General features: G+C 37.7%; 50 protein-coding genes and 1 other annotated feature (1 of these 51 only partly in view). Of the genes, 38 read left to right on the plus strand and 12 right to left on the minus strand.

From position 1 onward, the window contains the following. Positions 1–28 precede the first annotated feature (28 nt). The 12 genes from JZO76_RS05955 (at position 29) to JZO76_RS06010 (ending at position 13,122) form a co-directional block, all read left to right on the plus strand. Positions 29–304, plus strand: a complete 276-nt coding sequence (locus JZO76_RS05955) for a hypothetical protein (protein WP_206903236.1) — start codon at positions 29–31, stop codon at positions 302–304. A gap of 281 nt (positions 305–585) precedes the next feature. Beyond that, positions 586–1,398 carry a metallophosphoesterase gene (locus tag JZO76_RS05960; protein WP_206903237.1) on the plus strand — a complete coding sequence of 271 codons (813 nt, stop codon included), beginning with the start codon at positions 586–588 and terminating at the stop codon, positions 1,396–1,398. Between the two features lie 529 nt (positions 1,399–1,927). Further along, positions 1,928–2,284, plus strand: coding sequence for a hypothetical protein (locus JZO76_RS05965; protein ID WP_206903238.1), 357 nt, complete (start codon positions 1,928–1,930; stop codon positions 2,282–2,284). A 659-nt stretch (positions 2,285–2,943) separates the two neighbouring features. Further along, positions 2,944–3,744 (plus strand): hypothetical protein, encoded by an 801-nt coding sequence (locus tag JZO76_RS05970; protein ID WP_206903239.1) that lies wholly within the window; start codon positions 2,944–2,946, stop codon positions 3,742–3,744. Between the two features lie 262 nt (positions 3,745–4,006). Further along, a complete protein-coding gene (locus tag JZO76_RS05975) occupies positions 4,007–4,912 on the plus strand; it encodes an Rgg/GadR/MutR family transcriptional regulator (RefSeq protein ID WP_206903240.1) in 906 nt (301 codons plus the stop codon). A gap of 225 nt (positions 4,913–5,137) precedes the next feature. Beyond that, positions 5,138–5,695, plus strand: coding sequence for a hypothetical protein (locus tag JZO76_RS05980; RefSeq protein ID WP_206903241.1), 558 nt, complete (start codon positions 5,138–5,140; stop codon positions 5,693–5,695). 28 nt (positions 5,696–5,723) lie between these two features. Next, on the plus strand, positions 5,724–6,275 hold the full coding sequence (locus tag JZO76_RS05985) for a hypothetical protein (protein ID WP_206903242.1): 552 nt from the start codon (positions 5,724–5,726) through the stop codon (positions 6,273–6,275). Between the two features lie 418 nt (positions 6,276–6,693). Beyond that, entirely contained in the window at positions 6,694–7,080 is a 387-nt protein-coding gene (locus tag JZO76_RS05990; protein WP_206903243.1) for an HIRAN domain-containing protein, read from the plus strand. 207 nt (positions 7,081–7,287) lie between these two features. Continuing rightward, a complete protein-coding gene (locus tag JZO76_RS05995; protein ID WP_206903244.1) occupies positions 7,288–8,775 on the plus strand; it encodes an McrB family protein in 1,488 nt (495 codons plus the stop codon). Positions 8,776–8,789: 14 nt separating this feature from the next. Next, positions 8,790–10,145, plus strand: coding sequence for a hypothetical protein (locus tag JZO76_RS06000; protein ID WP_206903245.1), 1,356 nt, complete (start codon positions 8,790–8,792; stop codon positions 10,143–10,145). A 180-nt stretch (positions 10,146–10,325) separates the two neighbouring features. Continuing rightward, the gene (locus tag JZO76_RS06005; protein ID WP_206903246.1) at positions 10,326–11,948 is read left to right on the plus strand and encodes a type I restriction-modification system subunit M; all 1,623 of its coding nucleotides are present in this window, start codon (positions 10,326–10,328) and stop codon (positions 11,946–11,948) included. Then, complete coding sequence (locus tag JZO76_RS06010; RefSeq protein ID WP_206903247.1) at positions 11,941–13,122, plus strand: restriction endonuclease subunit S; 1,182 nt, start codon at positions 11,941–11,943, stop codon at positions 13,120–13,122. Before JZO76_RS06005 ends, JZO76_RS06010 begins: the two co-directional genes overlap by 8 nt. Before the next feature lie 24 nt (positions 13,123–13,146). On the opposite strand, the gene JZO76_RS06015 is transcribed toward JZO76_RS06010, so the two are convergent. Both JZO76_RS06015 and JZO76_RS06020 read right to left on the minus strand, forming a co-directional pair. Continuing rightward, positions 13,147–14,067 carry a site-specific integrase gene (locus JZO76_RS06015; protein WP_206903248.1) on the minus strand — a complete coding sequence of 307 codons (921 nt, stop codon included), beginning with the start codon at positions 14,065–14,067 and terminating at the stop codon, positions 13,147–13,149. Between the two features lie 20 nt (positions 14,068–14,087). Beyond that, positions 14,088–14,657, minus strand: coding sequence for a restriction endonuclease subunit S (locus JZO76_RS06020; protein WP_206903249.1), 570 nt, complete (start codon positions 14,655–14,657; stop codon positions 14,088–14,090). 99 nt (positions 14,658–14,756) lie between these two features. On the opposite strand from JZO76_RS06020, the gene JZO76_RS06025 reads away from it, so the two are divergent. The 3 genes from JZO76_RS06025 (at position 14,757) to JZO76_RS06035 (ending at position 18,810) form a co-directional block, all read left to right on the plus strand. Beyond that, positions 14,757–17,810: a type I restriction endonuclease subunit R gene (locus JZO76_RS06025; RefSeq protein ID WP_206903250.1), complete on the plus strand. Its 3,054-nt coding sequence runs from the start codon at positions 14,757–14,759 to the stop codon at positions 17,808–17,810. 128 nt (positions 17,811–17,938) lie between these two features. Next, a complete protein-coding gene (locus JZO76_RS06030) occupies positions 17,939–18,460 on the plus strand; it encodes an SWIM zinc finger family protein (RefSeq protein WP_206903251.1) in 522 nt (173 codons plus the stop codon). Next, entirely contained in the window at positions 18,445–18,810 is a 366-nt protein-coding gene (locus JZO76_RS06035; RefSeq protein ID WP_206903252.1) for a hypothetical protein, read from the plus strand. Before JZO76_RS06030 ends, JZO76_RS06035 begins: the two co-directional genes overlap by 16 nt. A gap of 341 nt (positions 18,811–19,151) precedes the next feature. On the opposite strand, the gene JZO76_RS06040 is transcribed toward JZO76_RS06035, so the two are convergent. The 6 genes from JZO76_RS06040 to JZO76_RS06065 all read right to left on the minus strand — a co-directional run bounded on the left by JZO76_RS06040 (position 19,152) and on the right by JZO76_RS06065 (position 24,976). Then, positions 19,152–19,982 carry an ABC transporter substrate-binding protein gene (locus tag JZO76_RS06040; RefSeq protein ID WP_206903253.1) on the minus strand — a complete coding sequence of 277 codons (831 nt, stop codon included), beginning with the start codon at positions 19,980–19,982 and terminating at the stop codon, positions 19,152–19,154. Continuing rightward, positions 19,982–20,932, minus strand: a complete 951-nt coding sequence (locus JZO76_RS06045; RefSeq protein WP_206903254.1) for a prenyltransferase — start codon at positions 20,930–20,932, stop codon at positions 19,982–19,984. The genes JZO76_RS06040 and JZO76_RS06045 overlap by 1 nt, the downstream gene beginning before the upstream one ends. After that, positions 20,929–21,747 (minus strand): carbohydrate ABC transporter permease, encoded by an 819-nt coding sequence (locus JZO76_RS06050; protein WP_206903255.1) that lies wholly within the window; start codon positions 21,745–21,747, stop codon positions 20,929–20,931. The genes JZO76_RS06045 and JZO76_RS06050 overlap by 4 nt, the downstream gene beginning before the upstream one ends. Next, positions 21,748–22,551: a carbohydrate ABC transporter permease gene (locus tag JZO76_RS06055; protein WP_242595805.1), complete on the minus strand. Its 804-nt coding sequence runs from the start codon at positions 22,549–22,551 to the stop codon at positions 21,748–21,750. 61 nt (positions 22,552–22,612) lie between these two features. After that, the gene (locus tag JZO76_RS06060) at positions 22,613–23,890 is read right to left on the minus strand and encodes an ABC transporter substrate-binding protein (RefSeq protein ID WP_206903257.1); all 1,278 of its coding nucleotides are present in this window, start codon (positions 23,888–23,890) and stop codon (positions 22,613–22,615) included. A 51-nt stretch (positions 23,891–23,941) separates the two neighbouring features. Continuing rightward, the gene (locus tag JZO76_RS06065; RefSeq protein ID WP_206903258.1) at positions 23,942–24,976 is read right to left on the minus strand and encodes an ABC transporter ATP-binding protein; all 1,035 of its coding nucleotides are present in this window, start codon (positions 24,974–24,976) and stop codon (positions 23,942–23,944) included. Between the two features lie 520 nt (positions 24,977–25,496). Between JZO76_RS06065 and recQ the strand changes: the two genes are divergently transcribed. Next, positions 25,497–27,242: a DNA helicase RecQ gene (recQ, locus tag JZO76_RS06070; RefSeq protein WP_206903259.1), complete on the plus strand. Its 1,746-nt coding sequence runs from the start codon at positions 25,497–25,499 to the stop codon at positions 27,240–27,242. A gap of 381 nt (positions 27,243–27,623) precedes the next feature. Next, entirely contained in the window at positions 27,624–29,753 is a 2,130-nt protein-coding gene (locus JZO76_RS06075; RefSeq protein WP_206903260.1) for a HelD family protein, read from the plus strand. A 478-nt stretch (positions 29,754–30,231) separates the two neighbouring features. Here the strand turns inward: JZO76_RS06075 and JZO76_RS06080 are convergent, their stop codons facing one another. Beyond that, positions 30,232–30,642, minus strand: a complete 411-nt coding sequence (locus JZO76_RS06080) for an Ohr family peroxiredoxin (RefSeq protein ID WP_206903261.1) — start codon at positions 30,640–30,642, stop codon at positions 30,232–30,234. Positions 30,643–30,825: 183 nt separating this feature from the next. On the opposite strand from JZO76_RS06080, the gene JZO76_RS06085 reads away from it, so the two are divergent. From JZO76_RS06085 to JZO76_RS06140, 12 genes are all read left to right on the plus strand, one after another. Further along, positions 30,826–31,290: a MarR family winged helix-turn-helix transcriptional regulator gene (locus JZO76_RS06085; protein WP_206903262.1), complete on the plus strand. Its 465-nt coding sequence runs from the start codon at positions 30,826–30,828 to the stop codon at positions 31,288–31,290. Next, entirely contained in the window at positions 31,274–31,792 is a 519-nt protein-coding gene (locus tag JZO76_RS06090) for a GNAT family N-acetyltransferase (RefSeq protein ID WP_206903263.1), read from the plus strand. The genes JZO76_RS06085 and JZO76_RS06090 overlap by 17 nt, the downstream gene beginning before the upstream one ends. A 20-nt stretch (positions 31,793–31,812) precedes the next feature. Next, positions 31,813–32,523: a B3/B4 domain-containing protein gene (locus JZO76_RS06095; protein ID WP_206903264.1), complete on the plus strand. Its 711-nt coding sequence runs from the start codon at positions 31,813–31,815 to the stop codon at positions 32,521–32,523. Positions 32,524–32,744: 221 nt separating this feature from the next. Continuing rightward, positions 32,745–33,055, plus strand: a binding site (T-box leader). 65 nt (positions 33,056–33,120) lie between these two features. Then, the gene (gene hisG, locus JZO76_RS06100) at positions 33,121–34,677 is read left to right on the plus strand and encodes an ATP phosphoribosyltransferase (protein WP_206903265.1); all 1,557 of its coding nucleotides are present in this window, start codon (positions 33,121–33,123) and stop codon (positions 34,675–34,677) included. After that, on the plus strand, positions 34,670–35,947 hold the full coding sequence (gene hisD / locus JZO76_RS06105) for a histidinol dehydrogenase (RefSeq protein ID WP_206903266.1): 1,278 nt from the start codon (positions 34,670–34,672) through the stop codon (positions 35,945–35,947). Before hisG ends, hisD begins: the two co-directional genes overlap by 8 nt. Further along, positions 35,944–36,996, plus strand: a complete 1,053-nt coding sequence (gene hisC, locus JZO76_RS06110) for a histidinol-phosphate transaminase (protein ID WP_206903267.1) — start codon at positions 35,944–35,946, stop codon at positions 36,994–36,996. The genes hisD and hisC overlap by 4 nt, the downstream gene beginning before the upstream one ends. A 40-nt stretch (positions 36,997–37,036) precedes the next feature. Further along, positions 37,037–37,627, plus strand: coding sequence for an imidazoleglycerol-phosphate dehydratase HisB (gene hisB / locus JZO76_RS06115; protein ID WP_206903268.1), 591 nt, complete (start codon positions 37,037–37,039; stop codon positions 37,625–37,627). 146 nt (positions 37,628–37,773) lie between these two features. Then, complete coding sequence (hisH, locus tag JZO76_RS06120; protein WP_206903269.1) at positions 37,774–38,397, plus strand: imidazole glycerol phosphate synthase subunit HisH; 624 nt, start codon at positions 37,774–37,776, stop codon at positions 38,395–38,397. Continuing rightward, complete coding sequence (gene hisA, locus JZO76_RS06125; protein WP_206903270.1) at positions 38,394–39,113, plus strand: 1-(5-phosphoribosyl)-5-[(5-phosphoribosylamino)methylideneamino]imidazole-4-carboxamide isomerase; 720 nt, start codon at positions 38,394–38,396, stop codon at positions 39,111–39,113. The genes hisH and hisA overlap by 4 nt, the downstream gene beginning before the upstream one ends. Further along, a complete protein-coding gene (gene hisF / locus JZO76_RS06130; protein ID WP_206903271.1) occupies positions 39,110–39,865 on the plus strand; it encodes an imidazole glycerol phosphate synthase subunit HisF in 756 nt (251 codons plus the stop codon). Before hisA ends, hisF begins: the two co-directional genes overlap by 4 nt. Before the next feature lie 14 nt (positions 39,866–39,879). Further along, the gene (gene hisIE / locus JZO76_RS06135) at positions 39,880–40,524 is read left to right on the plus strand and encodes a bifunctional phosphoribosyl-AMP cyclohydrolase/phosphoribosyl-ATP diphosphatase HisIE (protein ID WP_206903272.1); all 645 of its coding nucleotides are present in this window, start codon (positions 39,880–39,882) and stop codon (positions 40,522–40,524) included. Between the two features lie 12 nt (positions 40,525–40,536). Beyond that, positions 40,537–41,358 carry a histidinol-phosphatase HisJ family protein gene (locus JZO76_RS06140; RefSeq protein ID WP_206903273.1) on the plus strand — a complete coding sequence of 274 codons (822 nt, stop codon included), beginning with the start codon at positions 40,537–40,539 and terminating at the stop codon, positions 41,356–41,358. 77 nt (positions 41,359–41,435) lie between these two features. Here JZO76_RS06140 and JZO76_RS06145 read toward each other — a convergent pair whose 3' ends face one another. From JZO76_RS06145 to JZO76_RS06155, 3 genes are all read right to left on the minus strand, one after another. Beyond that, entirely contained in the window at positions 41,436–42,239 is an 804-nt protein-coding gene (locus JZO76_RS06145) for an ABC transporter ATP-binding protein (protein ID WP_206903274.1), read from the minus strand. Continuing rightward, entirely contained in the window at positions 42,236–43,147 is a 912-nt protein-coding gene (locus JZO76_RS06150; RefSeq protein ID WP_206903275.1) for an ABC transporter permease, read from the minus strand. The genes JZO76_RS06145 and JZO76_RS06150 overlap by 4 nt, the downstream gene beginning before the upstream one ends. A gap of 118 nt (positions 43,148–43,265) precedes the next feature. After that, complete coding sequence (locus tag JZO76_RS06155) at positions 43,266–44,234, minus strand: ABC transporter substrate-binding protein (RefSeq protein WP_206903276.1); 969 nt, start codon at positions 44,232–44,234, stop codon at positions 43,266–43,268. A 656-nt stretch (positions 44,235–44,890) separates the two neighbouring features. Between JZO76_RS06155 and JZO76_RS06160 the strand changes: the two genes are divergently transcribed. The 9 genes from JZO76_RS06160 to JZO76_RS06200 all read left to right on the plus strand — a co-directional run. Further along, positions 44,891–45,964: an ABC transporter ATP-binding protein gene (locus JZO76_RS06160; protein WP_206903277.1), complete on the plus strand. Its 1,074-nt coding sequence runs from the start codon at positions 44,891–44,893 to the stop codon at positions 45,962–45,964. Continuing rightward, on the plus strand, positions 45,964–46,848 hold the full coding sequence (locus tag JZO76_RS06165; RefSeq protein ID WP_206903278.1) for a carbohydrate ABC transporter permease: 885 nt from the start codon (positions 45,964–45,966) through the stop codon (positions 46,846–46,848). The genes JZO76_RS06160 and JZO76_RS06165 overlap by 1 nt, the downstream gene beginning before the upstream one ends. 1 nt (position 46,849) lies before the next feature. Then, a complete protein-coding gene (locus JZO76_RS06170; protein WP_206903279.1) occupies positions 46,850–47,668 on the plus strand; it encodes a carbohydrate ABC transporter permease in 819 nt (272 codons plus the stop codon). Beyond that, positions 47,652–48,953 (plus strand): MBL fold metallo-hydrolase, encoded by a 1,302-nt coding sequence (locus JZO76_RS06175; RefSeq protein WP_206903280.1) that lies wholly within the window; start codon positions 47,652–47,654, stop codon positions 48,951–48,953. The genes JZO76_RS06170 and JZO76_RS06175 overlap by 17 nt, the downstream gene beginning before the upstream one ends. Positions 48,954–48,956: 3 nt before the next feature. Then, the gene (locus JZO76_RS06180; protein WP_206903281.1) at positions 48,957–50,243 is read left to right on the plus strand and encodes an extracellular solute-binding protein; all 1,287 of its coding nucleotides are present in this window, start codon (positions 48,957–48,959) and stop codon (positions 50,241–50,243) included. A gap of 401 nt (positions 50,244–50,644) precedes the next feature. After that, entirely contained in the window at positions 50,645–52,192 is a 1,548-nt protein-coding gene (locus tag JZO76_RS06185) for a bifunctional metallophosphatase/5'-nucleotidase (protein ID WP_206903282.1), read from the plus strand. A 327-nt stretch (positions 52,193–52,519) separates the two neighbouring features. Next, positions 52,520–53,617, plus strand: coding sequence for a lactate oxidase (locus JZO76_RS06190; RefSeq protein ID WP_206903283.1), 1,098 nt, complete (start codon positions 52,520–52,522; stop codon positions 53,615–53,617). A 426-nt stretch (positions 53,618–54,043) separates the two neighbouring features. Next, entirely contained in the window at positions 54,044–55,894 is a 1,851-nt protein-coding gene (locus JZO76_RS06195; RefSeq protein ID WP_206903284.1) for a C40 family peptidase, read from the plus strand. 696 nt (positions 55,895–56,590) lie between these two features. Further along, a protein-coding gene (locus JZO76_RS06200) for a Cna B-type domain-containing protein (RefSeq protein WP_206903285.1) crosses the window boundary here: on the plus strand, positions 56,591–57,671 show its 5' end (the start). Its footprint extends 5,345 nt past the window's final position; only the first 1,081 of its 6,426 coding nucleotides appear in the window; its start codon is at positions 56,591–56,593; the stop codon falls past the right edge of the window.

Genomic DNA, 57,671 nt, shown 5'->3' on the forward strand with positions numbered 1-57,671 from the left:
AATTATTTTTATTAAGGTGGAGGAAAATATGAACGAAATTAATGAGCAAAGCCTTCAAGGAAAATATACTTTTTTTACTGAATCAGGAAGTACTTATATTTTAACAATTGATGAAAATCGAAAAGTGTGGTTAGAAAGAAAGAATGAAAATAGTGGCTTGTCTTTAAGACGAGATAACGAAAAATTGTATGTCCTAGAAATCGTGCGATTACAGGTAGGCCTATCGGCTGTGTTTGTTCTTGAACCTCTTGGCAAAGGAGAAGTAACTACACGTATTACTTCAAAAGTTTTAGAAATAGTCTAGTGATAGGTAAGTGTGACAAAAGCTGATTGGAGTAAGAAGAAAACATTGGAACGATTGTACTTGCAACGAGGAGAATAAACATTTGAGTGACAAACTGATCTGAAGACTTTTATGATGAGCATCAAAATATATTTCAATTTTTTGAGTTTAGATTGAGTGAAATTTTGTCTGCTATTCTATCTCTAGTTGTGCAATGATGTGGATTTAATTTTGATAAACTAAAATTTCTGGAAATAAGTTATTCACTATCCAATACACTTTTTGACAAAGGAGTAACAGTTATGGCAAAAATTTATGCTGTTAGTGATATACATGGCTGCTATAAAGCTTTTAGACAAGTATTACGATTAATTGATTTGAGTGTTTCAAAAGAGAATCAGTTATATTTATTAGGAGATTATGTTGATGGTGGTAAAGATTCCTACCGTATATTAAAACAGATTATGAAACTAGAACAGAAATACCCAGAGCAGATAAAAGTGTTGTGGGGCAATCATGATGAAGCCTTTATGAATTGGTTAGAACAAAAAGATAATGATTTATTTGGTTATTTGAGTAGTGGTGGTGTTTCCACAATTAAAAGTTTTTTTAGAGATAACCCAGAGGAGTACAATATCATAGTTAAGAATGCAGACGGTAAGTCAAAACGTGCTATGGTGCAGGACTTGATTGCTGCAATCAAGTCTGTAGGCAATAAAACGGGTCTTATAAAATGGCTACATAAAAAAGACGCCGCTTCACGTTTTATTGAAACCGATAATCAAATATTCGTTCATGCTGGAATTGCTGAGTACTCGGATGGACTCTGGAAGTATGCTACTGCTGACGAAGAATTTACTAATATGTATCCACCTAAAACGGGGTCTTTTTACAAAGATATTATCGCTGGACATGTTTGGAGCACTGAGGTATCGAAAGATTTATCGTATGCCGGAAAAGTATATTGGGATGGAGAAAGTCATTTCTTTATTGATGGCAATGTTTTGGCTACAAAAAATATTCCCGTTCTAGAATATGATACAGAAACAAAAAAGTATTTCAGCTTTGAAAAAAATACTGAAACCGATTCCTTAATTAAATATGAAATTAAGTGATTGCATAATCAAGGTTTAATATATGTGAGAAAATATCGAATTTGAATAAATAGAAGGATGTGGGGCAAAATATTAATGGAAATGTTCACACTTTAACGATTGATCTAAATAAAAAAGTCTGAGTACCTATTAAACAATAGGTTAGATTTATATATCAGAGAAGATATAATCAAAGATATGTTCTAATTTGAAAATGAGCACCGCTTAACCTTGCCAATAGCCCAATTAATCGAAGTCGATTTTAAAACTGTTTATATGGGTAAAATAGCGGAAAAAAATTTTAGAAATTTCGTTATTTTAAAACGAAAAGCTGCTTAATGAATTGACTATAAGTATTTTTGAGATAGGAATGAAATTTTATGCTATACCAGGAAAACTTATTGTTGCCTACTAGAGGCGGAAATTTGATGTATAAAGATATAGATAAAATAAGTATTGATAAATTTACAGCAGTTAGATGTTTAATGAAATTGGAGATGTTTAAATGATTAATTTTACTTTTGAAAATTATTTACAACAAGATAGTGCTATGAGAATTGATGAGGCGTTAGAAATTTATAATGGCATTATGAGACAAGCTGATAAAGAGGACGAAGATTTTCGTACATTATGGGAAGATTTAATAGATGAAGCAAGTAAGTATGTAATAGTCCGTTCTAAATGGGCCCTCCAAACACAAGATGAACGGATTAGTGTTGATGCTTCTCGTTCAGCACAACATAATGCTTACATGTCTACACTAGAACCAATGATTCGTTATGTTTATAAAAAAAGTGATCAGGATTTTGAGTGGGGAAATTTGTTAGGTGATCGTAAAAAAAATCGAAAAAGATGGGGAGACTTTGCAGGTTATCTGCTCTTATTCAATACCTTAGGAAATCGCTAAAAGCATAATATAAAGTCTAAAAAGCTAGTATTCTTTAAAACGGCTGAAGGATAATAAAAAGTTTGTACTGAAGTAATTAACTGATCTCCCAAGTCTTATAGCAATACTAAAATTATAAAGAGCCGTATAAATCAGATATTTGAAATTGTAGAATTATTGGAGCATACAGAATATAATCGCATTGAAAAAACAACAAAAGAAAAGAGTTAGAGGGAAAGTTCATGGATGCCAAGAGCTTATGATTTGGATAGATACAGTTCAAGAAGAATTTGAGAGTGGCAAATTGATTAGATAAGACGTTGTACTATTTATGCTGACTTTTATTTTAAGAGCTTGTAAAATGAGCTACCTCACTTGTTAGGCTGAATAAGCATTCAAACTAGTAGTCAAATCTCATGTATATTCAGAAGAAAATTGAAATTGATAAAGTGCTATATTTTGATACGATAAAATAAAGTTTGTATTTTTATTGTATTTAGTTGGGATGTTTTTCAGATAGTATTCTGGATTGGTCTATGGAATATATTTTGTTCTTATTTCAATAACTCCTGCGTGATTCTTTTCTAGAAAGTAATCCGGTTGCGAGTATATTGTTAGGTTACTATTAAAGCGTGGAACAATTGTCATGATGTTTTTTAAATAATTTAAGGGTGAATATTATGAAAAGAATGAGATATGCTGCTATGTTAAGCGCAATTTTATTATCCTTAACATTCTTAGTAGGGTGCAATACTCATGAAAAACAAAGTATGTCTAAAATTTCTAGTGATACTACAACTGCTACCAAGAAAGAGGATACTTCTGATTCAAGTGAAACATTAGAATCTAGCTCAGCTACCTCTTTAAAAACTTCTACCAGCGACTCCTTGGAATTTACTAGTGAGACTGAAAAAGACATACAGTCCGTTAATGTCAAAGAAATTCTATCTACTGATAACGCTCAGAAATATGTAGACGCTTACAACAAGTTTACCATGCAAGGTAACCCTTTTCCTCCAACTCAACGAGGGCTCACTGTAAGTAATGAAATATATTCTGCATCTGGATTAGAAGGTACTGAATATGGTGATAGATTTTGGGGCATAATTGATTATTATGGGAATGCAGTTCAGCAAGGGTGGATTTCGCAAGAGCAAGCTAGTCAAGCAAAAAAAGAAGCTATCAACAAGCTACAAAGTGGGGGATATGCGTTACATTCGAAAAATGAAACGCAGCAGGTTACTGCTGAAAATGCAGCTCAATATGCAGAAAAATTTAATCAAGAAACTTTAGGCTGGGCATTACAATATATGCAAACAATACAAGATAGTGAAGAAAATTTTCAGGTATATTTTATCAGTCAAGACCCTACTGAAAAAGCAAAAAAGGGCTATTTTCTAGTAACAAAAGATAGAATGGTATCCAGATATTCAAACGGTGGGGGAGTATTATCAGATCCAATAGAGGTAACTTTACCTTAAAAACTTTTGCAACATTTTGGAAGCGTTCTTATTGCGAGAGAGTATCTTTTTTGTTTGCTCACTATATTAAAAATAAGGTAACGATTGTTTAACTTGAGAAATAATTTAGCTTAGATAAAGTAAATTTAGTTTCTTTTTTATCGTGTAGACCCCCAATATGAAGAAAAGTATCAAGCATAGTTTCGCTTTTTTTTTAACGATATTTTTTTGAGGTAAACTGAAACTAGTAAATTTAAGCAAACGTGAATGGAGGTGTCATCAGATGACGGAAAAAAATTATGGCGAAACCTTTAGAAAAATCCGTAAAAGTAAAGGTTTTACAGTTAAAGAAGTAACTGATGGAATTGTAAGCCCGCAATTTTTAAACAAATTTGAAAAAGGCGATTCAAAAATAACGGTTGATAATTTAACACTACTGTTAAATCGAATCTTTATGTCATGGAAAGAATTCATGCAAATTCATGATGGCAACACGCTTGATCAACTTGAGAAATTCAGTAATGTGGCAAATCAGTTAATCTATTCGAAAAAGTACTATGAACTTGACCAATTTGCTAAGCAATTTGAAAAGGCATACGAAAGTGACGGATTTGCTAAAGATCTTCATCTTAGCCTAATTATAAAAGCAGGGTTTTATTACAACATCAATAAGACCATTTCAGATCAAGATATTAAGTCCATACGTAAGCATTTGCAGCAGATTGATAACTGGTATGAATATGAAAACTTTATTTTTGGTAGTTTTATTCATTTTTTGCCAGCAGAAGATGTGATGCTTTACTACAAGCGTGTAGCCAGAAATTTTGAGCGACAAAGAAAAGAGCATATCGATGATAGGCCAGAGACAGTTCAATTAATTACCTTTATCGTTAGTTTTTTTGTTGATCGTCGAAGACTAGATTTGGCACAAGAAGTGATTAATGAATCAAGAGAATATATGGAAGTAGATGATGATCCGACCGATCTCTTTTATCGTGTCATCTATAAAAGTAAAGTAGCCTTGATTAAAATTTTGCAAGGAAATGTAGCGGAGGGGAAAGCTGAATGTGAGGGATATATCCAGGCGTTGAAATTGATTGGTAATTATCCGACGACGATCAACAGTTTGTTTATAGATTTAAACAAGGCGTTGTCAGAGGTGAATAACAGTCAAAATGGAACCAAATAGGAAATTGTATTGTCTCAATTAATCGAGTAATGCCCAACAATAAATGATAAAGGCATTGCAGAAACAAAAATAAAATAAATAGTGTGTATGTTAACTACTTTTTGAAATGCTTTCTGACTTTAATGTCAGGAATTCGTGTATGGAATAAATGGTTTCACATTTAGAAAGAGTATCGTTTTTAGAAATCGTAAGGTATTGCTAAAAAGTAAGTGAGGAGATTGTGAGATGGCAGAGTTAAGCGGAAATACTGTACCAGGGATTACAGAAAAAGAGTTTCAAAATATTAATAACTATATTCGTCAATCAATAGATTCGGGAAGTTATTACTTATTGAAGGGTGGTAGCGTAGACGCAGCTGATGCAAAATTTGGTAATCCGAAAATTACAACAAATGTTGTGATGCGGTATGCCGGATTTTTTGGAAATGGAGCGGACAAAGGTCCAAATTGGATAAAAAAATTCAAGCAGAGCCATCCCGCTATTAGCGATGATGAAATTTATGATTTGTGGGGAAATTATTTACATAATCTGTCTTCGTATTATATTGAAGGAGATAGATATATTGCAAGTCCAAGTTTCCGATCTGTACTACTAGATTATGCACAACAAAAAGCAAATGCGACTACGACTACACCTTACCGACCAGATTTATCACCGCGAAGATCTAATAATGCAAGACCAGAAAGTACAAATAAGGCTGAAGAAGATGGTTCTCTGGCAGTGGTAGGTTGTGCTGGTATTTTGATTATTTTGGTAATTATTTATTTTATTTTTATTAGATAAAATTATTGAGATGTAAAGGAGAATTGGTATGAATAAAAGAGCTACAGAATTTGAAAAATGGTTAAGGTTAACTGAACAAGCGAAATCCAATAAAGCTGAAGTGATTGGCAAGGGCATTAGTAAATTAAATATTCCAGGTGAAACAGAAGCTGATTTTTACAAGCTGGATACTGAAGAAGCGGTAAAAGAGAAGATTGCTTTTTATCGGCAACAACCAAATTGGCAAGAAGTAAATAAGGCTGTCAGCAACGGCTTATTTTTGGCAGTTCTAAATCACTATAGTGAATTTATGAAGGAAAGAGAATTTGTTACGAAAGCACAAGCGCAATTTGAAAAATGGTTACGCGATAACGACTTAGCAAAATCGAATAAGGCAGATGTTATTACAAAAGGAATCTATAAATTAAATATTCCAAATGAAACAGCAAGCAAATTTTTTGCTTTACCAACGTCGGATTTGATCGAAAATAAAATTGCCTTTTACAAACAACAACCGCAATGGGATGAAGTAAATAAAAGCATGAGTAATGGCTTATTCCAAGCTGTTTTAAACCATTATCTTACGTACAAACGAAGCTAAAAGTTTAGTAGAGTAAACGCTATTGTTGTTTATGAAATAGTCTTACTGAGAAATTATTTTAGGTGTTGATTATGCTCCATACAAAGGCAAATCAATCCTAGCTACGCTACAAAAAAATATTGTAAAAAAACGTTGAGGATTGACCTTTATGCAATTTTGGTTGAAATTCTTACAAAATCAATATGTGCAACAGACATCTCCAATAAATGAGATGTCTGTTATTTATATTTGTTTAACTTATCTTTTTTTAGTTGTGAAAGTAGGCTCATTGCTGCTAACTGTCTTTTGTGATTGAAGAAATTTTTACAAAAGGAAAAGTAGGACAAAGGTTCTATCTTTCGATTGTGGCTCACAGCCAGAATTTAGTCTGCAATTTGCTATATATAATAGAAGAAAAGAAGAGGTGGAGGTATTTAAGATGTCAGAAGAATTTTCACCAAAGGCTGCTTTTGAATCGATTCGGCAACAACGCTATGAGCCAAGTCGTTTTTTTATGGACTTTCATATTGCTGGGTTTGCTTATTATGATGGCTTGGAAGTTATTGAGAATTTAAAGATAGGAAGGGTGGTAAATTTAGTAGGCGAGCCAGATAATCCTCGTGATCCTGAAGCAGTTGCTATTTATTATGAAGGGAAAAAATTAGGTTATATTCCTAGCAGTAAAAATACGATGTTCAGTACTTTTTTGTATTTTGGACACAGTGATTTATTCGAGGCGCGCATTCAAACTGTCAATCTTGAAAACCATCCTGAACGACAATTCCGCGTAGTGGTACGAATAAAAGATAACCGCCAAGAAAAATAACAGTGTTAAAAGCTCTTTGATCTGTGTAGGCAGGATCAAAGAGCTTTTATTCTCGCTGGAAATGGGAGTATTTATAGGTAAATGTTATAATTTATGTATGCGCTATTATTTATCAAATTTAAACTCTGATTAGAGAAAAAAACTTTAATCGGATTTAGTTTATGTTAAATCTTATTTTATAGTTAGTAGTAATGAGGAGGCAAAGCGATGTCAAAAAAGGAAAAGCTTATTGAAGAGATGGAAAAGATTCTAAAAGATCTTGGGGCACAAACAAGGGGAAATAAGCTATACGTTCTACGAGAAGCAGTTCATGAGGATCTTACAGTTGATGGAAAAAGGAAGCAGAATTTTATTGGGTTTATTAGAGCAGGTCAAGCAGAAAGCGGACCGTACGCTGGGCTATCATTAAAGGTTAACCCTGGGATAAATCATTACCGTATTTCACTGGATATAGGTAGTTTAGGCTTTGGAGATGACTATCAACTGGCTGCGACTCCTGGTGTTAAACGGAAATTTATGCGCTTGCAAAAGGACCTAATGAATTATGCTAAAGAAAAATCTTCAGGAAATGATGCTGCCAATTTTCCCTTGAAATGTTTTTGTGCAGTAGACTTTACAGATGATAGTGAAAAGCAGTATTTAAAGAGTTTAGAGGCTGAATATGTTGATGATAAAATTGATTCACACACACAAGACCTATTTGTTGTAATGGTAGAAGAGCCAAATTTCGATGTGATGGAAAACAAGCAAGAGTGGGAGAAAGAAATTTTTTGGCGAGTATTTAAAGCTGTCGCGGCAGTTTACGCCGAAGTAAGAAACTGGCCGAATACGAAGGCGCAAAAGAAAACAGCAACGGACTATTTAGAAGCAATACGTTTAAAAAAAGACAATACAATTGATGAGATCACAGAAGTAAAGAATTTACTTGAGAAGAGAAAATATGTTGTTTTACAAGGAGCACCAGGAACTGGGAAAACTCGGTTAACAGGTAAACTGCGAGAAGATTTTTCAGATTATGTATTTACCCAGTTTCATGCGGAAACAAGTTATTCTGATTTCATCGGTGGTTACCAGCCGAGTGTCTTAGGTGATAATGTAGTATATCGCTATGAAAATGGACCGTTACTACAGGCGATTAAAAAAGCTCAGGAAAAGTCTAATGAAAAAGTATTATTGATTATTGATGAAATTAATCGCGCTAATTTAAGCAATGTTTTAGGAGAGGCGTTCTATTTATTTGAAAAGAGTGATGAGGATACCCGAGCTGAAATTTCTCTGGGAAAACAAACAGATGGACAACCAGAATTTAGCATTAAACAATTGCCTGAAAATTTATATGTTGTGGCAACAATGAATACTTCAGATCGTTCTTTAGCGGTAGTTGATTTTGCTTTGAGAAGAAGATTTATGTGGTATACATTATTCCCACAATCTTTACCAAATAATACATTCCATTTAGAGCAGTTTAACAAAATAAATGAAATTTTTGAGATGTATGCTTCTAGCGAGGAATTGTTATTACAACCAGGACAATCTTATTTTATCGCTGATAGTGAAGAGGAGATGAAAGAGCGAATAGAATATGAATTGCTACCTTTAATCAAAGAATACTTAAATTTAGGCTTTTTAACAAACGCAGCAGATCATTTCAATCAATTTTTCATTGAAGAGATTGATCAAACGATCGATCTATAAGGAGAGTGGTGGCTTTGGGAAAAGATCAGTCTATGCCAGCAATCCTAGCGACGACGTTTGATTCTTTTGAATATGTTTTGCCAAAAAAAGCGATTAATGATAAACGTTATATCAATGAATCTAATGCCAGTTTTATTAGTTTGAATCGTGATACGCTTGAATTTTTAGGGATTCAGCCGGTTTTAAATGATAAAAAGATTGTTTTAGAAACAAGCACTTTTGTAGGTGCTGCGCCGCTTAGATTTCCTGGGAAAATTAGTAAACCGCTAAGCGATATTATTATCCGTCCGCGGTATAATGCAGAACAATCACTGGATTGGTTTGCCTGGATATCTGAGCTGGCAGAATATAGCGACTACGAAATCAACCTTGAAAGAAACGTCCAATTGAAATTAACACGAACAAATGGAAGTAAGCCACCGAAGTTTATTTTGGCAAAAGATGTTGTAAATGCCTTTTATCCTGTTTTACAAAAACAATCTTGGTATCAATTTGAGAGCTTGAAGGTGGTCCTTCAACAACCAAAAGGTAAAATTAACTGGTCAGAGTACGCTCGAAGGTCCTATCAACCGGAGAAACGGTTAGAATTTCCAACGACATTAAATAGATTATCTCAGAATCATCAAGAATTTGAACGAGCACTTTTAATTTTAAAGGAATCAATTCGCTTATTGCGCGGTAATGAAGCCCCACAAAATATCCGAATTGAGATGGCAGAGAAGTTGAATAGAACAAGTCATTTGCTGAATAATTTTAAACAGGTTTCAAATTCAAAGTTAGTAACAGAAAAATTTTTTATACAGCAAAGTGATGCGTTGGATGTTCAAAAGTTAAAAGTTATTTTGAATAATTATATTGAAAACTTTAAAGAAGATAAATATGCGTGGCGCGTTGATTTCTCTGAATTGTTTGAAAGATATGTGCAAAAGATAATTAGTCAAGTAGTGATTATTTCAGCACACAATGAAAAAATTAGCCGTTTTGTTGAAACAAAAGAAAGAAGTTCTAATAAAATTTTGAAATTATTACCTAAATATTTAGAGCCTGATTTAGTTGTAGAAATCAATGATCAGATAATAGTCATTGATGCAAAGTACAAATCTTATTTTTATCCCAGGTCGCAATCTGTCACGCTAACACAAAGAGAACGACTTAGAGCGGATGTTCATCAAGTGTTAGCTTATGCAAATTTGAAGAACGCTAAAATAGGCGTTCTGATAGCTCCCACTGCTGACGTCGATTTACAAGTTGAAGTTGTTAAATACGCAGGAACGAAAATTGCTGTCATTGGGCTACCAATTGATATTAAGAAAATTCAATATCTAAGGACAAAACTGCGAAAAGTCTTAGAAGATTTAGTTAAAGATTAATCATCCAAAATTTTGATGTGAATATGGCGATAGTAAAACTTGATTTAGTCAGGTGTTATTGCAATGTAAATAAAACTTTAAAATGGGATTGCAATATAAAAAAACAAGGGTAAATTTAAAGGTGAAGATAATTGTTTTACAGACAATTGGAACTATAAGGAAAATTAAGGAGATTGGGAAATGGCAGAATTAAATTCAAAGACACTGTACCAAGCATTATGGAATAGCGCGGATATTTTGCGTTCAAAAATGGATGCAAATGAATATAAAAATTATTTATTGGGTTTAGTTTTCTATAAGTATTTATCTGATACAATGTTATATTCCGCAGCTGAACTATTAGAAGTAGAAGTTGCTGATTTAAACGAGGCACAAAAAATTTACGAAGAAGCTTTTGCAGATTCAGAAACCAAGGACGATTTAATAGAAGAGTTAAAATACGATTATTCCTATGCTTTAGAGCCCAACTTAACCTTTACAGCGTTAGTGGCAACGATTCATAAAGGGCGTTTCCAACTAGAAGATTTGGCGCAGGGGTTTCGTAATATTGAGCAAAGTAGCGAATTATTTGAAAACTTGTTTGAAGATGTCGATCTGTATTCTAAGCGCCTGGGTGCAACACCGCAAAAGCAAAATCAAACAATTTCTGCTGTGATGAAGGAATTGGCGACATTAGATATCGCTCACGAAGGGGACGCTTTAGGGGATGCCTATGAATATCTGATTGGTCAATTTGCATCTGATTCTGGCAAAAAAGCGGGTGAATTTTACACGCCGCAACCTGTTTCAACGTTAATGACGCGAATTGTTTTATTGGGAAAAGAAGATCAAAAAGGCTTTACTGTTTATGATCCGACAATGGGATCAGGTTCGCTGTTATTAAATGCAAAGAAATTCTCCCATGAACCGAATACAATTAATTATTTTGGGCAAGAATTAAACACATCAACTTATAACTTGGCGCGAATGAACATGATTTTGCATGGTGTCGAGGTGGGGAATCATCACTTACGCAACGCTGACACTTTGGATGGTGACTGGCCGACAGAAGAGCCAACGAACTTTGACGCAGTACTAATGAACCCGCCGTATAGTGCCAAATGGTCGGCAGATGCAGGCTTTTTAGAAGACCCGCGTTTTTCTAGCTATGGTGTTTTGGCGCCAAAATCTAAAGCGGACTTTGCCTTTTTATTACATGGTTATTATCATTTAAAAGATACCGGTGTTATGGCAATTGTTTTACCTCATGGGGTGTTGTTCCGAGGCGCTGCGGAAGGGAAAATCCGCAAAATTCTTTTAGACAATGGGGCAATTGATACGGTCATTGGCTTGCCAGCGAATATTTTCTTTAATACAAGTATCCCAACGACAGTTATCATCTTGAAGAAAAATCGCACCACCAAAGATGTATTATTTATTGATGCTTCAAAAGAATTCACAAAGGGTAAAAATCAAAATGTATTAGAACCCGAACACATTAATCGGATTCTTGAAACTTTTCAAAAACGAGAAGATATGGACAAATATGCTCACGTCGCTGCGTTTTCTGAAATTGTCGAAAACGAATATAATCTAAATATTCCAAGATACGTGGATACTTTTGAAGAAGAAGCACCAATTGACTTGGGAGAAGTAACAAAAGAAATGCAAACAGTTCAAACACAAATTGAAGATGCTAACAGAGAACTAGCAAAAATGGTACAGCAGTTAACAACAGATGAACCTGCGCTACAAGCTGACCTAGCACAGTTTCTCCAATTTTTAGAGGTATCAACGACACAAGGTGGTGAAAACCATGCCTGAAAACAAACCAGCAATTCGTTTTAAAGGATTTGAAAATGATTGGGAACAGCGTAAGTTGGAGGAAGTTGCGGAAAGATATGACAATTTGCGAGTTCCAATTACAGCATCTGAACGCGTTTTGGGAGATACACCATACTATGGTGCAAATGGTATTCAGGATTATATTGAAGGATTTACTCATGAGGGTGAGTTTATTTTAGTCGCAGAAGATGGAGCAAACGATTTAAAAAATTATCCTGTTCAATATGTCAAGGGCAAAGTTTGGGTTAATAATCATGCCCACGTTTTACAAGGCTATAACGGTATAACGGACAATAAATTTTTAATGAATGCTATCAAAAATATCAATATTGAACCATTTTTAGTCGGTGGAGGACGTGCAAAATTAAATGCGGATGTAATGATGAAATTAAGCCTTCGCTTACCTTCATTTGAAGAACAACAAAAAATTGGCACCTTCTTCAAACAACTCGACGACACCATCGCTCTTCATCAGCAACAATTAGAAAATTTGAAAAAAACTAAAAAAGCTTACTTACAAAAAATGTTTCCGAAAAACAATGAAAAAGTTCCTGAAATAAGATTTGAAGGATTTGCTGACGATTGGGAACAGCGTAAGTTGGGGGAAGTGACTAATTTGATAACAAAAGGAACAACCCCAAAAGATAAATCGTGGGCTGGAAGTGTTAACTATGTTAAGACTGAGAGCATTGATTCTATCTCTGGATATATTAATGTAACAGCTAATATAAGTCTAGAAGAACATAACGGATATTTAAAACGTTCACAACTTAAAACCGATGATTTACTTTTCTCTATCGTAGGAACGTTAGGACGTGTAGGCGTAGTAAGGGATATGGACCTTCCCGCAAATACAAATCAACAAATTGCAGTTATTCGATTAAGCAATATAGTGAATAATCGATTTATTTTCCACTCTTTAAAAACATCAAAAATTTCAGCATTTATAAAGAGCGATGCCACAATTGGTGCACAACCATCGTTATCATTATGGCAAATTAATGAATTGAATATTCCATACACAGATATAACAGAACAAGTTAAGGTTGGTAAATTTCTAGATATATTAGACAACACTATCGCTCTTCATCAGCGTAAACTTGATTATTTGAAAGAAATGAAAAAAGGATTATTACAAAAAATGTTTGTATAGAAGGTGCACTTTGCACCTTCTATTTTATATGCCAGCTAGATAGCGCATGATTTTATCGTTGTCTTGATTTTCAAGTTCTTGGATGATATGCAGATAAGTCTGTTGCGTTGTTGTCATGTTGGAGTGGCCAAGTCTTCTAGCAACGCTGGCAATTGAAACTCCCGCAAAAAGCAAAAGAGAAGCATGTGTATGACGTAGACCATGAATTGAAATTACAGGGATATTTGCACAGCAACAATATTTTTTTAAACGATTATTAATCGTTGAATTATAAATACGGTTGTCAACAAAAATTGGCTTATCCGAAGGCAGTTGCGTAATAAGTTGAGCAAACTGCATCATTGTTTTCCAATCGACAGGAATTTTCCGCTTAGAAGAAAAATTTTTAGTATCTTGAAATCCACCACTTTGGCTTTTATAGTTCCACGTCTTTGTGACGGAAATCGTTTGGTAAGCAAAATCAAAGTCTGCCGGCGTTAATGCTAATGCCTCAGAAAAGCGCAAGCCGGTCTTGGCAATTAATAGAATTAGCCAATCTTCATTGATATAGTCAGAAAGAGTTAAGGTATCAAGTAGTTTTTGTAAATCAAATTGGCTAATATATTTCATTTTCTTTTCTCGAGGAATTTTTCCTTTGATAACAACTTTTCTTGTGGGATCACTTGGCAATAATTGATCATCTAAAGCGTCGATAATAGCGCCCTTTAATTGATGGTGGAAATCCATCGTTGTTTGTTTTTCATGAGACAAAGCATATTGATTCATGATTTTTTGATAATTTTTCCGATCTAGTTCTGAAAGTTTCAAATGTGGTGAAATCTTTTTCAACCATTGGTAAGACATACGATATTTTGCCAAAGTAACGTCTCTCACTGCACCAACTTTGTACAAATCAATCCATTCTGCATAGTATTCGTGAAACAAAACAGTCGATTCTTTGAACATAACAAACGCCTCCTTAAAATTTATGTATATAAATCAAATTTTCCAATTCGCTGATGAAGGGTGATGGTATTGTCCAGAATTTTAAAAAAATCCCCTAATCGTTTCTGTTCTTGTTTACTTGGGACCAAAATGTCCCAATTCTTTACCTCTGACATAGGTACCAAATTGTTAATTGCAGACCCTGGATTAGCACCTGTAAGTTTTCTTTGCATGTTATCCGCCCGAACAAATTGAATAAAGTATTCTGAGTCCGTAACTTCATTATTAATCTTAAATCGTATAAGCGCTTGATTAAACACTCCTTGTTTAATTCCAACTGGGACACGTGAGATTCTTCCAATCGTACCAGCCCCGCTCATAATGAAATCTCCTTCTTCCAATGAGAACTTACTTAACTCTTCAAATTTGGATTGGGGTATGTTATATCGAGTTTTATAATTATCATAAATCGCATTTTGCTGTTCATAGACAACATAATCACTTTTAGAAACAAATATCTCTTTTTTTAGGGCGCTTCCAAATGGCCCACGGCGAACTCCATCCTTCTTATCTAATAAATCTTCAAACTTACGCTGTTCCCAATCATTCATTACCCTAATTTCTATCCAATATTAAAAAATAACACTAAAAATGATACCGCTTTTTTTATGTGGTATAATTTTTTTGAGTATATAAAGTGGGTGGAAATAATGACAAAGTTTACTGGAGAGCAGATATTAGAAGATACATTGATTCAAAAATTAATCACAGGTGAATCACAGTGGGTTTATCGGGACGATTTACATACAGAATCAGAATTGTGGGCGAATTTGCGGCAAAAATTGGAAATTAATAATCAAGATGTTCTAAAAGGCGTGCCGTTGACGACGCAAGAATTTCGTCAAATTCAAAATCAGTTGAGTTTCCCCAATTTTTACGAGGCGGCACGTTGGTTGGCTGGTGAAAATGGCGTGGCAAAGGTTCAAGTGCAACGAGAAGACGCGGCGCTTGGGACAATTCGTTTGCGAGTGATTAATCGCCAAGATGTGGCAGGGGGAATTTCTTCTTATGAGGTTATTAATCAATTCAAGTCAGAGAAGCGGAAAATGGAAGATCTTAATCGACGTTTTGATGTTACGTTATTGATTAACGGACTGCCAATGATCCATATTGAATTAAAAAATCGGCGCCATCCATATATGGACGCTTTTCGTCAAATAAAGAAATATGTTCGGGAAGGAAAATTTACAGGGATTTTTTCTTCTGTGCAGATGTTTGTGATTTCCAACGGGACAGATACACGTTATATTGCGAGTGCGCAAGATACAAAGTTAAATGAACAGTTTCTAACCAAGTGGGTGGATAAAGATAACAATCCAGTCAATGATTATTTGGAGTTCGCTGAAGAAGTGTTAGCAATTCCAATGGCTCACAAGATGGTGACGCAGTATACGGTAATTGACAGTGAGAAAAAAGCGCTGATTTTACTTCGGCCTTATCAGATTCATGCAATTGAGGCAGTCAAAGTTGCTTCTAAGCAACATAAATCTGGTTATGTTTGGCATACAACCGGTTCTGGTAAAACATTGACTTCTTATAAAGTAGCGCGGAATTTATTACAAATTCCATCTTTGAAGAAAACCATATTTATTATTGACCGCGTCGATTTGGATCAACAGACGACCTCTTCATTTACATCATACGCTGAAAATGACACAATTGAAATTGATGGCACAGATAATGTGAAGGACTTAATTAAAAAGCTACTCTCAGATGAGCGCAATGTTTTGGTAACAACTATTCAAAAGCTAAATCATGTGATGAAACGTTTTTCTGGTAAGGAAGGGACAAAACGTTACGAGCAGATGACGCAGTTGAAGGTAGCTTTTGTAGTAGATGAATGCCATCGTGCAGTAAGTCCAGGTAAGAAAAAAGAAATTAGCGAATTTTTTGTTCAATCTCTTTGGTATGGTTTTACTGGCACACCGATTTTTAAAGAGAATGCAAAGAAAGAACAAGGAAATCTCCCCCGTACAACGCAGCAACTTTATGGGGAACGACTTCATGAATATACGGTTAAAGAGGCCATTCATGATCGTGCGGTTTTAGGCTTTCAGGTGGAATATAAGTCGACTTTTTCTGAAGAGGAATTGGATCGAACGATTATCCAATTAGCTGATGAAAATAAGTTAGATGTGGATGCCTTAGAGTTGGAAGAAAAAGAAGCAAAACTACCGAAATCGGTTTATTCAAATGAAGAACACATGTTAGCGGTAATTGACTCGATTTTGAACAAGTCACGAAACAAATTGGGTTTTCGAAATGGTTCAGGCAAGACCTGTAATGCAATTTTGACCACCTCGTCTATTTCTCAGGCGCAACGGTATTATGAACTTTTCCAGCTAGTGAAACGTGGAGAAACAAGTATTACAATCGATGAAGCGACGAAGCGTACTTTGCCAGACTTTCCGAAAGTGGCGATTACCTATTCAATTTCAGAAAATGAGGAAGCTTCAATTACAAATCAAGAGAAAATGAAGGCTGCTCTAAAGGACTACAACAAAGAATTTAATACAGATTTTACGATTGAAACAATGCGAGCCTACAATCGTGAGGTTAATAATCGACTGGCACGAAAAAAAGAAGCCTACTTAGCACGATCAGAACAAATTGATTTAGTCATTGTGGTGGATCGGCTTTTAACTGGGTTTGATGCCCCCTGTTTATCGACCTTATTTATTGATCGGCCGCCAATGCAACCCCATGAGTTGATTCAAGCCTTTTCAAGAACGAACCGTCTCTTTGATAAAAATAAAAAGTACGGTCAAATTGTAACGTTCCAAACACCGAAGACTTTTGAACAAAAAGTAAAAGAAGCCTTGGTTTTATATTCCAATGGTGGTGAAAATTATGTATTAGCGCCTGATTGGGAAGAGGCGAAAGATAATTTCTTAAAAGCCTTAGAAAATTTACGTGAAGTTGCCAATCAGCCTAGTGCCATCCAAGTGGATAATTTGAATGCTGCTGAGTTGAAGAAATTTGTAAAGGCGTATCAGAAATTTGATCGGACTTATGCAGCAATTCAAGTTTACACGGACTTTGAGCCAGAACAAATCGGCACAGAGTTTCCCATTCAAGTAAGAGAAATTGAAGAGTATAACGGTAAATATGTGAATGCGATTGAAGAATTACGTGGAGGTGATGGTCCCGAGGTAGTTGATATCGATATTTTCTACGAATTAGCAACTGTCAAAACTGAAGAAATCAATTATGAGTATATCTTGCTGCTGATTCAAGCTTTCGTACCTAGTGGCGATGACGAATATGAACTAGTGGCAAAAGAAGATCAAAAGGCGACAGCAGAAGTAAATCGTTATATTGATGATTTAGCAAAAAACAACGAAAAACTTGCAAGTCTGATCCGTAAGTTGTGGCAAGATGTCATTTTGAACCCGGAAAACTATCGGGATCAAAATATTTCCAATATTTTGGAGAACATGATCCAAGACAAACAATATCAGATGGTCAAAAATTTTTCAAAAAAATGGCAGGTTGACGAAAGTGATGCACGTTATCTGGTGGCAAACTATAATCCGAAGAAGCAACATCAAGTTGGCGAAAAAGAACTTGTCCGTCCTGAAAACTTTGAACGCTACAAATCAACCTCAGGACAAACATTATCAAGGATAAAATATCGCAAGCAAGTTCGCAGTGATTTTAATGAATTAATGGAAAAAGAAATTTTACCGTTACAAAAGCGGTAAGTAGTTGCAATTTATAGAGTGGAGAAATCCACTCTTTTTTGAAGGGATATTCATTTCCCCTCTCCATATTTTCCACGATAATCAACGTATCAAAGTATGTTCCCATGAAAAACTAGGAGGTGCAGTCAGTGAACTGGCAAGCGTTGTTTGAACCACAAATTTTATTTCGTGGTGAAGAATTATTTGAAGAAGATAAAGTAATTTCTTTTGAAATAAAGGGTAGTGAGATTTTTGCTGAGGTAGAAAGTTCTGCTAGTGATGGCTACTACGAAGTTTATCTTCGTTTGGATCAGACAAAGCAGAGTCTAGTAGCGATGACTTGTGATTGCCCCTACGCAGAATCTGGTCGGCACTGTAAGCACGTAGCGGCGACGGCCTTTTGTTTTTATGCGACAAATAAAAAAGAATACTTACAGCAAGCTTCTTATGAAGAAGTTTTGTCTTTAATTCGTAATGTAGAGGGTAGTGAATTACGAGCATTTTTATTAGCTGAAATGGCTCACAATGTAGCGTTACAGGCGGCTTTTTTACAACGCTTTGGTAAAAAAATCGGCCTACAGGGAAGAATCAATTTGAATTTTACCGCGAGAAAGTGCAAGATATTTTTGATACGTATGCTGATTATGATGGTTTTATGGATTATGAAGTAACGGGTGAGTTTGAAGCTGATATGACTGATTATCTAGCAACAGAAGGGGAAAATTTGATTGCTAGTCGGAATTTTGCGGCGGCTTTTGAATTAGGGCAAGCTAGTTATGAATTATTGCACGAAATTGATATTGATGATTCTAATGGCGTGATGCTGACAATTCTGACTTATATCACTGAATTGTGGGAAGAAGTCATGGAATTTGCTACTGCTAAAGACATAGAGCCTTTTTTTATCTGGGCTACCCAACGATTAAATAACAAAGAAGACTTTTTTACAGAAGACTTAATTGCGGTTTTGACCAATTTAGGTGAAGAAAAATTGGAATTTGCTCCTAGAATTGTCAAATAAAAGAGGAATTACTGCAAAAATATCCTCGGCGTAGTGCCATGAAAGATGAGCTGCGCCGTGTGTCATAAGAACCAATAAATAAACCTCTAAACTAAACGTAGCAGAAAAAACGATTTTACCCCTCGTATTTTCTAACACATTTAGTTTAGAGGCTTTTCATTCCAAACCAACGAATATCCCTGCTCTTTTGCGTAATAATTATTACGCAAAAGTTCGCGCTAAAATTTTTTAAAAAGATTCTGCGTCAAAATTTCCGCCCAAATTTCCCAACAATATTTTCCAACGAAAATTCTGCAACAAAACACCGCAACGTCAAAATTTTCTGTCAAAAATAACTTCACCTAAAACACTTTCCGCAAGCAATCGGCTGCTAGATACTTCTGGTTTACTTCGCCTGTTTGCCACAAGAAATCTGCTAATAATTCAAAATCTTTAGCCGCATAATTGTGCTGTTCTTCAAATGTGAAGTGGCGCAAGTTTTCGGCGGCTTGTGGTGTATAGTGGGCAACTTTTATCGCTTGAGCGCACTTTTCAGTAGCTGATAGGGCGTTGAAGTCTTGGGCAGCGGCTTCTAAGGCACGGTGGAAATTGGCAACTGTTTCGCCATTGTTATCATAAAATTTACGATCAAAGCACCACATCACCATATTTTTGTCCGAATTTTTGGAGTGCCATAAAATTTCAGTATCGGGCTGACTTTTTAAGATGTCTGTGATAAATGGTTCGATGGCAACGAGGCCGTCAATTTTCCCATTTTGCAGCAGGTCCATCCGCTCGTAGGTGTTATCGACCCACACGATTTCAGGCTGGTTGAGGATATTTTTTAAATCATGAGCCATAAAAAAGGGAAACAGTCCTTTACGGGCGACCCCGATGCGCAGCCCTTTTTTAGGCGCGTCTTTTTTTACTAGCAGTTGAATGGTGCGGGTCAAATCAGTGGTGACGACAGCGTCTTTTCCTTGCTGGCGGTAGTTAAAGTAAAAGGTTAAATCCCCCATCATAGCATCCACGTCACCGGCGACAAAACTGCTTTTTTGTGCGAATTGGAAGGTTTCGGCGATGGTTAAGTCAACGGGGACACCAAATTTTTCAAAGTAGCCGAGTTTATCGGCAAAAATTACAGGTAACACGAGGGGATTGATTTTATTTTGAACCAAACGGATTTTTTCCATTATAAGTACTTCCTTCCCATGATTTGGATGAAAAATAAAAGGCTCATCCAAGTGTTAAAGTGATAAATCAACAGTAAGGGGCGAGGGCCATATTCTTTGCCCATTTCAGGGTAAACGGCTGAGATTTTCCAATAGTCTTTGTACCAACGTTGCCAGCCTTGGCGGTAAAAAATCAAACAGCCGACTAAAAATTGCCAGCAGGGAATGGTTTGCGTTGCCAAAAGAATTACCCAACAGCTAAACAAGAGCAAAAATTCAGGTATCACAAGTAAAATGGCATTGCGAAAACCGATGACGTGAGGCAATGTTACCCGCACGCCGCGATCTTTTTCGTAGTCGCCCACGTTATTGGTGGACATTAAAAAGACGGTTAAAATCATGGGAATTACGCTATATACAAGTAGCTGCCAACTGCCACTGCCAATTTGCACCCTACCTGCTAAGTAACAAGCAAGGCCACCGACAAAAAAGCCAGAGACGATTTCTCCTACTGGGTAAAGCAGGTAAGGTTTTGGACCTAAGGAATACGTAATTGCCGCCAATAAACCAACTAATCCCCAAGCGAGCAGCCACAAATCTTTGGTGAGAAAAACCAGCAGCAGACCACAACTGCCGCCAAGGGCAATCATGAGGAGTAAAACAAAGACAGCATCCAAAAATTTGGCATCGCCACGAACCAAGCCCTCGCTCCCTTTGTGGTGGGTAAAGGTTGCTTCATTTTCTTCTTTGGCTAAATAAGCGCGCATTTCATTGGCGGTATTGGCGACAATATTAAAGCAAAAGCCGGCAATAAAAAATAAAATCATGTATAAAAAATGGATTTCTCCCGTTAAATATGCGCCAAAAAAGCTCCCGCTTAAAACCGGCAGTCCGGTGGCAAAGCCAGTCCGCACTTCCATGACAGTATAAGCACGTTTTGAAAAACCGTGTAAATAGGTTAGAACATTCAACTTTTGACACCTCCTGCCAAACTTTCATAAATATATTTTTGCAATGCTAAAAAGACCAGTAGCATCGGAATAATGCTTAAAATCACCAAGGCACAAATCACTTGCCAGTTGGTTTGATTAGGGCCCATAAAGCGGTAAAGGGCAGTAGCAACTGTCCCGTGCTCTGAACCAGGTAAATATAAAAAGGGAATATAAAAATCGTTGTAGATGCTAATCATTTTTAAAACGATCACTGTGCCAGTGGCTGGCCGCAATAATGGAAATAAAATTTTGCGATAGATTTGAAAATAACTAGCCCCTTCTAACAGTGCCGCCTTATCTAATTCAACGGGGATTTTTTCATACATTTGCAAATAGACGTAAATCATGACAACATCTGCTCCCAAATAAATTACAACCGGGGCAATTAGGCGATCGTAAAAACCTAATGCGGTGATAATTTTGAAAGTAGAAATTTGGGAGACGACCATCGGGACCATCGAAATTAGAAAATAAGCCCCAATCACCAGCTTTTTAAAAGGAAAATCAAACCGATTTAAAACATAAGCGACCATTGAGCCAATTAAAACACTGCCGCAGACACCGCAAAAAACTAAAATGAAGGTATTGATAAAGGCTTGGGGCAGATTGCCAGTGGTAAAAGCCAGCCGATAATTTTCAAAGTGCCACTGTGTTGGCGGGGTAATTCCGCGGGTGGCGTTAAATTCTTGGTAAGTTTTAAAGGAGCCAAAAAAAACAGTCAAAAGCGGATAGCAGCAAATAAACAGCCAGGCAATTAAAAAGAAATATTTACTAGTTTTGGCAATCATTCGCATTTATTTCTCCTCCTTTTGAAAGCGTTGCTGGGCTAAACTTAAGAAAATCACAATGAAAGACATTAAAACTGCTAGACTAGAGCCTAGGCCGACTAATTTTTGATCAAAGGCGACTTTTATTGTTTGGACTAAAAAAGTCGCGGTTCCATTGGCACCATTGGTCATAATCAAGGGGATTTCAAAGGCGGAAACAGCCCCAATGGTGAGTAAAATAAAGTTCAATTTTAAAACGGTGCGAATGTTTGGCAAAATAATATAGCGGGTTTGTTGCCATAAATTGGCGCCTTCTAAACTAGCAGCTTTTTGATACACTTTAGGCAGACCTTGAATGGCGGCAAAATACAGTAAAAAACTCGTGCCTAAATGGCGCCATAAGGAAATAAAAGCTAATGTATAATTGGCCACCGCCGGATCCCCCAGCCATAAGCGAATAAATTTGCCTAAATGTAAAAACTGCAAAAGCTGGTCAAATGAGCCGTCTGGTTCAAAGAACAGGCGGAAAATCAAAGAAGTGGCCACACCACTGATCATAATGGGAAAAACAATCACAGCCTTAAAAATATTTTTGCCGTAGGTTTTTGTCGACAATAAAATGGCTAAAGCTAAGGCTATCATGATTTGTAGAAGACCAGAACCTAAGTAAAAGAGATTGGTTTTAAAGGCCTGAAAATAAACCGGGTCCTGCCAAATGGTGATATAGTTTTTAAAGCCGACAAAGTTTTTTTCAACTGAAAGTCCGTCCCAATCGGTAAAGCTATTGTAAATTAACGTTCCAATCGGCAAGAGGCCAAAAATTAGTAACAATAAAAGCGGTAAAGAGAGAAAAAGCAGAATGGTCTGCTTTTCCTCTCTTTTTAGGCTGCGCTTATTCATGGGCTTTTGCTGCAGCCTCCCATTTTTTCTCTAGGCTTGCGACATAATCTTGATAGCTTTCATTTTGATCAGGGTATAATGCGATGTTTACAGTTTTTTGTAAAACATCTGTTAAGCGGCCAACACCGACTTCGTTTGCAATAGCGCTATATGTGGCTTCAATAGCAGGATCTGTTGCTGGGGCGGTTAAGATGACGTTGTTTTCTTTAATCGCTTTTTGCTGGCTTTCATTTAATTTGGCTTTAACAGGTGTCATGCCGCCCATATCTTTGGCAAAACCAGAAGCAGGATCAATGAAAAAGTCTAGGAAAGCTTTGGCAGCGACTTTATTTTTAGAATTTTTGTTAATGCCAATCACAGAAGGTGCACCAAGAGCTAAGCTGGTTTTACCAGCTAATAAATGTGGAAATGGCATAATGTTGATGGTATCTTTGCTTAATTTTTTAATTGGGGCGACATCTTGGGAGCCACTCATTAGCATGGCGATTTTGCCATCAGCTAATTGTTGTTGTGCTTGTTGGGTTTCTAGGGTAACGGGATCTTTTTCAATTAAACCAGCTTTTGCTAATTCGTAAATAACATCCATGACTTCCCGAATTGGTTGCCCGTCTTTAAAGGCAGTTTTACTTGTCACCATTTCTTTTTTGAAGTCTTCACCACCATAAGAAGACAACGCACCTGCCCAAACAGCTAAACGTTGGTAATTGGTATAAAAGGCAATCGCACCAGTTTTTTCTTTAATCATTTTAGCGTCTGCGATTAATTCATCGGTTGATTGGGGTAATTTATCAATGCCGGCTTTTTTGAAAACTGCTTCATTGTAAACTAAACCCAATGAGTTTAAAACAGTCGGCAAGCCGTATACTTTGCCGTCGTAATCGGCTTCAGTGATGTCCAGATAATCTTTTTCCATCGCTTTTGTTGTGCCTAGCTCTTCAAAGTATTTACTGTAATCTTGTGGTTTGCCTGCCATTGAAAAAGGCACAAAAACAACGTCACCATAGTCTTTGGTGTTCATGCGATTGGCGATGTATTGATCGTAATCAGTGCCAGCAGACTCCCATTTAATGTCTGTAATCTCAGGATATTTTTTCTTAAAATCTTTTTCCATTTGATCATAGAGTTTATCTGCATCTGTACGATTGGTGACAACGGTCAATTCACCACTGACTTTATCGTTTTCTTTTGTGTCTGCTTCTTTAGAATTGCCGCAGGCTGCTAAAAATAAAGTTGCCGCCGCTACTGCCATCCCTAAATAAATTTTCTTCATGTTCTTTCCTCCAATAAAATAAAAATAAATAGCTGTTTGGTCAGCTAAAATTTACAAATCAAAAAAGAGTAGTTTGCTGGTATCAAAAGTAAAATGAACGCGTTGGCCCATTAAATTGCTGGTATCCTGGTATGTTTTGACTGAAAGTATGCTATCTTGCCACGCAAGCTGTAAAATACTGCTGCCCCCATAATACCGAATTTCTGTGACGACCCCTATTTCTAAAGGAGCTGTAAATTCACCATCTTTGTGTGAAATTTCACGAATATGAAGATACTCACTGCGAATGGCGACTAATTTTTTTGACTCCTGGGGAAATTGCTGCTGCAATTTTTGCGGCAATTTACTAAAAGGAAATAAATTAATCGCAGGGCGGCCAATAAATTCTGCCACAAAACGGTTCTGGGGTTTTTCATAAACTTCGTGGGGTGTACCAACTTGTTGGATAAGGCCGTCTTTTAAAACAATGATACGATCGGCTAATGACATGGCCTCTTCTTGGGAATGGGTGACAAACAAAGTCGTCGCCTGTAATTTTTTATGGGTAGCTAAAATTAAATCCCCCACTTGATCTTGTAATTTGGCATCTAAATTGGATAAAGGTTCGTCCATTAAAAATAGCTTGGGGTTACGCACGATTGCCCGCGCTAAGGAAACCCGCTGTCTTTGTCCCCCAGATAAGTTTTTGGGCAAAACATTTACTACCTCTGTCAAACCTAACTCTTTTGTTACCCAGTCTAATTTTTCTTGTCGTTCTTTTTTTGCTGTTTTTCGAATTTTCATGCCAAAAGTAATGTTTTCTGCCACCGTCATGTGGGGAAATAAGGCATACTCTTGAAAGACTAACGCCATATCGCGGTCTTTAGGTGCCAATTTTGTAATTTCTTGGTCAGCTAAAGTGATTTGCCCGCTACTGGGTTCTTCAAAACCGGTCAAAATATTTAAAAGCGTCGATTTTCCACTACCGCTGGGTCCAACGATGGCAATGAATTCACCTTTTGCCACATCTAAAGAAAAATCTTGCAGCGCTTTTGTCTTTTTATGGGGATAAAGCTTGCTGATATTTTGGATTGATAAATAACTCACAGCACAACCTCCTGTTAGCTGAAATTCGCCTCACCAAGCTTACACTTTTTTTGTTTATGCGTCAAAATACGACAAGCAAAATAAAATATGTATGAAAAAAAACTGAGAAAAAATAAAAATATATTGTCATTTTATTGCGTAATTATTTGTAGCGAAGAATTTAATGAGTAAAAACATGCTACACCAATAATAATTGCGGGGCACTAAAATGAGTAGCTTTGAGGAGTAGCTTTTTAGTAAGAAACGGAAATTTTCAATAATTTTTGCGCAAATCACAATCCAAAAGATGTTGGACTACACCTCAAGTTTCAAGAAGTTTTCACTTATAGCCAAAGAAGCTCCTTTTAGCACAGCATTTATACGCAAATAGGAATTTCAGACAAATGAATGTCCCAGCACTTTATCTGCTAACCATTCGCCGAATTCTTACAACCTTTTTTTACAAAGTTTTCCATGTTAAGATGAGTGACAAGAGAAGCTGAATCAAAAGCCGTAAAAAGTAGCGAGAAGAGGATTATACGTGGATGTTTTAACACAATTATTAAAAGAAAAATTTGGCTATGAAAGTTTTCGCGCAGGTCAATTGGAGTTAATTCAAAAAGTTTTGAAAAACGAAAATGTGCTGGGAATTATGCCAACTGGTGGCGGCAAATCCATTTGCTATCAGCTGCCGGCTCTTTTATTAGATGGCTTGACTTTAGTTGTGTCTCCTTTAATTTCTTTAATGAAAGACCAAGTGGATGCATTAAATGAAATGGGAATTGCGGCAACTTTTGTCAACAGCAGTCTGTCACAAGAAGAAGTGAGTGTGCGGCTAAAAGATGCTGCTTACGGAAAATATAAATTGGTTTATGTGGCACCGGAACGATTTGAGATGTTTTCTTTTAAGCAATTGTTGCAACAAGAAAAAATCAGCCTCATTGCAGTGGACGAAGCCCATTGTATTTCCCAATGGGGGCACGATTTTCGCCCCAGCTATTTGCAGTTAGCAAAAGAGATTAAAGCATTGCCTCAAAGGCCGGCAGTTATTGCGCTAACGGCTACGGCAACGCCCCAAGTTGCGGCAGATATTGAAAACAGTTTAGAAATTCCAGCTAACAATAAAGTACAAACCGGCTTCGCGCGGGAAAACTTGGCTTTTCAAGTGGTAAAAGATGCCAAAGACAGCTATTTATTAGAATACTTACGGGTCAATGCCAATCAAGCGGGTATTATTTATGCCAGTACGCGAAAAGAAGTTGAGCGGGTGTATCACTTGTTGAAAAGCAAAAAAATTGCGGCCGGCTACTACCATGGCGGTTTAACAGAAGCAGCCCGCACTAGAGCACAAGAGGCTTTTTTATTTGATGAAATTAAAGTGATGGTAGCAACCAACGCTTTTGGCATGGGGATTAATAAAAGTAATGTCCGTTTTGTCATTCACGCGCAAACGCCGGGAAATATTGAATCTTATTATCAAGAAGCAGGACGTGCAGGGCGAGACGGCTTACCCAGTGAAGCGATTTTGATGTATGCGCCCCAAGATTTACAGGTACAGCAATTTTTTATTGATAATTCCGATATGGAGATTGATTATAAGCAAAAAGAGTATTTGAAATTGCGGGAAATGAGTCAATATGCCCATACTGAAATGTGTCTACAGCGGTATATTTTACGCTATTTTGGCGAAGACGGTCCTGAGTGTGGACATTGTAGTAATTGCTTAGACGAACGGGCAGTTGAAGAGATTACCTTAGATGCGCAAAAAGTGTTGTCTTGTGTAAAGCGCATGGGAGAACGCTTTGGTAAAGCATTAGTTAGCAAAGTTTTGACCGGCTCAAAAGATCAAAAAATTACCCAATGGCATTTTGAAAAGTTATCCACCTATGGATTGATGAAAGACTGGAGTCAAAAAGATGTCAGCCAATTGATCGACTTTCTAACGGCAGAAGGCTATTTAACGCCAACGGAGGGACAATTTCCTTTGCTAAAAATTTCAGCTACAGGTAAAAATGTGTTGTTGGGTCAGCAAAAAGTGATGCGCAGAGCACAAGTAGTGAAAAAATTGGCACCAGATAATGAACTATTTGAAAAGCTGCGGCAATTACGTTTGGAATTAGCCTCAAAGCAAAATTTACCTCCTTATGTTATTTTTTCCGATAAAACTTTGTATGAATTAGCAGAAGTTCAGCCCCAAACTACATTAGAGATGTTGCAAATTAAAGGGGTGGGAGAAAATAAATTGGCGAAATATGGCGAAGCCTTTTTGGAAGTATTACAAAAATAAGCTCTGTTTATAACGAAGTAACCAAATTTGATTTAAAACTCTGGTAGCAACATTTTGAAAGTAAACAAAAAAGTTCCCATTTTGACTTTTTAGTTCCTATCTTTAAAAATGTCACCTACAGGAGTTTTTTTTGTTCAAAAATCTTAATTTGTGTAGTAATGAATGAATATAGAAATATTTTGTGCTTATTTTTGAGAGCGGATCATTGATAGAAATTTTTTTTAACGAAGTTTAGCTGTAAAAAATTTAGTACTTTATGAAAAGTAACAGCATAAAGATTGCGATAATAGAAGTAGGGGTGTAGAATAGTTTTCCGCTTACAAATAGCGACACAAATGCAAATTTAGGAGTGGTGTTCGCATCGACACACAAGCAGAAGAAATGTATTTGAAAAAAGTTTATCACGCCTTGCAACAAGAACAAGAAAAATTGACTGAAACTTTAGCACAAGGGCAAAGTGCTGGGATTGCTGCTTTACAAGAGATGGCCCAGGATGTGCGGTTAAATTTTGATAATTTTGCTGATAATCTGGATACCTATGCCCAATTGGAAATGAAAAATCGCGAAATTGACCAACTGAACTTAAAGCAAGAAACCGCAGCAAATCGCCTCGCGCAAGTGGAGCGTTTATTGCCCCAAGCCTATTTTGGTAAAGTTGTGGTGGATTATTTCGACAATGAAAAAAGCCAGCCTTTTTATATTGGCATCAATGGTTTTAGTTCGGAGAATGAAAATTTAGTTTATGATTGGCGTTCTCCAATTGCTGAGTTATTTTATAATAACGTTTTGGGAAAATCCCACTATTTGGCTAATGGCGAAGAAATTTTTGTTTCCATCGATTTGCGGCGGCAGTTTGTCATTGCCTATGATCAGTTAAAGCATTATTTTGATACCAATATCGCTATTGAAGACGACGTTTTACTTGCGGCACTAGAAAATAGTGCCACTGAGCAGATGCAAGCTATTACAGCCACGATTCAGCAAGAACAAAATGTTATTATTCGTGATCTGGCTTCTGAAATTATTTTGGTGAACGGTGTTGCAGGAAGTGGAAAAACTTCTACGATTATGCAGCGGATCGCCTATTTACTTTATTCTTTCCGCCAACAAATTAGCGCCGATGACGTGTTGATTTTATCCCCCAATGATAAATTTATTCAATATTTAGCTAACGTCTTGCCGGCCTTAGGTGAGAAAAATCCTCGGAATTTGACGTGGCGTAAGTTACTGGTGTGGCAGTTAGATAAAGAGTTGGAAACAGAAAGTGATTACTTTGAGCGGATTACGAAAAATGACGTTTCTGACCAAACAGAAATTCTCCGTAGTCGAAAATTTGCTGAATTTGTTGCCAGTGGCAGTTCTATTTTGCAACAGGGGGATTATTTTCAAGCAATCACACTAAAGAAAAAAGTGATTATTAAAGCAGAGTTATTAGCCGAAATGTTTGCTACGACGCCACCAGATGCAAGTTTTTCCGAGCGACTTCAAGGGGTAGCAGCCAAATTAAATAGTTATTGGCAGCGACGTTTGTTAAAGCAAGCGCAGAAAAAAGCGTGGCAAGATCGTCTCTTAGCCTTATCGGAAACGCAACAACAAAAATATTTTGGACACCTATTGCAAGATGAGTCACCTAAAACACTACAAAAATATACACACAAGCTGTTGCAACAAAAATTTGCTGCTGTCACGGCACAAATTGCCGACTTTTCGTGGCTCCAACCAGAAAAAATGTTGGCAGATTTATATCAAGCCTACACCAATGAAACCTATTTGGCCGCAAAAGTAATGACTGTCGATGAAGCGACGATTGCGTTATTCATCCGACACCGCTTTATCCAAGCCAGCTCGCTTAGCCGGATGCAATATGTTTTAGTAGATGAAGTGCAAGATTATACACCGGCGCAAATTTTTCTACTAAGCCAATTGTTTAAAGCCAGCCGTTTTACTTTAGTGGGAGATAGCAACCAAGCAATTTTTAATACAAATACGGACTTTGCGACGATTGCGGCGATCTTTGAAACTTCTAAAAGACAAGTTACCCGCTATGATTTATTAAATAGCTATCGGTCCAGTGGTGCAATTACAGCCGTCTTCCAGCAATTAGCAGCCCAAGAAAACTTTACTATTGTGCCTGTGCGTCCCAAAGGTAAAGCAGTGACAGTAAAACACCTCGCCGAACTTTCAGATTTAAGAAACATAATAAATGAAATGAAGCCTGTGACGATTATTACGAAAACACAAAAAGAGGCCGATGATTTAACTAAATGGTGGCAAGGTCAAAATGCTGCTTTAAAAAAAGAAGCTAAGGCAAGAGCAGAAGTCACCATTTTACCAATCAGTTTGGCTAAAGGCTTGGAATTTGATCGCGTAATTTTGTACAATGCCACAAAAGAAAATTATGCTAACGATCGCGAACGTAAAATGCTATATACGGCAGCCTCCAGAGGAATGCAGGAGCTTACGATTACGTATTTTGACGGATTAACACCATACCTTAAATTTCTAGCCTAAAAAAATCCGCTGTCAAAACACGTTTAAGTGCTTTGACAGCGGACTTTAAATTTTTTTGAAATTCTATCCTGTCTTGTTACTTGCGAGCTTTCCGGCGCATTCAGCTTTTCTATGTGTCCAGCTTCATGAACTAACTCTCAATGACAATAAGTCAAAATTTTAAGAAATTTGAGGAACAATTTATCAAAATTTCGTCTTATTGCAAGAGAGTTGAACGAGTTCATTCAGCTTTTCTATGATCTAGCTTCATGCACCAGCTCTCTGCGGTAACAAGCCAAAATCTTGAGAAATTTGGAAAACAATTTATCAAGATCCTGTCTTGTTACTTGCGAGCTTTCCGGTGCATTCAGCTTTTCTTAGATCTAGCTTCACAAACTAGCCCGCCAATAAATAAGCCGAAATTTTTAAAAATTTGAGTAGCAATTTTCAAAAATCCCGTACTTATTTTTTGCGGACTGCCCAAGTTTGTTCAGCTTTTCTATGCTTCGGCGTCAAATTTTACTGTGACGTTGCCGTTGATGGCTTTTGTATAGGGGCAAATATTTTCGGTTTCTGCCATATATTTTATGGTGTCTTCTTTACTTAAGCCTTCAATTTTGCCAATTAGAAGGACTTCTAAATGCAAGGTGGTAAAATCTGGCAAGTCGCCAAGCAAGCTGACTTCGGCACGGATTTCACGTTTTTTATCACCTAAACCATCACGTTCTAGTGGAAATTGCATTGCGCCGTTAAAACATGCGGAAAGACCAGCGGCAAATAATTCTTCAGGGTTGGTATAACCTTCTTTTTTTACACCTGTTGTTAAGACATCCAAAGACCCTGTGACAGATTTACTTTCTCCTTCGCGACCACCTGTGTTAATCACTGTTGAAGTTGACATTTTTTTCATCTGTTTTCCTTCCTTTCAAAAAATAATGCTTTAAACATTTGCAACGATAAGGCGTTTTCACCTTCAAATTAACCGTATCACGATTGTAAATAAAAACAAAATGAAGTGCTTGTGTTTTTTTGTTGCAAATACAATAAAAATATTTTAAGATAAACTTATCGCTAAACTGAAATGAGGAAAAATATGACGGAGATTTTACGTGATTTAGGTAAAATTGCGCGAGCGCTAGATTCTATCGCGAATATTGAGTTTAAGGAATTTGCTTTAACCCGCGGGCAATATCTTTATTTGGTTCGGATTTATGAAAATCCCGGAATCATTCAAGAAAAACTAGCCGAGATGATTAAAGTCGATCGTACCACAGCAGCCCGGGCCATTGGGAAATTGGAAAAAAATGGTCTAATTGAAAAGCAGCCGCAATCTGACAATAAAAAAAATAAATCACTTTTTGTGACCAATAAAGGAGCAAAATTGGCCCCAGTTATTCAGGCGGAAAACCAATATTCTAATAAAGTTGCACTAAAAGGATTTAGCGAACCAGAAATGCAGCAATTGGCGGCCTATTTGTCACGGGTACAAGAAAATATCGCTTCAGAGTGGGAATTAGTGAAAAAAGGTGTGACACGACAGTATGACAGTGAAGATTAGTGCAGTAAAGCAAACAGAACTTGAACAATTAAAGAAAATCAGCGAGACAACGTTTAAAGAAACCTTTGCAAAAGATAATACGCCAGCAGATCTCGCTATTTTTTTGCAGCAAAATTATAATTTGAAACAACTCCAACAAGAGCTGGACAATGGCGATTCCTTTTTTTATTTTATTTATCAAGACGCGCAATTAGCTGGTTATTTAAAGCTAAATATTGGCGAGGCGCAAAGTGAAAAAAGTAGCAGCGAAAGCTTAGAAATTGCGCGTATTTATATTTTGGCTGCTTTTAAACGGCAAGGTTTAGGCCATGAGCTAATGCAATTTGCAGAAAAGGTAGCAAAAGAAAAACAGAAAAAAGAAATCTGGTTAGGTGTCTGGGAATACAATCCAGTAGCAATTGCTTTTTATAAGAAAATGGGGTTTGTCAAAAAAGGAGAACACGTTTTTACGATTGGCACAGATGATCAAACAGACTGGGTCATGACAAAATATTTGAATTAAAAAATCTTGGAGGGAAATAGATGAAAAAAATTATTGTAGATGAAAACTTTTGGGAGCTCTTTCCTGAAGCTGAAATTTTTATCGTAACGGCAAAAGAAATTAATAATCAAGTTAATGAAGAAGATGATCCGTATTTTTCTGATTTATTAGCAAGAGGCAAACACGATGCGCAAAAATTTTTGACGGCAGACTCTTTTAGTCAAAATGAAGTCATTCAAGAATGGCGCCAGGCGTTTAGCCAATTTAAAACTAAAAAAGGTGCCCGTTCGTCAATTGAAGCTTTATTAAAACGGGCGAGCCAAGATCGTACATTTAATCCCATTAATCCTTTAGTGGACTTGTATAACAGTGTCTCATTGAAATACGCCGTTCCTTGTGGAGGAGAAGATATCGCCTCACTTTCAGGGGATTTGCATTTGGGTAAAGCCAAAGGGGGCGAAAGTTTCAAACCGCTGGGAGCTAACGAAGATGCCCCGGCGCTCCCTGAAGAAATCATTTATTATGATGAAATTGGTGCTGTTTGTCGCTGTTTTAACTGGCGAGAAGCCCAACGCACGATGCTACAGGAAAATACAACGGACGCAATTTTGGTCATTGAAGCGATCAATGCGCAACAAGCTATGCGGGCTAAGATGGCGGCGGCCGAATTAAGCCAGCTGATAGAGGGCTATTTTAAAGTTAAAACAACCACCGCAACGTTAACTAAAAAAACACCGGAACAACAAATTTAATAAAAAAACTGTAAAGAATGAAAGTGGCAGGTAATTGTATTGCCAGCAAGTAATTTCTTTGCAGTTTTTTCTTTTTTTAAAAATAAAAAGGATAACTATCGTATTATTTGCAAATTTTTATCAAGCTAGCTAAAATTTTTAGTGAGAAGTGATAATATTCACAAAAAAGTGTTTGACTTTTCTGACAATTCAACTTAGAATATAACACAACCAATTTTATATTTTTGACGGTGAAAAGAAGAGTAGTAAAAAAATACTGTAAAGAGAGCCTTTGGTTGGTGAAAAAAGGACAGTTACTTTTTGCGAAACACATCTTGGAGTTGCATGTTTGAAAAAAAGTAAAAGATGCCGGGTTAGCCCGTTACAGCTGCGGTCATTGTTGGATGACTAGACAAAAAGGCTGACGACTAAAAGTGCCAAGATACGCACATTTATGAAAGCAATAAAATGCACCGTTTGTTAGCTTGATCGCTTGAGGTCTATCTTTGGATAGATAAATTGAGGTGGAACCACGCATTTTAGCGTCCTCTGACTTTGTCAGGGGGCGCTTTTTTTCAACTATTAAAGTATAAAATTTTTGCCAGGGGAGGGAATTTAATGGAGATTCCAGTAAATATTTTGCGCCAAGAAGAATTAGCAGCTTTAAAATTGCGGGCTTTATATGAAAAAGCAAACTTTAACCTGTTTTGCTTAAATAGTTTTGAAGAATACAACTTTTATTTGGAGAAGAAAGATTTTTTAGCAGATGACGATGTGATTAAATTTAATGCTGCTGACGGGAGATTGTTGGCTTTAAACCCCGATGTCACGCTATCGATTGTCAAAAATACACCAGCAAATGAAAGCAGGCGCCTATATTACAATGAAAATATTTATCGCCATAATCGCCACACGAATGAATATCAACAAATGAATCAAGCCGGCATCGAGATTATTGGCGACGTGTGCCGTAAAGCCGAATTAGAAGTGATTCAACTGGCGATTGCATCTTTAGAAGTAATTGGTCAAGCAAAATTGGAATTTTCCCACAGTGGTTTAGTAGCCGCAATTTTGGCTTTATTTCCTGATAACCTTCAAGGGGATGTTTTCAGCAGTATTAAAAGTAAAAATGGCGAAGATTTGAAAGTATTGGCGCAAACGGCCAATTTAAAAAAAGATATGACGCAAAATTTGTTAGCACTTTTGCGTTTGAGTGGTGAAATCAATGAGTGTTTGAAAATAGCTTTGGAACTAACTAAAGGCTTGCCGCAAGCACACCAAGCGTTATTAGAGCTAGAGGAGTTAGCGGCAGCATTACTAAAAGAAGAAGTTACGCCCCGTTTGTTATTTGATTTATCGACAGTCAACGATACCAATTATTATAGCGGGATTATTTTTCAAGGCTTTGTCCCGCAAGTGCCACAGGCGATTTTATTTGGCGGGCGTTATGATGGCTTGCTGCAATCTTTAGGTAAAACACAAGCTGCGATAGGTTTTGGCATTCATTTAAATGCCATTGGCAATAAACAAGATAGTCTAAAAAGTGAACAAGACGTCATCAATATCGCGCTGCCAAAAGGGCGAATGGGAGAAAAGATCTATCAAATGTTCCACGATGCCGGTTTGTGTCAGGAAAATTTGTTGGATGAAAGTCGGAAGCTGATTTTTACCGATGAAAAAAAACAGCTTCGCTTTTTCTTAGTGAAGCCGAGTGATGTTGCTAGTTATGTTGAACACGGTGCTGCGGATATCGGGATTGTTGGTCGGGATATTTTATTGGAGACAAAGGCGAATGTTTTAGACGTTTTGCGTTTTGCGATTGGGCAATGTGATATCGCCATTGCTGGTCCCAAAAATTTTCAAAAAGATACGAGTCGTCCGCTAAAAGTGGCGACCAAATATTCCAATATCGCGCGAACTTATTTTAGTAGCTTAAGCCAGCCAGTGGAATTGATCTATTTAAATGGTTCGATCGAATTAGCACCTTTAGTGGGATTAGCAGATGTGATTGTGGACATTGTCGAAACCGGCACCACCTTAAAAGAAAACGGCTTGGCTGTTTTGGAGAAGATTACGGATTCATCGGCCCATTTAGTTGTAAATAAAACATCTTGGCGCTTTAAACAAAGGCAGATTAAAGAAATCATTCAGAAAGTGGGGGCAAAAAATGATTAAAATTTTACCAGAGTCAGAAGTAGATTTAGCACAAATTACCACGAGCACATCTGGGAATACCGCTGAATATACGCAAGTGGTACAAACAATTATTGAAGACATACAAGAAAATGGAGATGCGGCATTAACGGAATATACTAAAAAATTTGATGGCGCAGTCATTTCTGATTTTAAAGTAACCAAAGCAGAAATAAAAGCGGCTATGACAGCGTGTGACCCCGCCTTTTTAACTGTTTTAAAAAAAGCACAACAAAATATTGCCGCCTTTCACGAAAAACAAAAAGAAAATGGGTTTATGCTCGAAAAAGAAGGTGCTGTGATGGGGCAGCGGGTGATTCCCTTAGCTAAAGTGGGTGTCTATGTGCCAGGGGGGACGGCTGCTTATCCCAGCACCGTTTTGATGAATGTCATCCCGGCTAAAATCGCCGGTGTCAAAAAAATCGTGCTGGTGACGCCACCGCAAAAAGACGGAACGATTGCTCCGGCAATTTTAGCCGCTGCTAAAATTTGTGGCGTTGATGAAATTTATAAAGTCGGCGGTGCCCAAGCTGTTGCAGCTCTAGCCTACGGGACCAAGACCATCCCGGCAGTAGATAAAATTACAGGCCCGGGGAATATTTATGTCGCAACTGCTAAACGCCTCGTATACGGCCAAGTCGACATTGATATGATTGCCGGTCCCAGCGATGTTTTAATTGTGGCAGATGAAAGCGCGAAACCAAATTTTCTAGCGGCTGATTTATTAGCCCAAGCCGAACATGACGTAAATGCGCAAGCCATTTTAGTCACTACCAGTAATGAAATTGCCCACGCCACAGCAAAAGAGATCAAAAAACAAACGGCAACTGCGCCGCGTAAAGAAATTATTACCGCGTCTTTGGCAAATAAAGGTTGCATTATCGTAGTGTCAGATTTAACGGCTGCTTTAGCGATTGCCAATGAAGTGGCACCAGAACACTTAGAATTGTGCATTAAAGAACCTTTTGCAGCTTTAGGTGCTATCACGAATGCGGGGAGTGTTTTTTTGGGCAACAATACACCCGAAGTTTTAGGTGATTACTTAGCAGGCCCCAATCACACGCTACCAACTGAAGGAACCGCGCGTTTTTATTCTCCGTTATCGGTAGCGGATTTTCAAAAGCGTTCCAGTTATTTATATTACGGAGAATCTGCCTTACAAGCAGTCTGTGACGATGTGATTTTATTTGCTGAAACGGAAATGTTATTTGCCCATGCAAATTCTATGAAAGTACGAGGAGGTAGTCGATGAATTATTTTGCAGCAAAACTTGCAGCACTTGCGCCTTATGTTCCCGGTGAACAGCCACAAGTTGAAGTGATTAAGCTAAACACCAATGAGAGTCCGTATCCACCGGCCCCAGCTGTTAGTGAGGCAATCGCAGATGCGGCAAAAACTTTAGCCCGCTATCCCGATCCTGATTGCCAAAAACTGCGGCAAGTCCTAGCGCAGCATTTTGCCGTTACACCAGCAGAAATTTTTGTCGGCAATGGCAGTGATGAAGTTTTGGCCTTTTGTTTTCAAGGATTAATGAATGCAGGCGTGGCTTATCCTAATTTGACTTACGGTTTTTATCCAGTTTTTAGCCAACTGTATGATATTGCGGCAAAAGAAATTCCTTTAGCACCGGATTTCAAATTGAATTTAGCGAATTACAAAGATGAAACAGGAACCGTAATTTTTGCAAATCCCAATGCACCCACAAGTCTGGGTTTACCAGCAAAAGAAATTGCCGCTTTTGTGGCAGAAAAGCCAGAACGGCTCGTGATTGTCGATGAGGCTTACGTGGAATTTGGTGGTGAATCTATGATTTCTTATGTGAAAGAATACGATAATCTTTTAGTTGTCGGCACTTTTTCCAAGTCGTGGCAATTAGCAGGAGCCAGATTAGGCTATGCTGTGGGGCAACCAGCCCTGATTGCCGCCTTGAATAAATTGAAGTTTAGTTTTAATCCATACAGTATTAATACCATGACCGCCGCCGCTGGCATTGCCGCGTTAGAAGATAGTGCTTACCACGCTAACTGTTTAACGCAAATTATCAGCGAACGAAAAAAAACGGCCGCCGCATTAAAAAAACTAGGCTTTACCGTATTGGCTAGTCAAACCAACTTTTTATTTGTCACCCATCCTAAAATTAGTGGTGAAGTGATTTATGAAAAATTAAAAGCACAGCAGATTTTTGTCCGCTGGTTTAATCAGCCCCAAATTAAAGACTATATCCGCATCACGATCGGCACACCACAGCAGATGCAGCAATGCCAAGTGGCAATTGCCCAAATTATAAAAGCAGAAGTTTAAGTTCAAATAAAAATGCAGGATACAAAAGGAGGCCAAAAAAATGCGTCGTGCAGAAATTATCCGCAATACGAGTGAAACAAAAATTAAGTTGAAGCTAAATATCGATGGCACCGGTCAGCAAGTAATTAAAACAAAAATTGGTTTTTTAGATCATATGTTGGAATTATTTACCCGTCATGGTCGCTTTGATATTGAACTGGAATGTGATGGCGACATAGAAGTTGACGGGCATCACACAACAGAGGATATCGCCATTGTTTTAGGACGAGCTTTTTCAGAAGCTTTGGGCGATCGACGAGGAATCAAACGCTATGGCAGTATGATTTTGCCTATGGATGAGACGCTGGTGATGGCCGCACTAGATATTTCCGGACGAGGCATTGCTTGTTTGAACGTGCATATTCCCGCTAGCCAAATTGGGAGCTTTGATACGGAATTAGTGGAGGAATTTTTTATCGCCTTTGCTAGAGAGCTGGGAGGTGCCATTCACTTGCAACAATTAGCAGGAAAAAATAGTCACCATATTGTGGAAGCTTGCTTCAAAGGTTTTGGGCGCGCATTAGCAGAGGCCTGTGGGATCAATGAAGTAGCACCAGATGAGATTCCTTCAACAAAAGGTACAATTTTGTAGGCAATAAATCGAGTTGTCGTAAGTTCAAACAGTTCGGCATTAAAAAAGTCAATTCAGGTGACCAAAACCGTCACATAAATTGCCTATGTATAATGCTCACTGTTACCCCGAACTTGAGACAACATCTAAAGGGGGGAGAAGTTTTCGTGATTGCGATTATTGATTATGGTGTGGGGAATTTGTTTAGTTTGCAGAGCTCGTTGCATTTTATTGGCGCGGATGTGATCGTCACACGTGATGTGGCAAAAATTCAACAGGCAGATAAAATTTTATTGCCGGGAGTGGGGGCTTTTGGCGATGCAATGGGGAAATTACAGAACAGTGGTTTGGCAGACGTAGTGAAAACTGAGGCACAAAATGGAAAGCCATTGTTAGGAATCTGCTTAGGGATGCAGCTGCTTTTTTCTGAAAGTCATGAGTTTGGTGTTCACAAGGGTCTGGATTTAATTTCTGGCAGGGTGGTCTCTTTAAGGTCGGCCTTTGACAAGCAGCAAATTGAATTAAAAGTACCACAAATTGGTTGGAATAAATTAGTTCTAAAACAAGATTCACCGCTATTAAAATATGTAGCACAAGGGGATTTCGTTTATTACGTCCATAGTTATTATGCCAGTCAGTGTGACAAAAGTGTGGCGGCTTTTAGCGATTATGGGGTGAAAATCCCAGGGTTGGTACAAAAGGGGAATGTTTTTGGTACCCAATTTCATCCTGAAAAAAGTGGTGAAGTGGGCTTGAATATTTTACGGGCATTTACGGAGGTGAAGGGATGATTATTTTACCGGCAATTGATTTATACGACCGCAAAGTTGTACGACTTTATCAAGGAGATTACGACCAGCAGGAAGTTTTTGGCGATGATCCCCTTGAATTTGCCAAAAGTTTTGCCACAGCGGGTGCAAAATATTTACATTTGGTCGATTTAAATGGGGCCAAAGAAGGCACGAAAAAGCAATTTGATTTAGTAGCAGAAATTGTACAGCAAACGGATTTATTTGTTGAATTAGGCGGCGGTATCCGTAGCGAAGCAGATATTGAAGATTGTTTGACAGTCGGCGTAAAGCGGGTTATCTTAGGAACGATTGCACAAAAAAAACCAGAATTTGCAAAAGCCATGATCGCCAAATACGGTGAAAAAATTGCGGTTGGTGTCGATGCCAGAGAGGGAATGGTGGCTGTTAACGGTTGGCTTGAAACCACCCAAACAGACGCTTACACGTTTTGCCAAGAATTAGTGGCGGCAGGTTGTCAGACGATTATTTATACAGACATTGCTAAAGACGGTACTGGCGCGGGGATGGATATTGCTGCCTATCAGAAATTAAATCAGTTGGGCTGTAATATCGTAGCTTCTGGTGGTGTGGCAACAATAGAAGATATCAAAGGACTTGTTCAAGTAGACACATATGGCACGATTGTCGGAAAAGCTTTGTACAGTGGACAACTGGATTTAGCGGCGTGTCTTTTTGCCGCGGAGGTGAAAAAATGATTGCCAAACGAATTATTCCTTGCCTTGACGTGCGAGATGGACGCGTAGTAAAGGGTGTTAATTTTGCAGGAATTAAAGATGTGGCGTCGCCGGTAGAGCTGGCAAAAAAATACGATCAAGCAGGCGCAGATGAGCTAGTTTTTTATGACATTACTGCTTCAGCGGAAAATCGCGGCTTGTTTACTGATATTTTGCAAGCGGTGGCCAAACAAGTTTTTATTCCTCTAACGGTTGGCGGGGGCATTAATACAGTTGATGATTTTGATCGGGTATTAAAATGCGGCGCCGATAAAGTTAGCGTTAATTCAGGGGCAATCAAAAATCCGCAACTGATTGCTGACGGGGCACAACGTTACGGTTCCCAATGCGTCGTTTTATCAGTGGATGTAAAAAAAGTTGCGGACAAGTGGCACGTTTTTACCAAAGGCGGCAGAGAAGATACCGGGATTAATGCTTTGACGTGGATTAAACAAGGAGAAAAATTAGGCGCTGGCGAATTGGTCATTAATTCGATGGATACCGATGGCGTGAAAACAGGCTTTGATTTGAACTTGTTGCAGGCAGTGGCCGATATTTCCCAATTGCCGATTGTAGCTTCTGGTGGTGCAGGTAGTAAGGTTGATTTTTATCAACTATTTCAAAATCCGCGAATTGATGCGGGACTAGCAGCTTCTATTTTTCATTATGATGAGATTCCAATTCCAGTGTTAAAGCAATATTTACTAGAGAAAAATATTCCAATCCGCAACTGAGAGGGGACAACCAAATGGAAGTAAAAAACTTGAACTTTGACGAAAATGGCTTGATTCCTTGTGTGGTACAAGACTTTTATACAAAAGAGATACTGACGCTAGCGTATATGAATGAAGAAAGTTTACAAGCCACATTGAAAGATCGGCAAATGACTTTTTTCTCCCGCAGTCGGCAAGAATTATGGCGCAAAGGAGAAACAAGTGGTAATAGACAAACATTGATTTGTTTAAAAGCAGACTGTGACCAAGATGCGTTAATAGCAGAAGTAATTAAGGCAGGACCGGCTTGCCATACGGGGGCAGAAAGTTGTTTTAATGAACTTTTGTTTAAAGACAGTACCCAAATAAATATTTCGATTCCAGAGCTTTACGAATTGGTTTTAGGGCGTAAAGAGGCACCGCAGGAAAAAAGTTATACCAGCTATTTATTTGCCAAAGGAAATGAAAAGATTTTGAAAAAAATCGGTGAGGAAGCGACAGAGGTGGTTATTGGCGCGATGAAAGAAAGCAAGGAAGAGACAACGTATGAAATTTCTGACTTGATTTATCATTTACTCGTTTTAATGGCCAATAACAACATTACGCCAGCTGAAATTATGGCCGAACTTTCCCGTCGTCAAGTGGTGGATCAAAAGACCAAGCAAGAGACGATGAAATAAGGGGGTGCGGCAATGTTTTATTCAAACGCCCATACTCACAGCGATTGGTGTGACGGAGAAAATACCTTAGCGGAAATGGCGCAAGCAGCTGAAAAGCTAGGCTTTACCGATTTAGGTTTCACCAGTCATTCACCAGCTCCTTTTGATCTTACCTGCTTAGGTGTGAAAGACGAAAGTGCCTATCAAAAAGCCGTACGCAGTTTAGCTGAAAAAAGTTTGCTACAGATTAGTTGCGGATTGGAATGGGATTATTTTAGTAAGACACCGATTAGTGGCTATGATTATTTTGTCGGTTCTGTCCACTATTTGCCCCCGCGAGCAGGTGTGTATCGCAGTGTGGATGATACGCCGAAAAATTTTGCTAAAACTTTACAGGAGTGGTATGACGGTGATTTTTTAGCTTTGGCGCAAGATTATTACGATTTAGTTGTAACACATATTACACAAAACCAGCCCAAAATCGTTGGTCATTTTGATTTGGTTACAAAATTTAATAATACGTTACAGTATCTAACCGCTAAAAATCAAGATGCCTATGAACAACTTGCTTTAACTGCTTTAAAAAAAGTTGTTGCAGTCATTCAAAAATATGATGGTTTGGTGGAAGTCAATACTGGCGGCATGAGTCGAGGGTGGACAAAGCAGGCGTATCCGGCCAAATTTTTGTTGAATTATTTAGCCAGTGAAGAAGTGCCAATCATAATCACCAGTGATACACATCAAGTAGACACTTTAGCATATGCCTTTGAGGAAACGAAAAAGATTCTACAGTCAGTTGGCTTTAGCAGCAGTTGGCAGTTAAAGGAGCGAAAATTTGTCCCTGTAGCCTTTTAATAAAAAGCAAAAAACCCTCCAGCAAAGTTAGTATTTTTTGCTGGAGGTTTTTTTTGACAGAAAATCTCGTATCTTTTTTAAACTAGTAATAACTGATCGTCTTTTAAATTTTCACCGCTATTTTGATGAAACAGTGTCATCAAATCAGGTACTGTCAATTGACTTTTCTTTTTGCCGGCAATATCCACGACAATTTTGCCTTGATGGAGCATGATTAAACGATTGCCGTAACGAATGGCGTCTTTCATGTCATGGGTCACCATGAAAGCCGTCAGTTTTTCTTCCTTAATTAAACGCTCTGTCAGATCCATAACTGTCGCTGAAGTTTTCGGATCAAGGGCAGCCGTGTGTTCATCTAACAAAATTAATTCGGGACGTTGTAAGGTCGCCATGAGCAGCGTAATCGCTTGGCGCTGACCGCCAGATAATAAACCAATTTCTGCATTTAAACGTGCTTCTAAACCTAAATGTAGCGTAGCTAATTTTTCTTTGAAAAATTCTTTTTGCTTTTGTTTGACGCCCATTGAAAAGCCGCGGGAATGGCCACGTTTCATGGCTAAAGCCAAATTTTCCTCCACTGTTAAACGAACGGCAGTCCCCATTTTTGGATCTTGAAAAACCCGACTAATATCTTTGGCCCGTTTCGTAACAGACTGGCGGGTAATATCAGTCCCATTTAACATAATTTTTCCAGTTTCAGTTGGAATTGTGCCTGCAATGCTATTTAAAAGCGTGGACTTACCTGCGCCGTTTCCGCCGATAATGGTAATAAAGTCGCCTTTGTTCATGGTTAAGTTGATGCCTTTTAAAACGTGATTTTCATTAATTGTGCCTCGTTCAAAAGTTTGCTGTAAATTTTGGATTGCTAAGACTTCACTCATGCTTTTTGGCCTCCTTTACCAGCTTTTGGCAGGAATTTTTGGCGGAATTGTGGCATTGCTAGACAAATAACTAAAACGATAGCCGAGGCAATTTTTGCATCCCCTGGTTCGACGTTAAATTCAAAAACAACCCCTAAAATTAACCGGTAAATAATCGCGCCTAAAACAATTGTTAGCATGCGCACCAATAAGGTTTTATTGTGGAATAAAACTTCTGCGATGATAATGGAAGCCAAACCGATAACGATCGTTCCCACGCCAGAATTCAAGTCGGCAAAGCCGTTATTTTGCGCTAACAAAGCGCCAGAAAGTGCAACACAGCCGTTTGAAAGCATGTATCCAATCATTTTCATATTGTCGGTATTGATTCCGTTTGCCTCACTCATGGCCAAATTATCACCGGTCGCACGAATTGCCAACCCGATTTCGGTGCGGAAAAATAAAAATAAAATGAAGACAACTAGCAACGTAAAAGCAGCACCGGCAATAATGACGGCATTAACTTTTTCAATGCCTAAAGCTTGCAACCCAGAAAAAACGGTTTTTTCCCCTAACAATGAGATATTGGGTGCACCCATTACACGATTGGTAACGGAATAAAGCCCCGTCATGGTAATAATCCCCGCTAAAAGAGCAGGAATTTTTAATTTGGTGTGTAAAATCCCTGAAACCAAGCCTGCTAAAACACCGCCTAAAAATCCTAATAGACTAGCTGCAAAAGGGTGGATACCATTGGTGATGCTAATTGCTGTAATACCCGCGCCTAAGGGAAAACTTCCCTCGGCTGTTAAATCGGCAATATCTAAAATGCGGTACGTTAAAAAGACGCCGATACCTAACAGTGCCCACAATACTCCTTGAGATGTGGCAGACTGCACTAAGATAAAAATCGTGTCTAAAATATTCATACACTTTCCTCAAATCCTAATTATTTTTATCCAAAAATTTAGATTCTGATAAAGGGCATCAGAATGCCATTTTCTGATATTTGTCCAAAGAGCTAAACGGCCCTTTCAGCTTTTCTAGTTACTCTGGGGTTTTGATGGATGCTGGGTCGATGCCGATGGCTTTGGCCATATCGTCGTTGATTACAAGTTCTAATTTTTTTGCTGTTTCAACTGGCGTAGTGCTTGGCTTTTCATCGCCTTTGAGAATTTTTGCTGCCATTTGCCCGGCTTGTTTGCCTAGTGATTTATAATCAATGCCAAAAGTTGCCAATGCACCGCCGTCTACTTGTTCTACGGAACCTGCGATAATGGGTGTTTTCGTTTGTTTTGCGACTTCGCCGACAACTGCTGCAGCAGAGGCAAAGGTGTTATCGGTGGGAACGTAAATGGCATCGACGTCTTTTGCCAAGCTAGTTGTGACTTGCTGTACGTCATTTGTAGTGTTGGCGGTCATAACTTTTACTTTCACGCCGGCATCTTTTAAAGCCGCGCTTGCCAGATCTGCTTGGATTTTTGAGTTGGTTTCACCGGCGTTGTACATTAAGCCGACAGTTTTCGCTTCTGGGACGATACTTAAGAGTAATTGAATTTGTTTTTTGATTGGCACCATGTCAGAAGTACCGGTAACATTTCCTCCTGGTTTTTTATCACTGGCTACTAACTTTGCCTCTTTTAAATCGGTCACAGCTGTTACGACGATGGGGATATCACTGGTCTCGTTAGCCAGAGATTGTGCCGCTGGGGTAGCGATTCCTAACAGAAGATCAGGTTTATCTTTGAGTAATTTTTCACTCATACTTTTTAAGTTGTCCTGATTATTTTGGGCATTTTGATAAGCTAAGGTCAAATTATCGCCTTCTTTGTATCCACCGGCAGCCAGGCCTTCTTTAAACCCATCATAAGCCGCATCCAGCGAACCGTGTTCCACCAATTGTAAAACACCGACAGTTACGCCATCTTTTTCGCTAGCCTTCTTTTCTGTTCCACATGCCGCTAAAGTTAAGGTTGCAATGGTTAATAAACACAAGCCTAATTTTTTCATTTTCATATTTTTTCCTCCTAAATATCTGATTTTTGCTAAAAGATCGGTCACTGTAAAAAAGTTATGAGTAAAAAAAAGCCATCTAGACACGTGGGTCTAAATGGGCGGGAAAACTTCTTCATAATTTTTCGCGACCATTTAGTTGAAATGGCCTGCTAAAAAGCTCTAGCCATCATAGATAAAAGCAAGTTGTGCCTGCTGTCTCTATGATGTTCACAGTGACAGCACTATCTAAAATAGCTAAAGTAGAAAGTATTTACATGATTTAATTTGCTGTTCATAAAAATCCCTCCACTTTTTGAATTAGTATCAGTATAAGGGAACATAATTAGCAAAGTCAATAATATTTTTGAAATTTTCTGAATATTTTTGCGAAATAAATTTCGCAGATTTTTTTAAACCAACATCAAAATAAAATTTTTTTGTTTTTTGAAGAGTATGAAATAATAACTAAAATTTTCCGATTTTTTCCAAATTGCTGAAAACAAAATAAGGCCGGAAATCCTTGTGAAAAACGTGCTTAGCGCTACTTAACTCATTTTCCAGGAAAAAGAAAAATGAGAAAAAAATAAAAGAATCTCTCATCGAACTCTATAAACTTACTGTTATGAAAAATGCTAGAATTAGCATTGCAGGTAAAAATAAAAAAGGGAGGATTTCCCATGATTGAAGTTATCGATCTTAAAAAAGTATTCGATAATGGTTTTGAAGCGTTAAAGTCTGTAAATTTCACCATTGAAAAAGGTGATCTGGTTTGTTTGTTAGGTCCAAGTGGCTGTGGCAAATCGACAATTTTAAATTTGATCGCAGGTTTATTAAGTCCTACTGACGGTGATATCCGCTTTGCGGGTAGCTCTGTAGTAAAAACAGAACCTAAAGATCGTAATATCGGTTTTGTTTTCCAAAACTATGCCCTCTATCCCCATATGACTGTCTTTGAAAATGTGATGTTTCCATTAACGGTTGGGGATAAAAAAATGCCTAAAAATGAAGCGATGAAGATTGCGGAAAAATACATGGCGTTAACCAACATTGAAGAGTTGAAGGACAAAAAACCCGGTACACTTTCTGGAGGACAACAACAACGGGTAGCCATTACCCGGGCTTTAGTACAAAATCCAGAAGTTCTATTATTAGATGAGCCATTATCTAACTTAGATGCCCGCTTACGTTTGAAAATTCGCGAAGAAATCCGTCGCTTGGTTAAAGAAGTCGGGATTACAACGATTTTTGTTACCCACGACCAAGAAGAAGCACTATCGATTTCTGACAAGATTATTTTGTTAAATGAAGGTGTCATTCAGCAAAATGATGACCCCCAAAATCTTTACCTAGAACCAAATAATTTGTTTGTAGCTAAATTTATTGGTAATCCAATTATCAATATTTTGCCCGTCGAAGTAAAAAATGGCATGATGCACCACGATGCTTTTAGTGTGCCAGTTGATCGTTTTATGGCGGCTCGTTTTAAAGAAGAAATGCCAGATGGCGACTACTTTATCGGAATTCGTCCAGAAGATGTATTGCCAGTAGCTGGCGCCGGTGCTTTTCAAACAGTTATTGCCGGTGTTGAATTAATTGGCCGGGAACGTATTTTAAACTTTGATATTGATTCCCATCACTTAAAATCGATTGTCAGCATCGAAGAAGATATTCAAGAAGGAGCGCAGCTGACCTTTGATTTTGCTTACCAAAAAGCCTTTATCTTTAAAGCAGATGGGACGCGGATCTACTAATGTTTAAAAAAAATCATTATAATCCTGAAAATCAGCCGAAAGCATGGCTCTTCCTTCTGCCTTCGCTAATCGTCATTATGATTTTCAGCATTTATCCATTGTTCCGTTCGCTCTTTATGAGTTTTCAAAAAGGGACGCTAATTAATCAAGAATATGCTGGGATTGAAAATTATCAAAAAGTTTTATCTGATCCGGTATTTTTTAAAGCCTTAAAAAATACCGCATTATATGCCTTTACCGTTGTTCCAATCGCATTAATTATCGGTCTTGCGATTGCCTGGATTATTTTTGAAAAAGTGAAACACAAAAGTTTCTTTGAAACGTTGTTTTTCATGCCTTATGTCACCAGTACGATTGCGATCGGGATTGTTTTTCGTTACTTTTTTAACGGCTCCTATGGGATTATCAATTTTCTTTTGAGTAAAGTTGGTATTCCAGCTATTAATTGGTTAGATGATGTGGACATGAGCATGACCACGTTGATTATCTTTGGTATTTGGACTAGCTTGGCGTTTAACATCATTATTTTATTAGCTGGATTACGGAATATTGATCCAGAACATTATAAAATTGCGAAGATGTTTGGGGCCAAAGATGGTGAAATTTTCCGCCGGATTACATTGCCGCAATTGGTTCCAACTATTGCCTTTTTGCTGACGGTTAATATTATTGGCGCTTTTAAAGTGTATACCCAAGTTTATGCATTGTTTGCCGGGCAGCCGGGGATTGCCAAAAGCGCGACGACCGCCGTTTATTATATTTACGATAAGTTCCACATTGCCGGTCGTCCCGGTATTGCCATGGCAGCGACTGTCATTTTATTCTTAGTTATTTTGTTCTGTACGTTTATCCAACGTCAAATCATGAAGAAAGTGGGGGAGTAGCGTGAAAAAAGTCGTAACCATTGTGGCGTTAGTCTTTTTAGTAGTGCTAGGCATTATCACCTTGTTCCCATTTGTTTACATGGTTTTAGCAGGGCTTATGACCTATAGCGAGGCTACGAGTATTCCGCCGACTATTATCCCAGAAAAATTCCAGTGGGCTAACTATGCAGCGGTCTTTTCAAAAGCACCTTTTTTACAATATTTTATTAACACAGTTTTTGTCTCTTTGGTGACAACCATTGCGACCTTGATTACTTCGGTTTTGGCTTCCTTTGCATTAACTAGTTTGGAATTTAAGTTTAAAGGTTTAGTTGTGGGGATTATGGTGTCCTTACTGATGGTACCTTATGAATCGATCATCTTTACCAACTACAATACGATTGCCAAAATGGGGCTATTAAACAGTTATGCCGCTTTAATTATTCCTTTTTTAACAAGTATTTTTTACATTTATTATTTGAATAGTTACTTAAAAGGAATTTCAAGCACCTTTTATAAAGCAGCAAAAATTGATGGTGCTTCTGATTTAGAATATATTTGGCGTATTTTAGTTCCAATGTCTCGTCCAGCGTTAGTGACTGTCGGGATTTTAACATTTATTTCCAGCTGGAATTCTTTTTTATGGCCATTACTTGTGACCAACGAGAAAAAATATCGCTTGTTAAATAATGGACTTGCAGCCTTTACGACCGAAAGTGGGAGCGATGTGCATTTGCAAATGGCAGCTGCAACATTAACCGTAATTCCCATCTTAATTATTTATTTGATTTTTAGAAAAGAAATTATTCGAGGAGTGGCAAAAAATGGTATCAAAGGGTAAAACCACCATCACTTTTCATAGTGGTATTTTAACCATCGGCGGTACTATTATTGAGGTCAGCTATGAAGATGCGCATATTTTCTTTGATTTTGGTACGGAATACCGACCCGAATTGGGCTTAAAAGACGATAGTCTGGCAACACTTTTGAAAAATCGTTTAGTACCAGAATTAAAAGGTGTCTATGATCCGCGGTTAAATTATACGTACCACGGCGAAGATGAGCAAAAATATAATGAGACGGCAGTCTTTTTATCCCATGCTCATTTGGATCATTCTAAAATGATTAATTATTTAGACCCTGCAATTCCCTTATACACCTTAAAAGAAACAGCAAAGATTTTACAAAGCTTAAATCGTAATGGGGACTTTTTAATCCCTTCACCTTTTGAAAAAGCTAACTTTACCCGTGAAATGACTGGTCTTATGGCCCATGATGTGGTGGAAGTAGGCCAAATTAAAGTGGAATTGGTGCCAGTGGATCACGATGCCTATGGCGCTTGCGCATTATTAATTCATACGCCCGATGCTTTTATTACTTATACTGGTGATTTACGGTTACATGGCTATGATCGTCAATTTACGCTGGACTTTTGTCAAAAAGCTCGGCATACCGATTTACTAATGATGGAAGGCGTCAGCATTAGTTTTGATGAAAGAGACAATGAAGATATCAAAGTTTTCAGCGAAGAAGATTTAATTGCACAACTTGTGACACAAGTTGCAGCAAATAAAAAGCGCCAATTGACCTTTAATGGTTATCCTGCCAACGTGAAACGCTTTGAACAAATTATTAAACAGTCTCCGCGCACGGTTGTTTTAGAAGCCAATATGGCAGCTTTGATGCAGGATGTTTTTGATATGAACGTCCCATATTATTATCCGTTAAATTCTGATACTACTATTTCTAGCCTAGATTCAAAACTAGAAATTTCTTATGAAGAACTACTAGCAGATGACCATAAGTATTTGTGGCAAGCGGTAGCTAACTTCGAAAAATTGCAAAGTGGCGGCCTGTACTTCCACATGGACGCGCAGCCTTTGGGGGATTTTGATCCCAAATATCAAGTCTTCTTGGATTTACTCGCCTTGAAGAAAGTGGAATTTGTCCGGCTGGCTTGTTCAGGACATGCGTTTCCACAAGACCTCGATGCCATTGTTTCAATGATCGAGCCTAAAATTTTGGTTCCAATCCATACGTTAAAACCAGAAAAACTGGAAAATCCGTATGGCAAAAGAATACTTCCCACCCGTGGGGAAAAAATCACTGAGTTCAAAGGAGAGTAAGAAATGAAGTTCAAAAAATTGGGTACAGCAGTATTGGCAACTGCCGCAGTTTTTGCATTAGCAGCCTGTGGCAACGGTTCAAAAGAAAGTTCTAAAGGCGACAGCGACAAAATCGTAACGTCAATCGACAAAGACACAACGGTTACATTTTGGCATGCAATGAATGGTGCACAAGAAGAAGCTTTAACAAAAATTACCAAGGATTTCATGAAAGAAAATCCAAAAATCAAAATTGAATTGCAAAACCAATCACAATACCCAGACTTACAAGCAAAAATCAACTCAACACTACCTTCACCAGATGATTTACCAACAATCAGCCAAGCGTATCCAGGCTGGTTATGGAACGCTGCACAAGATGATATGTTAGTGGATTTGAAACCTTACATGGATGACAAAACCATCGGCTGGGGCGACCAAGAAGCAATTCGCAAACCTTTATTAGAAGGTGCGCAAATCGAAGGCAAACAATACGGTATTCCATTTAACAAATCAACAGAAGCTTTGGTTTACAATGCTGACTTGTTGAAAAAATATGATGTTGCAGTTCCCAAAACTTTAGCTGAATTAAAAGAAGCATCTAAAACAATTTACGAAAAATCAAATCATGAAGTAGTTGGTGCTGGTTTTGACTCACTAAATAACTACTATGTTATCGGGATGGAAAACAAAGGGGAAGACTTCACCAAAGACTTAAAATTTGATTCTAAAAAATCAAAAGAAGTGATTGACTACTATTTAGATGGCGTGAAAGATGGTTACTTCCGTATCGCTGGTTCAGACAAATATTTATCTGGCCCATTTGCAAACGGTAAAGTTGCAATGTTTATCGGTTCAATCGCCGGTGAAGGTTATGTGAAAAAAGATACTGAAGGTAAATTTGAATATGGCGTTGCACCACGTCCGGAAAAAATTAACTTGCAACAAGGTACTGATGTTTACATGTTCAACAGTGCAACTGCGGAACAAAAATCGGCTGCTTTCATGTATTTGAAATACTTGTCTTCACCAGAAGTACAATTATACTGGGCTGAACAAACCGGCTACATGCCAATCTTGCAATCTGTCTTGGAAAGTGATGAATACAAAAAATCACCAAACACAAAAGTACCTGCAATCTTAGAGGATGCAACCAAAGACTTGTTCTCGATTCCAGTGAAAGAAAATGCTGACCCTGCTTACAATGAAGTTCGGGCAATCATGGAAAATATTTTGTCTAACCCAGACAAAGATACCAACAAATTAATCAAAGATTCTGTGCCACAATTACAAGATGCGTGGAATCAATAATTTATAGTAAAAAGCTCCGCTGACTTGTTTGGTTAGCGGAGCTTTTTTTGTCTTATGTCCTAGAGTTGGAGGGTTCTTTTAGCTTTTTTTCGCTAAAATCTAGTGTTTTAATTTCTAAGAGAACAATTGGTCTTCAAGTAAAAAGTTTTGTATTTTATGGTATGATGACAAAGGAAAAACTTTAAAAATTTCAGTGATTGTATAGGCTACAAAGGTTTGATAAAGAAGCAAAATTACCGATTTACTATTGCTCGCTAAAGATCAATTTTTTTGTGAATGTCTGAATACTAAACAAACTCTTCGTGCTAATTACTGACAATAAGGCGTGATTTAGCTGAATTGTAGCTTATTGTGAAAAAGTTTGTAAATCTTTTATAAAAAATGTGGGAAAGGAAGAAAAAATGAAATTAACTATTTTAGCCACAAGCGATATGCATGGCTACATTCAACCAACCAACTATGCGGAAAAAGGAGCAGACTTACCTTTTGGTACGGCCAAAGTTGCGACTAAAATGCAAGAACTAACAGCAAAAGCAGATGGACCGGTCGTTAAAATTGAAAATGGTGACTTTATTCAAGGTTCACCGTTAAGTTATTACGCAGCCAAACAAAAGCAAGACCCAGCAGAAATTACGAAAGTCATTAATCATATGGGCTATGATGTGGGATTGTTGGGAAATCATGAGTTTAACTATGGACTACCTTATTTAGAAAAAGCAATTAAAAGCTATAATCACCCAATTTTAGCGGCAAATGTTTTAGACAAAGATGGCAAACCTTATTTTGGCGATCCCTATGTTATTTTAGAAAAAGCAGGCATCAAAATTGCGATTTTGGGTGTGGTGACACAATATATTCCCCATTGGGAGCAACCAGCAACTGTTAAGAATTTAACTTTTAAAAGTTTAGTGGCAACCGCTAAAGAATACGTGCCCAAATTGCGTGAGCTAGCTGATGTTGTTATTGTTTCTTATCATGGTGGCTTTGAAAAAGATTTAGTAACAGGTGAAGCGACCGAAATGTTGACTGGAGAAAATGAAGGATACGAATTGTTGCAAACTGTCAGTGGCATTGACGCTTTTGTAACAGGCCACCAACACAGAGAAATTGCTACGGTGGTTAACGGTGTGCCGGTCATTCAACCAGGATTTCGGGGAAATTACATTGGTAAAATTACGTTAGATTTAAATAAAACTGGTGACAAGTGGCAAGTAAGCAATCCTGCTGCTGAAATTGTGGCGACAAAAGATGCAAAGGCGGATGGAGAAGTTGTTGGCTTAATTCAAGAATTGGATCACGAGTTGGAAAATTGGTTGGATCAGCCTGTGGGTAAAGTTCAAGGGGATATGCACATCACTGATCCAATGGGAGCGCGAATTAGTGAACATCCGTATATTGAATTTATTAATCGCGTTCAAATGTGGGCCAGTGGGGCTAAAATTTCGGGCACTGCCTTGTTTAATAATGAAGGAAAAGGCTTTGGTGAAGTTATCACGATGCGAGATGTCATCACCAATTATATTTATCCAAATACATTAGCTGTTCTAAAAATTACCGGTGCAGATTTAAAAGCAGCTTTAGAACAAACGGCAAATTATTTAGTGTTAGAAGATGGCCAAATCGTCTTTAACCCGAAATTTATTGATCCAAAGCCACAATATTATAACTACGATATGTATGAAGGTATTGATTATGCTATTGATTTAAGTAAACCTTATGGTGAAAAAATCACGAAATTACAATTAGCCGGTGCAGATATTTTACCTGATGACAAATTGGAAGTTGTCATGAACCAATACCGCGCAGTTGGTGGGGGTAACTATGCTATGTTTAGCGCAGATAAAATCGTTAAAGAAATTCCGCGGGATATGACAGAAGTAATTGCCGAATACTTGCAAGCCCATCCTGTTTTAAAAGCAGAAGTAAATCATAACTTTAGTGTGAAATAATCACAGCATAAAAGCCTCGCGTTTTTGTTTTTCCCACCTGTTTAACAGATGGGAAAATATTAAATGTGGGGCTTTTTGTGTAAAGAAAGTATATTTTTACAAAAAAAGTATTGCGTGACTGCTTAGTGCTTAGTATTACGAACTAACTTGCGGCGACAATAATTCAAAATTTTAAGAAATTTGAAGAGCAATTTATCAAGCGTTCATCTTATTGCTTGAGAGCTGTGCAAGTTCGCAAAGCTTTTCCTTTCCAAGTATAAATAGTTGCTTACTTTTAATAAGAGAGTTAAGATAAACACGTAATTTACAAGAGAGAAGGAAAGTCTTATGTATCATACAAGTAATGAAGAACATCCTATTGATATCGTGAATATTGCCTCATTGGAAGGCCGCGTGAAAGAACGCATGGAAGTTGGCGCTTTTGGTTACATTCGTGGCGGTTCTGAAGACGAATGGACGATGAAAGAAAACACTGCTTCTTTTATGAATAAAAAAATTATGCCGCGTATTTTACAAGGTATTGATCATGCAGACTTATCAACAAAATTGTGGGATATTGACTTGAAGACACCAATTATTCAAGCGCCTTCTGCAGCCCAAGGTTTGGCTCATGAAAAAGGTGAAGCGGATACCGCAAAAGGGGTTGCTGCTGCGGGTTCTATTTTTTCAATTAGTACGTACGCGAACACAACCATTGAAGATGCAGCTGCTGCAGCTCCTGATGCACCACAATTTTTCCAATTATATATGAGTAAAGATGACGGCTTCAATGAATTTATTTTAGACAAAGCTGTTAAAGCCGGTGCTAAAGCAATTATTTTAACTGCCGACTCAACATTGGGTGGTTATCGTGAAGAAGATATTATCAACCAATTCCAATTTCCACTACCAATGCCTAATCTAGCTGCTTATTCTGAACAAAGTGCAAGTGGTAACGGTGAAGGTAAAGGAATTGCCGAAATTTATGCGGCTGCAAAACAAGGTTTAGTTCCAGAAGATATCAAAAAAATTAAAGATTTAACACACTTACCTGTTTTTGTTAAAGGAATTCAATCACCTGAAGATGCAGATTTAGCGATTAAAGCCGGTGCAGATGGTATCTGGGTCTCCAATCATGGTGGTCGTCAATTAGACGGCGGTCCTGCTTCTTTTGAAGTTTTACCTGCTATAGCAGAAGTTGTCGACAAACGTGTGCCAATTGTATTTGACTCTGGTGTACGTCGTGGGGAACATATCTTTAAAGCTTTAGCTAGTGGTGCTGATCTAGTGGCTATCGGCCGTCCCGTTATTTATGGTTTGAATTTAGGTGGTGCTGAAGGCGTGAAATCTGTCTTTGATCACTTAAATAAAGAATTATCAATCACGATGCAATTGGCTGGTACGAAAACAATTGCAGATGTAAAGAAAACAAAATTAATTGATTAATTTTGATACTTGGCTGTAATGAAAATATTTAACTTTAAGAAATAAGTGCATTCTCAAAAAAGGTTCTTATATTTTGTTTTGATCGCAATTACTTTAAGCAATTACAAGTAAGCCAAATTTTATCGCTTAAAAAGCTAGGACAAGTTATTTGTTCTAGCTTTTTTTGTTGCAGTGATGGGCAGCAAAATGAGAAAATGGAAAGCTAAAAAAATAGTCAAAGAGGTAAGTAGCTGTTTTAAAATAACTGTTGCTATATAACGAGCTTGTTGTATTAAATTGAGTTATTCAGATACGGTAGGCGTTGTTTTCTGCTAATTTTTATTACGAATGTCATTTTTCGAACAAAAAAAGAAAATCGCATTGTTTGAAGTCTCTTGAAAGAACATGCTAAAATAAAAGGGAACAAAATGAGAAAGGGATGAGAAAATGAAGTGGAGTATGGGATTGCTTTTAACTTTACTAGGTTTTCAAATGGCAATTGTACCGCCGGAAACTGTCGATTCATCACAGGTTGAAACAAAAAAAGAGACGGTTACAACGAATGTTTCAGCCAGTACTACTGAAAGTTCAGCCTCAAAGGAAAGCGAAGAGATAAGTGATGCAACTGCAAGTAGTAATGTGATTGAACCAGATGGAACAGAAACAACAGATGCCAATAATTTGCCCCGCGCCCAACGGAAATTACCAGAAATTAAAAGCACAGCTCCTCTGCAATCACCTTTAACTGCTGCACAAAAGGCACAAATTAACGCGTTACCAGCAGTAAATGAAGCACAGCTCAATCGCAATCTTTATGCGCGGAGTAGCACGACAATGACGACAGAGCAGCAAAAAATTGTGACCGAAGTAAAGCGTCACTTAAATAAACCCTATCGTTGGGGAGCAGCCGGTCCCAATGATTTTGATTGCTCTGGGTTAGTTCAATACGCTTATTTGAAAAGTTTAAATATCCCCTTACAGCGGGTGACTTACCAACAAGAAAAGCAAGGTACAGAAGTTGCGCGAAGTAGTGCAAAAGGGCAAAATTTAAATTTGAAAGCAGGGGATTTACTATTTTATGGTCCCCGGAATGCCACGACCCATGTGGCGTTATACATTGGAGACGGACTTGCGATTCATGCCCCTTATCCTGGTCAGCGTGTCTCTGCTTTTGCCATTCAATATTTTTATCCAGATTTTGCTCGTCGCATAATCAAAGATGAACTGCCCGTTATTAAAAACGGAACGAGCATTACGATAAAAAGTGGTGCGTTGAGTTATTCAGATGGCAGTTGGATTCAAAGTGCTGATCGCAATCGGGCCTATACAATTACCGGGTATAAAAAAATTACTGAAAAATGGGGCAGCCGCAAAATATATGCCGTTAAAGAATCCAAAAAATGGCTGTATGAGTTAGATGTTCAACCGCAAACGAGTAGCTATGGATTACTAGGCAACGGCACCATTTTTAGTCTAAAAAGTACGGCGGGTTCGTATCAAAGTGGCGGTAAAATTACAGCAAATGACAAAAAGAGTGCTTTTGTGATTGACAGTGTTCGCTATATCCCCAAAAAATTTGGGAGCATTCGCGCCTATCGTGCCAAAGGGAGTAATCGTTGGTATTACGAGTGTGATGTGACACGTCAGGTTAGCAGCTATTCACAACTTGGAATAGGCACAGTGTTTAGCTTGAAAAAGACGGCGGGTTCGTATCAAAGTGGCGGAAAAATTACGGCAAATGACAAAAAGAGTGCTTTTGTGATTGACAGTGTTCGCTATATCCCCAAAAAATTTGGGAGCATTCGTGCTTATCGCGCCAAAGGGAGTAATCGTTGGTATTACGAATGTGACGTGACACGTCAGACCAGCAGCTTTAAAGAGTTAAAAGTCGGGACTAAAGTTGTGACGACTAGCCGCGCTACGCACTATCAAACAGGTGGCAAAATTACAAGTGGGGATAAGAATAAAGTCCACCAAATTGAAAGAATGCGTTTGATTCCCAAAAGAGGCATTCATATGCGGATTTATAAGATGAAAGGCTCAAGCCGCTGGTATTACGAAGGGGATGTGGCTTTACAAACGAGTAGTTTTAAAGCGCTAAAAAAAGGACAACGGTTAAATGTTAAAACTTCAGCGCGCTCTTATCAAAGCGGCGGTTGGATCTTGAAAAGCGACTATAAAAAAACTTTTACCATCAAAAATGTACGAGATATTCGCAAAAAATATGGGAGCATTCGCGCCTATCAAGTTAACGGTAGTAACAAATGGTATTACGAAGCTGATGTTAAAGGGAAGTAAATCTGGTGAAAATTAAAGAAAGACAGAAACAAAAGTAGGATGACTTTTGTTTCTGTCTTTTTTTGCTCTAGTGGTAATACTAACCAATAAGACAGGAATTTTGCTAGCTTTTAAAGTCGATCAGCTAGTTGACGAGCTTTGGCTTTATTTGTGAAATTTTTATTTATTATTGTTCTTTTTAATGGAAAAAGTCAGTCAAAGTTAATAAAAATATTTCTTTATTTTGATTGGGATAACAAACGCTATTCATAGCGGAGAAAATTATTTTTGTTGATAAATTGCAATATTCTAGATGATAATAATTTTTTAACGATAATAATTATCGTTATTTTGTCTAGAAATGATTATTTTTGAAAAATAAAGAATTGCTAAAAAACAAACTTTTTATTAAAAAAATGGGAGTGATTTTATTCACAATTAAATAAAAATATGGTAGATTTTTATATAACAACCATTATATAAGATTTGTTTTTTATAAAATGAGTAAAATAAGCAGTTCTTATTATGCTGGATAAGCAAGGGAGACGGGAGGCGAGGATTCCAACAAATTTAAAAACAAGCAAGACAATTATATTTTGACCGCAAATCAAAAAGTGATTTGCGTTATTTTCGTTTTTACTGAATTTTTAGCAGCAGAAGAAAACGAAATATTGTGGGGGAATAACATTTTTTTGGGAAATAAGGGAGGATGCAATTATGGAAAGAAAACAAAAAAGATTTAACTGGATAACATTTTTGACAATCTTGTTGACGCTTTTTCCGTTTGGGGAGGCACTTTTTAGTGGCGGAGCAGTTTTAGCGGCAACAGCAACAGATAAAACTATGCATACTGTTTTTCAAAATGAAGCAGGTAATGCCCGAATCACCTATAGTGTGGATGAAAAAAATAAGGAAATACAGTGGTTGATAGATTACAACAAGGCTGCTAGTGAATTACCCCGCGCCATTGGTTTTTCGCTTAAAAGTGGCAACGAAGAAGTGACACCAACGGCAATTCAAAGTAATGCAGGTGACATCTTTACTTATGCCGCTGGTTTTTTACAGACCGCCGCTGAAAAAACAGCACAATTAGGCCATCAAGTTGCTTTTACTACGCCATATCGACACCAACTGACGATTACACCGCAAATTTTGGCTTATGATTTAAAAGGTGGAAAAACAGATTTATTAGCACAAACCACACCGCTAACGGTAACACTGCCAGCTCTATCTGCCAAAAAAGACACGCAGTCAACCAGTAAACCTGCAGAAAAAGGTAATGAAAACAATAGCCCAAGGGTTAACGCCAAAAATCAGGTGCTACAACGCGCTACAGCGCGTACAAAAGAAAAAGGCAATGAAGCCAATCTGGTGGATTTAGACACAGAAAATTTTTTAGGGGATAATCAAACAATTTTATTGAATGCTACTTTAAAAGACGATCAAAATCAGGAAATTAAAGATGGCGATAGCATTGTGATTGGTCAGAATATTCTTTTGGAATATAACTGGCAATTACCTGAAGGTCTGCGTAAAGAAATGCTGGGTTATACAGCTAATGCAGGGGACAATGACTTTCAAGGGGATTATTTTACTTTTAAATTACCAGAAAATTTCCACATTCATCCTACAACAGCTGATCAAACAATTTCAGGCGAGTTAAAAGATGGGCAGGGGATTTGTTTTGGTCGTTTTAATATTCAAGCAGATGGAACGGTAACCCTTCATTTTTCCGATAATATTGAAGGACGCAACGATATTTCCGGTACTTTTTATGTCGCTGGTACTGTCAGTGACG

Origin of the sequence: Candidatus Enterococcus myersii, assembly GCF_017316025.1 — a bacterium.
Taxonomy (GTDB): domain Bacteria; phylum Bacillota; class Bacilli; order Lactobacillales; family Enterococcaceae; genus Enterococcus_C; species Enterococcus_C montenegrensis.

Coding starts and splice junctions, on each gene's coding strand:
- JZO76_RS06020 (WP_206903249.1), bottom strand. CDS start 14,657: ATGAATGATTGGGAACAGCGTAAGTTTGAAGATTTATTAGATAAGAAG.
- hisC (WP_206903267.1), top strand. CDS start 35,944: ATGAATTATTTTGCAGCAAAACTTGCAGCACTTGCGCCTTATGTTCCC.
- hisA (WP_206903270.1), top strand. CDS start 38,394: ATGATTATTTTACCGGCAATTGATTTATACGACCGCAAAGTTGTACGA.
- JZO76_RS06165 (WP_206903278.1), top strand. CDS start 45,964: ATGTTTAAAAAAAATCATTATAATCCTGAAAATCAGCCGAAAGCATGG.
- JZO76_RS05990 (WP_206903243.1), top strand. CDS start 6,694: ATGTCAGAAGAATTTTCACCAAAGGCTGCTTTTGAATCGATTCGGCAA.
- JZO76_RS06185 (WP_206903282.1), top strand. CDS start 50,645: ATGAAATTAACTATTTTAGCCACAAGCGATATGCATGGCTACATTCAA.
- JZO76_RS06190 (WP_206903283.1), top strand. CDS start 52,520: ATGTATCATACAAGTAATGAAGAACATCCTATTGATATCGTGAATATT.
- JZO76_RS05980 (WP_206903241.1), top strand. CDS start 5,138: ATGGCAGAGTTAAGCGGAAATACTGTACCAGGGATTACAGAAAAAGAG.
- JZO76_RS06095 (WP_206903264.1), top strand. CDS start 31,813: ATGAAAAAAATTATTGTAGATGAAAACTTTTGGGAGCTCTTTCCTGAA.
- JZO76_RS06195 (WP_206903284.1), top strand. CDS start 54,044: ATGAAGTGGAGTATGGGATTGCTTTTAACTTTACTAGGTTTTCAAATG.
- JZO76_RS06080 (WP_206903261.1), bottom strand. CDS start 30,642: ATGAAAAAAATGTCAACTTCAACAGTGATTAACACAGGTGGTCGCGAA.
- JZO76_RS06025 (WP_206903250.1), top strand. CDS start 14,757: ATGACAAAGTTTACTGGAGAGCAGATATTAGAAGATACATTGATTCAA.
- JZO76_RS06160 (WP_206903277.1), top strand. CDS start 44,891: ATGATTGAAGTTATCGATCTTAAAAAAGTATTCGATAATGGTTTTGAA.
- JZO76_RS05960 (WP_206903237.1), top strand. CDS start 586: ATGGCAAAAATTTATGCTGTTAGTGATATACATGGCTGCTATAAAGCT.
- JZO76_RS06015 (WP_206903248.1), bottom strand. CDS start 14,067: ATGTTCAAAGAATCGACTGTTTTGTTTCACGAATACTATGCAGAATGG.
- JZO76_RS06010 (WP_206903247.1), top strand. CDS start 11,941: ATGCCTGAAAACAAACCAGCAATTCGTTTTAAAGGATTTGAAAATGAT.
- JZO76_RS06035 (WP_206903252.1), top strand. CDS start 18,445: ATGGATTATGAAGTAACGGGTGAGTTTGAAGCTGATATGACTGATTAT.
- JZO76_RS06050 (WP_206903255.1), bottom strand. CDS start 21,747: ATGCGAATGATTGCCAAAACTAGTAAATATTTCTTTTTAATTGCCTGG.
- JZO76_RS05970 (WP_206903239.1), top strand. CDS start 2,944: ATGAAAAGAATGAGATATGCTGCTATGTTAAGCGCAATTTTATTATCC.
- JZO76_RS06005 (WP_206903246.1), top strand. CDS start 10,326: ATGGCAGAATTAAATTCAAAGACACTGTACCAAGCATTATGGAATAGC.
- JZO76_RS06085 (WP_206903262.1), top strand. CDS start 30,826: ATGACGGAGATTTTACGTGATTTAGGTAAAATTGCGCGAGCGCTAGAT.
- JZO76_RS05995 (WP_206903244.1), top strand. CDS start 7,288: ATGTCAAAAAAGGAAAAGCTTATTGAAGAGATGGAAAAGATTCTAAAA.
- JZO76_RS06040 (WP_206903253.1), bottom strand. CDS start 19,982: ATGGAAAAAATCCGTTTGGTTCAAAATAAAATCAATCCCCTCGTGTTA.
- hisD (WP_206903266.1), top strand. CDS start 34,670: ATGATTAAAATTTTACCAGAGTCAGAAGTAGATTTAGCACAAATTACC.
- JZO76_RS06075 (WP_206903260.1), top strand. CDS start 27,624: ATGTATTTGAAAAAAGTTTATCACGCCTTGCAACAAGAACAAGAAAAA.
- JZO76_RS06060 (WP_206903257.1), bottom strand. CDS start 23,890: ATGAAGAAAATTTATTTAGGGATGGCAGTAGCGGCGGCAACTTTATTT.
- JZO76_RS05965 (WP_206903238.1), top strand. CDS start 1,928: ATGAGAATTGATGAGGCGTTAGAAATTTATAATGGCATTATGAGACAA.
- JZO76_RS05975 (WP_206903240.1), top strand. CDS start 4,007: ATGACGGAAAAAAATTATGGCGAAACCTTTAGAAAAATCCGTAAAAGT.
- hisG (WP_206903265.1), top strand. CDS start 33,121: ATGGAGATTCCAGTAAATATTTTGCGCCAAGAAGAATTAGCAGCTTTA.
- JZO76_RS06180 (WP_206903281.1), top strand. CDS start 48,957: ATGAAGTTCAAAAAATTGGGTACAGCAGTATTGGCAACTGCCGCAGTT.
- hisB (WP_206903268.1), top strand. CDS start 37,037: ATGCGTCGTGCAGAAATTATCCGCAATACGAGTGAAACAAAAATTAAG.
- JZO76_RS05955 (WP_206903236.1), top strand. CDS start 29: ATGAACGAAATTAATGAGCAAAGCCTTCAAGGAAAATATACTTTTTTT.
- JZO76_RS05985 (WP_206903242.1), top strand. CDS start 5,724: ATGAATAAAAGAGCTACAGAATTTGAAAAATGGTTAAGGTTAACTGAA.
- JZO76_RS06145 (WP_206903274.1), bottom strand. CDS start 42,239: ATGAGTGAAGTCTTAGCAATCCAAAATTTACAGCAAACTTTTGAACGA.
- hisF (WP_206903271.1), top strand. CDS start 39,110: ATGATTGCCAAACGAATTATTCCTTGCCTTGACGTGCGAGATGGACGC.
- JZO76_RS06140 (WP_206903273.1), top strand. CDS start 40,537: ATGTTTTATTCAAACGCCCATACTCACAGCGATTGGTGTGACGGAGAA.
- JZO76_RS06090 (WP_206903263.1), top strand. CDS start 31,274: ATGACAGTGAAGATTAGTGCAGTAAAGCAAACAGAACTTGAACAATTA.
- JZO76_RS06150 (WP_206903275.1), bottom strand. CDS start 43,147: ATGAATATTTTAGACACGATTTTTATCTTAGTGCAGTCTGCCACATCT.
- JZO76_RS06175 (WP_206903280.1), top strand. CDS start 47,652: ATGGTATCAAAGGGTAAAACCACCATCACTTTTCATAGTGGTATTTTA.
- hisIE (WP_206903272.1), top strand. CDS start 39,880: ATGGAAGTAAAAAACTTGAACTTTGACGAAAATGGCTTGATTCCTTGT.
- JZO76_RS06155 (WP_206903276.1), bottom strand. CDS start 44,234: ATGAAAATGAAAAAATTAGGCTTGTGTTTATTAACCATTGCAACCTTA.